This is a genomic window from Halococcus salifodinae DSM 8989 (assembly GCF_000336935.1).
Taxonomy (GTDB): domain Archaea; phylum Halobacteriota; class Halobacteria; order Halobacteriales; family Halococcaceae; genus Halococcus; species Halococcus salifodinae.
In genome coordinates, this window is the sequence record NZ_AOME01000070.1 from 1 (window position 1) to 57,671 (window position 57,671).

The following is a 57,671-nucleotide window of genomic DNA, read 5'->3' on the forward strand; positions in this document are numbered from 1 at the left end:
GAATTGATGGAAGAGATCGAGCATCTCTTCCTTCACTCGAACGGCTCAGACGGTTCAAAAGGGTGGTATCTCTGAACGTGCAAAGCTGAGGGTAGTAGTCGGTCAGAACACGAGCAGAGGCAACGAGTGCATCTGTTTCAGTATCCCAGATGCCGATTACTTCATCTGTATTCTCAATTAATCGGGCAACTTCCTTCTCGCTTCGATCTGCCCACGCTCGATAGTCCTCGTAGAGAGCACGTAACTCGGGAGCAGACTCGGCTGTAAGCGAACGGTCAACCTCCATGCTCATAAACAGGCATTCGTAGAGCAGGACAAATAGGTTGGAGATTCAGTGGTTGCTCCCGTCGCTGTGGCTGCCTCACGGCCCACAGGGGGCCGTCGGCGCAGGCAGGATAAGAATCAGTCCGCACCACAACCCCATCCGCCCCGCAGGGGCTAGTACAGAAACTCTTGTGGCGGCGGGTGGGGAGTCAAAGAGTATTATTAGATACTCGCGACAGCCGCCAACTCGATCACCCACTCTCGCCGCCTTCTTGCGGTTTAGTACACGAATCCACCTCCCGACGCTACCTGCTCGCCGAACCGACTCGTGAATATATCTTCATGAACTGATGGACGACGGTTCGTTTCCCTCCTGACGCTCGTGGCGATCGGCAGCCGAAACGGGAATGTCGCCCCACGAGCACCCGGCGGACGATACTGGCTTACGGGTTCGGCACGTATTCGGTTTCGATGATGGCCACCACGCACGCGCTCGCCGGGATGGTGGTCGCGGGCGTGACGCTCGTGGTCGCACCGGAACACACCCCGGTGGCCGTGGCGGCTGCCGGCATCGGCGGCGCGTTCCCCGATCTCGATCTCTACGCCGACCACCGCAAGACTCTCCACTTCCCGACGTACTACGCGGCGATCGCGGCCGTGCTCGCCGCTGTGGCAATCGCCGTCCCGAGCCAGTTCTCTGTCGGGCTGGCGTGGTTTTTCGTCGCCGCAGCGCTCCACTCCCGGATGGACGCGTTCGGCGGCGGGCTCGAACTCAAGCCGTGGCGCGGCACCTCCGAACGTGCGGTGTACGACCACTACCGGGGTCGGTGGCTCCGGCCGCGACGGTGGATCCGGTACGACGGCGCGCCCGAGGACCTCGCACTCGCAGTGGTGCTCGGCGGGATCTGTCTCGCGATCTACCCGGCATCGATCGATCCCGTGATCGCGGTCGTCGTCGGGATCTCGGCGGTCTACACCCTGCTCCGCAAACCGATGGTCTGGGTCGTCGAACGACTCGTCGATGCGCTTCCCCCCACACTGCTCGATCGCGTCCCCGAGCGCTTCGTCGAAGATTTCCGTTCGTAGTCGCCGTTCCGATCGCTGTGTCGACCATCGACTCCACGAACTGGACTCGGTCCGTCACACCGTACCCAGGGAGTGAATTTCTGCCACACAGCCCCTTCAGAACGCATATACGCGCGCTCGATCGTTGATGAACAACGGATAACCTATGAGTGATAGCGGCGATCCCGACGATCCGGACGAGTACGACTACGAGCAGGAATTCACGGACGACAACGAGGGACCGGCGATCGAGTTCTACGGCGGGCGGCTGATGAGTGCGCTGCCGCTCGCACTCTTCGTCCTCTGGGCGATTGTCCAGAGCGGCATCCTCCAGATCGGTGCCACCAACGGTCTGGTGGCGGGGATGCTGCTCGCACTGATCGTCGGGATGTTCTTCGTGAAAGGCGACTGGAAGACCTACGCGAACACCATCTTCGAGGGGATGACCCAGCGGGTCGCCGCGACAGCGATCGTGGCGTGGCTGTGGGCCGGGATGTTCGCCGAGACGATCCAGGTCGGCGGGTTCGTGAGCGGGCTGGTCTGGGCGGCCGACGCGCTGAGCATCGGCCCGGCGCTGTTCCCCGCAGTCACGTTCTTGCTCGCCGGACTGCTCGCGACCGGGATCGGGAGCGGCTACGGCACCGCGATCGCGTTCACTTCACTCTTTTTCCCGGCCGGCGTCCTGCTCGGCGCGAACCCGGTGTTGATGTTCGGCGCGCTGCTCTCTGGGGCGGTGTTCGGCGACAACCTCGCGCCGGTGAGCGATACCACGATCGTGAGCGCCGTCACCCAGGACGCCGACATCGGTGGCGTCGTCGCCTCACGATTCAAGTACGCGGTCGTCGCGGCGGTGCTCGCGCTCGCGGGCTACATCGTCGCCGGTAACATGATGACCGGCGTCGATGTCGCACAGGGGGCCCAGAGCGTCCTCGTCGACGAGAGCAATCCGCTGGGGCTCGTTCATCTGCTCTCGATCGGCGTCGTGATCGCGACGGCGATCAGTGGTCGCCACATCGTCGAGGCGGTCTCGTGGGGACTGGTGACCTCGGTCGTCCTCAACCTGGGCTTTGGGCTGGCGTCGGTGAGCGACATGATCGTGTTCCAGGCCCCGCGGGACGCGGGGCTCGCCCAGTCGCTGTCGGGCCTGCCGTTCGTCGAACTCGTCGACAGCGGGCAGTCTGCCGTCGCCGGTAGCATCTACGCCGGCGCGCTGAGCTTCTTCCCGCTGATCGTGCTCACGCTGTTGATCGTCGCGGGCGCGCGGATTCTGGTGCGCGGCGGTGGGTTCGCGGTGATCCAGGACTGGCTGCTGGAGACGTTCGCCACGACCGTGCGCCGGGCCGAGCTCACGATGGTGCTCGGGACCGCGACCGTCAACTCCATGATCACGATCAACACCGCCGCCGAGATCGCGATCGCACCGTACATCGCACGGATCGGCGAGCGGTTCAACATCAACGCCTACCGCCGGGCGAACATCCTCGACGCGAACACCTCCGCGCTCGGCTACATTTTCCCATGGGGCGGCGGCGTCCTCGCGGGCTACTCCGCGATGGTGGGCCTCCCCGACCAGTACGAGTGGTTCACCCAGTCGATGGTCGTCAACCCCATCGACGTCTGGCCGTTCGTCTTCCACGGCTGGCTCCTCTTTTTCGTCTTCATCGCCTCGGCGCTGACCGGGTTCGGGCTCGAATACGTTGCCGACCGCGAATCCGATGAGGTGGCGCGGGTATGAGCCGACTGAGTGCGCTGTTCGAAGGCGTAGGGTTCCGAACGAACAGGCCGACGTTCGAGCCGGGCGAGGAGCTCGCGGCGTTCGTCACCGGCTACGAGGACGGGCAGGCCCTCGTGCGGATCGGCGATACGGTGCTCTGGATCGACGACACCACGCCCGATCTGGTCGATACCCAGATCCGGCTCCGGGTCGAGGAGTTCGACGACAACGATCACGTCGGGCGGGCGACCGTCCTCGACACGATCGGCGATAGCTCGTTCTGATGCGTCGTTTTCGAACGGTCGTCTCGCGAGAAGATCAGCACACGGACAACGGTCGTGACCGCTCCTGACGACCGCTACTCGCCGGGCGTGTACGCCTCGTTGTACGCCACGCAGTCGTGGAGACCGTTCTGATCGAACCGCTTGATGTGCCCGCCGACGACGTACAGCGTCCCGTCGATCACGCCCGATGTGGCCCCACCCCGCTGGTGGGTCGGTCCGGGAAGATCGGTCGTGAACGAGTCGCTCACGGGGTCGTAGCGGTGGGCGACCGTCTCGTAGCGGTCGATCGTCGCTTCGCCCTGCCAGAACATTCCGTGGGTGAGATACGCCCGATTGCCGATGACGGGATCGCCGTGAGTGGCGTAGGTGCCGGCTCGTGGCATGGGCGTCGCGCGCTCGAACGAGCCGCCAGCGACGTCGTATCGGAAGTTCGAGTCCGTCGGGCCGGTGGTGCCCGACAGCCCGCCGATGACGTGGATGTACTGTCTCCCTCCATCGTTGAGCAGCGCGACCGTGGGCCAGCGTTTCGCTTCGGGCATCCGCGCGAGATCCGGATCGGCGACCGACTCGCTCGCGGGATCGAACGTCCAGAGCCGACGCTCGTCGAACGTTCCGGGCACGTCGCCGTCGAACCCGTGATCGGTCGCGGTCTCGGCGTCGTGTGCGCCGGTGCCGCCGCCCACGCAGTAGACCAGGCCGTCGGCGGGATTGTAGACCCCGCCCATCACCCAGTTCGGGTACGGACAGCGCGTTCCCTGGGTTGCGGTCAGATCCGTCCAGCCCTCGTCCGGTCGGTAGCGAGAGATCACGTCCGAGGGCGGCGGCCCGCCCTCGTAGGGGCCGTTGGTGGGTGCGCCGCCGAAGCTGTAGAGCGCGTCGTCGGTGGCGACCCCGCAGGGACCCCACAGCGCCCGTGGGAAGTCGGCTCGTCGATCCCACGTGCCCCCCGAACCCGCTGCCGGGTCGTACGCGAACGTCTGCCGGGTGGCGGCCAGCCCTGTGGCGGTCTCGATCCCACCGAAGAAGTAGAGTTCGCCGTCGAGTACCCCACCGCCGGCGTCGCTCCCGACGACCGGGAGAGCGGTGCGCTCGGTCCAGCCCACGGACGGCTCCGGTGCGGTCGGCGTCTCGGTCCGTGTTGCGGTCGGTGTTGCGGTTTCGGTCGGCGTTCGTGTCGCCGTCTCGGTCGGTGTCGCGGTCGCCGTTTCGGTCCGAGTGGCCGTCCGCGTCGGTGTGACCGTCGTGGTTTCGGACGATGTCGTGGTCCGGGTAGCGTTCGAGGATGGAGTCGCCGATCCGTTCGACGCGTTGGCGGCCGCGGTCGTCGGTGGCACGGTCGTCGGGTTCGCGGACGTGATGATCGACTGCTCCTGGGTCGTCGTTCGCTCGCCGTCCGACCGGGCTCCGGTTCCGTTGGCTGCGTCGGTGCGGCGCGTCGCTCCGGTCGTCGCGTCGCTGCTCGAACCGTTTCCGTCTGAGGCGTTCTCACTGGAACCGTTGCCGTCACCACCGGAGCCACCGAACAGACAGCCGGCCATCGCGGCGCTCGCGCCGAGGCCGATCGCTCGGAGGAGGGTTCGTCTGGCGGTCCCGTCGCGGTCGGCGGAGCGGTGGTCTTCGGTCATCCCTCGTGGTGTGGTGGTCTCGCGTGGTCTCCGGGCGGTGCCGGGTCGATGCGGGCTGTGTGGCCGATCTCAGGCCTCGTCCTCGGCTTCCTCGTCTTCTTCGATCAGTTCGGGGTCGCTGAGCGCACTTTCGAGACTGCCGAGCCCGTTGAGCCACTCGGCGACCGGGCCGTAGCCGACGTCGTCGATCACCGACCGATCGAGCTCCGCGCCGTCGATCAGCAGCGTTCCAGCCCGGGCGCAGTGGCCGAGCGCGTCGTCGAACTCCTCCTCGCTCTCGGCGGCGTCGGCGGCCCGGAGACACTCGGCGACATCGGCGTCGGCGACGCCCTCGGCGACGTACAGCTCCGCGGCGTAGAACACACAGACCAGCGAGGTCTGGACGCCGTCGACGAGCAGCAGGGTTTCCTCGTCGTCGATGTCGACGTCCGCGAGCACGATTTCGCGGACGTTCGCGAGCTCGTTCATCGTCATCTCGGCATCGAGCTCTTCGTTGTCGTACGCGGTGAGGACCTTTACGACCGCGATCGCAGCGTCCTCCTGGAGGTTCCAGAGCAGGCGTGCGGCGTCCTCGTCCTCGGGATCGAGGTCCTCGTCGCGGAGGCGGTCGAGCCAGTTCTGCCAGCGTTCGTCGGTGTAGAAGCCGTCCGTGGGTGCGCTCATACCCGCACCGAACGTTGCGCTATTGATAGACCTTTTCGTCTACCCGAGGGTCGCGCGCGTGTCGATGCCATAGACCTCGGCCGGCGTCTCGACGTGAGCGGTCTCGATCGCCTCCTCCCAGCCCTCCTCGCGGAGCCACCGCACCCGCCGGGGGACGGTTTTCGGGCCAAGTACGGCACCGGGCCGGTCGGGGTCGTCGACGAAATCGGTCTCTATCAGAAACGGCTCCTCGGCAGTCTCGGCGCGCTCTGCGGCCTCGGTCAACCGATCCTTGTCGCTCATCACGCTCGGGGTCGGGCCGGCGAGTCGGCCGCCAGCGTAGTGTTTGACGACACGATGGGAAGCGAGCCCGCGCGCTTCGGCCCACTCGGCGATCTCAGTCAGGTCGTCGCTCGCCTCGGTGTGGAGCTGGACCGCACAATCGAGATCGGCCCCGAGCGCGAGCGCGTGTTTGAGGACCTCGTTCGAGGCGTCCCACACCGCGTCGGGAACCTCGTAGTGGGGCCGACCGGATTTGAGCGCGAGCGCCTGGCCGTCGGCGACGTACTCTGCGGCGGCGTCGAGACCGGCCTGCATCAGGTCGCGCGCCTCGGCTGGCGCGAACCCGCGGTCGTCGACGAGCTTCGAGACGAGTCCGGGATGCACACCCAGGACGGGCCACGCCCGGCCATCGAGGATCTCGCTTGCCTCCGTGACGACCTTGATCGTGGTCTCGAACACCGCCTCGAAGTCCGCGCCTTGCTCGACATCGACGCCGAGCAGCCACGAGGGTTTGTTCACCACGAGGAGGTGGGTGCCGCCGACCCGAGCGAAATCCTTCACGGCCTCGATCCCTTTCCCATGTTCGGGATCGAGATGGAGGTGGTTGTCGAGCACCGGCGTATCGAGTTCCATGGCCGGTATCGGGGGATCGCTCGCAAAAACTGCACGCTCTCGTCGAGCTTGTGGTCGGGAAACCGACCGACGCGGCCGTGTCCCCGGCATGTGCAGGGGTCGTGGCTATGCTCGTACGTGCCGTCGAGACGCGGTAGCTCGCGTCGCGCGGGCTCGGAGGTGTTGTTCATGAAGATAGGAATCGAAGCCGAGTACTGGGTGATCGATGCGTCGGGAGCGCTGTGTGACGGGCGAGCGCTCACGATACACGACAACGTCGAACCCGAGTTCGTCGCCCCGCTGATCGAGGTGCACACGCCGCCGCTCGAAGATGTCGACGAGCTCCGGCGCTCGTTCGGGACGACGCTCCGGACGGTGCTCGATGCGGCCGCCGCCGACGGCAAGCGGCTCGTACCGCTCGGAACGCCGCTCGCCTCGGCGGCATCGCCGCCGGTCACCGATCGGGGGCAGCTCCTCGAACGGATCTACGGTGCGGGTCTCGCGCCCGCGACCCAGTGTGCCGGCACGCACGTCCACTTCGATCTCGACGACGCCACGAAACAGCTCACCCTCCTGACCGCGCTCGATCCCGCGCTCGCGCTGGTGAGTTCGTCGCCGTGGTACGCGGGGCGACCCCGAGGGCACTCCTCGCGTGCACACGCCTACCGGTCGCTGTGTGGCGAGGCGTTCGTCCCGTTGCGCGACCTCTGGTCGTACCCGTCCGATCTTTCCGAGTGGGAACGCCGGATCGAGGCGAGCTACGATCGGTTCCGGACGCTCGCGGCCGAGCGCGGCGTCAGCGAGGACGAGCTCGTGACTCACTTCCAGCCCGACGACGCGATCGTAGCCCCAGTCCGGCTGCGTCGGTGCCCACCGACCGTCGAGTGGCGTGCCCCCGACACGGCGCTGCCCACCGAAACGTTGCGCCTCGTGGGCGACGTCGCTCGCTTGGTCCGTCGCGCCGCGGACGAGCCGGTGGAGATCGGCGATCCGCGCGTCGAACCCGGTCGGATCGTCGTGCCGCCGTTCGACGAACTCGAACGGCTCTCGCAGGCGGCGATCGAGCACGGTCTCGGTTCGTCGGCGGTCCGTGAGTACCTCGAACGAATGGGGATCGACACGCGGGCCTACCGGCCGATCGCGACCGAAATCGCGTGCGACACGTCGGTGACACGGGCCGACGCGCGGCGCATCCGGATCGCGTACGCCGAGCGATTCGAACGCGACATCGAAGCGATCACGGCTCGCTCCGCCATTGAAGGGGCGAGCGAGCAACGAGCGCTCGTCGATGGCGGCCGGAACACGGACACCTCGAGTAGAAAGCTGCCGTAGCCGTCCGGGAACGATCCGCCATCCACTACGTCAGTCCGTCGGGTCGGATTCGAGCGTGACAGCTTCGTGGGCGGCGTTTCTGAGCGCGTCCGAGCGACCGTGACTCCCGGGCGCGATCGCGAGCGTCGCCAGCCCACGGCGGGCGGCGTGTTCGAGCACGGGCTTGAAGTCGGTGTCGCGCGACGCGATCGCGAGAGTGTCGAGATCGCCGATCGCGGCGGTCGCGTCGACCGCGAGCTTCACGTCGACGTCGCCGCTCGTGATCCGGACCTCGAACCCGCGGGCTTCCGCAGCCTGGATCAGTCCCGGCGTGGCGTGTTCGTCGAGATAGAGCCGCACGACAGCCGGCCGGCCGACCGCCGCCGCAGCCGCGCGGATGTCGTCGAGATCCACGTCGAACTCGCTCCGGAGGACGTTCGGTCCGTCGACGAACAGCCCGACCGCCGGCTCGCGACTCCCCGTACTCGACACCGCCTCTCGGAGCTTTCCGAGCATGTCTCGGTTCGACCGGCGGGCGGCAAAGCCGTGACGGTGTCCGATCGACCGAAACGACACCCTTGTTTTCTCTAGCCTACTTAATAATCCAACCGCTATAACGATTTGTTGCACAATTATATGGGAACATTTAAGGAATGCTGTACTGATTGTAGGTCTGGACCATGGTTGAGAAACCCACTCCAGGTCGACGATCGTTCTTGAAAGCAATCGGTGCAGGAACACTGTTCGGCGGACTGAGCGGTGTTGCGTCCGCGACACCGGGTCGTCAGCCCGGCCCGAAGAAAGACGAGATCCTCGTCGGGGTGTCGGCGTCGGCAGCCGACATGGAAGGGGCGGTCACACAGGCCGTCCCCGGCAACGCGGAGGTCGTCCACCGAAACGAAAAGCTGAGCTACGTCGCGGTGAAGTTCCCGAGCCAGGCCGCCGATCGCGCGAAGGAGAACTTCATCGACGCGATCACGAAGAAAGATCACATCAAGTACGCCGAGCCGAACACGACCCACGAGGCGCTTTACCAGCCGAGCGATCCGCGCTTCGGCGACCAGTACGCACCGAAACAGGTCGAATCCGATCGGGCGTGGGACACCACGCTTGGCGACTCCGGGGTGACGATCGCGGTCGTCGACACGGGTGCGCAGTACGACCATCCCGACCTTCAGGCGAACTACAAGTCGAACCCCGGTCGGGACTTCGCCGACAACGACTCCGACCCGTATCCCGACGCCCCGAGCAGCGAGTACCACGGCACCCACGTCTCGGGCTGTGCGGCCGCCGTCGTCGACAACGGCACCGGAGTGGCTGGCCAGAGCAACTCCTCGCTCATCAACGGCCGTGCGCTCGACGAGGGGGGTTCGGGATCGACCGCGGATATCGCCGACGCCATCGAGTGGGCGGCCGACCAGGGGGCCGACATCATCAACCTCTCGCTCGGCGGTGGCGGGTACACGAGCACGATGAAAAACGCCGTGAGCTACGCGACCGACAACGGTTCGCTCGTGATCGCCGCCGCGGGCAACAACGGGTCGAGCTCGGTCAGCTACCCGGCAGCCTACAGCGAGTGCATGGCGATCTCCGCCGTCGACGACAACGAGCAATTGGCGAGCTTCAGCCAGTACGGCGAGAACGTCGAACTCTGTGCACCGGGCGTCGACGTCCTCTCGACCACCACCGAGGCCCGCGGCTCCTACGAGCGCCTCTCGGGCACGTCGATGGCGACCCCGGTGACCTCCGGCGTCGCCGGGCTCACGCTCGCGAAGTGGAACCTCACGAACCAGGAACTTCGATCGCACCTCAAAAACACCGCCGAGGACATCGGACTCTCGGCGAACGAGCAGGGTAGCGGCCAGGTCGACGCGCTCGCAGCCGTCACCACCGATCCAGCCGACGGCGGGGGCGGCGGTGGCGGTGGTGGTGGAGGCGGCGAGACCACGTCGGGCTCCGTCGACGGCAGCCTATCGAGCTACAGGGACGGCGACGACTACACGTGGTCGTGGACGTACTCCTCGCCGAGCCAGGTCGTCGTCGAACTCGATGGACCGACCAACGCCGACTTCGACCTCTACGTCAACACGGGTACGACCCGGAACGCCTCGCCGAACAGCTACGACTACGCCTCCCGGTCGACCAACAGCCAGGAGACGGTCACCATCGACACTCCCGACGACTCGGCGGCCATGCAGATCAACGTCGACTCGTACAGCGGCTCCGGTAACTACTCCCTGACGATCACCGAGACGCAGTAATCGATCGCTGCTGCCGATTTTTCCGCGTCAGGACGGCTGTGTGCGCCGGCTCCCTTCGTTCTGGTCGCTCCAGTAGTAGAACGCGACGTTGGCCGCGAGTCCGAGGACGAACAGTCCGATCGTCGCCCAGAACGACTGATAGAACAGCACGTCCATGTAGACGACCGGGCCATCGACCAGCGGCCAGAGCGGTTCGATCCGGGTTGAGGTGTCGGGTGCCGAAAGCATGTCGGCGAAGACGTGTGCGAGACTCGGCAGACCGACGGCGATTACGCCGAGCGCGGTCGCGTGGTCCGCCGCCTCGCGGGAGAACCACGTCGTCCCACCGAACAGTCGCTTGAGGAGCCAGCCGAGGATCGGCCCGAGGATCGCCGCGAACACCAGCGCAGCGAGCACCGTGTGAAACACGCCGTGGTGATGGATACCCTGGAAGCTAGAGAGCACGAGATCGACGTCGGGCAACATGCCGAACCAGAATCCCACGCCGATGAACAACGCCGCAGTGCGCCGGTCGTCGATGAAGTACCACGCCGGGGCAAGCCAGAGCAATCCCATCCCGAGATGACCGAGAACGTCGACCATGCTCGTTCGGATGGTGATAGCAGCAAAAACCTATTGCATGCCCTCGCCGGGAAAATCCCCACGGAGCGGTCGTCTCGGGCCAAACGGTGGTTCGTTCACTCGCAGTGACTGGAAATCGTTTCGGGCCCGAGTCCTCTCCGAAACGTCGAAGAACCGAGAACGAGGGCTCCAACCTGTGAGAAGGGTCGTCATTGGCAGGCCGCACGCTCAAGTTACGAAGAGCCAAAGCGCAGCCCATGTCCGAGGACGATCCCCACGAGCGCGACGTCACGCTCGCGAAGGAAAAAGACGAGACGGACGACGAGGAGGCCGAGGACGCGGAGCAGGCCCGTGAGGCCGAAGCCGAGCGAAAGCGTGAGGAGGCCGCCGAGGGCGAGGTCGACACCGAATCCGAGAAACGCGAGAACGCCGCCCGCGAGGCCGAGAACCCCGACAACCATCGGGACGAGGAGCCGCACAGCAGCTAACCGACCTTTCGGCCGACCACTCACTCCCCAGCCGCCCGCCGTGCAGCCGCGAGCACCTCGTCGTGCGCTGCGCCGTTCGAAGCGACCAGTCCGCGGCTGTCGTGACGCCACGGCTCGCCATCGAGGTCGGTCACGGTACCGCCGGCGTTGTGGATCATGTGCGCGCCCGCGATCGTGTCCCACGGGTGCATCCGAACGGTGGTGATCGCGGCGTCGAGCGACCCGCTGGCGACCGCCGCGAGCGTCGCCTGAGCGCAGCCGAGCCGGCGGTAGTCGCCGAACCGTTCGGCGAGCACGTCCACTCCGGCGGTGTCCGCTGCGTCGTCGAGCAGGATCGGATCGACCACGAACGCGTCGGAGTCCTCGCGCGAACTCACGCGAACGGGGTCACCGTTCAGCGTGACGCGCTCCGCGCCCGCGAGATACGTGTCCGCAAGCGCCGGGAGGACCGTGGCTGCGGCGACCGGTTCGCCGTCGACGACGCTCGCGACACTCGTTCCCCAGATCCGGAGTCCGCGGACGAAGTTGTTCGTCCCGTCGATCGGGTCGACCACCCACGCCGGCCCCTCCTCGGGGATCGTCTTCGATGCACCTTCCTCTTCACCGATAACGGGGTCGTCGTACTCCTCGTGGATGGTCTCGACGACGCGACGCTGTGCGTCGCGGTCGATCTGGGTCACCACGTCGGTCTTGTCGGCCTTGGTCTCGACCGTGAGTTCCTCACGGAACGATTCGAGCGCGACTCGCGCGCCCGCGTCCGCCGCTCGTGCCACGAGATCGGCTCGTGCCTCGGTGTCGGTCATACGCCACCGTCTCGCCGCGCGGGCAAAAACCGTCGGGCGGATGCCCCGACGGTGCTCAGACAAGCGACGCCGACTGGGGGTCAACCATCTCAACCGCACGACTACACGAGTCTCAAAAATTCCCTTGAGGAGTGGTCTCTTCTATTCTTCGACGAATCAGGCGGTACGTAGGTGCGAACTGGCTACTGACCCCATCTTTATTGTTCTGGATCTTGTATTTCAGTGAGATGAGCCGGTGGCTCCTCTTCGGTTTCGGCCTGGTGTTCGGGATCCTACTATTCGTCCAGGCCTACCAGGGAAACCTTCTGTTAGCCCTCATTGCAGTCGTTTTCACGATCTTCGGCTTTGGCGGCTTTTGGTGGAACACGACTCAGGACGACCCAATCCAGACACGATTCTCACAGTCTCGTTAGGCAGGTACGCCCATCACTTGTAGTGACTATTCGCCGCTCGCTGTACTGTGGGATGTGGGAATTTTCACGAAATCTCCGTACAACCGGACGAACCATCACCGCACTAGAACCGCCGCCACGTTGCCACACCGAATCACCCTGCAGGATCGGACTCTCGCTCGAACTACCAAACCATTAGGCTGCGGGGGACGACACGCCGGCATGGCACTTCGAGAACCGCCGCTGGCCGCGGCCCACGACGCCCGCGGCGCACAGACGACCGAGTTCGGCGGCTGGGCGATGCCCGTCGAGTTCGATTCGATCCGTACGGAACACGAGAGCGTCCGCGAGTCCGCCGGCAAGTTCGACGTCTCGCACATGGGCGAGATCGAAGTCTCGGGGCCGGATGCCGCTGAACTGCTCGGGCGGCTCACGACCAACGACGTGAGCGCGCCCGATCCCGGCAACGCACAGTACGCGATGATCACCGACACCGAGGGCACGATCCTCGACGACACGGTGATCTACCGACTGCCCGAAACCCACGACGCCGACTTTCTGTTCGTCCCGAACGCGGGCCACGACGAGGAAATGGAAGATCGCTGGACGACCCACCGCGACGAGTGGGAGCTCGACGCGACGGTCGACAACCGCACCGAGGAATACGCGATGTTCGCGGTCCAGGGCCCCGACGCGGTCGAACTCGTCGCAAGCGCGGCCGACGACGCGAATGCAACCGCCGACGCGGACGAACCGCTCGCCGACCTCGGGCGGTTTTCGGCGACCGACGCCACCGTTGCCGACGTCGACTGCCTCGCGGCGCGCACGGGCTACACCGGCGAGGACGGCCTCGAACTGATCGTTCCGTGGGATGGGGCCGAAGCGGTTTGGGAAGCGTTCGACTGCCAGCCGTGTGGGCTCGGCGCGCGCGACACCCTCCGGATCGAAGCGGGATTCCTGCTTTCGGGCCAGGACTTCCACCACGAGGAGAACCCCCGCAACCCCTTCGAGGCCGACGTCGGCTTCGCCGTCGATCTCGACACCGAGTTCGTCGGCCGCGACGCGCTCGCCCAGGTTGCAGAACCGGGCCCCGACGAGCGCTTCGTCGGGTTCGAACTCGAAACCCGTGGCGTGCCCCGCCACGGCTACGACATCACCGACTCCGAGGGGACGACCATCGGCACGGTCACGAGCGGAACGATGAGTCCCACCCTCTCGACCCCGGTCGGGATGGGGTACGTTCCGACCGAGTACGCGGAGCCAGGGACCGCGGTTTCGGTCCGCGTCCGGGGAGAGCCGAAAGAGGCACGTACCCGGGCGCTCCCATTCCTCGAACGATGAGCTTCGAGATCCCCGACGAGTTGCGGTACATGGAGAGCCACGAGTGGGCCGACCGCGAGGACGGCACGGCACGCATCGGCATCTCCGACTTCGCCCAGGACGAACTCGGCGACATCGTGTTCGTGGAGTTCCCCGAGGAGGGCGAGGAAATCACCCACGACGAGGAGTTCGGCGTCGTCGAGTCCATCAAGGCAGTGTCCGATCTCTACTCGCCGGTTTCGGGTACCGTGACCGCGACCAACGACGCACTGCTCGACGCGCCCGAACTCGTCAACGACGACCCCTACGGCGAGGGATGGATGCTCGAAGTCGACCTCGACGACGCCGACGACCTCGACGACCTCCTCGACGCCGACGCGTACCGCAACCAGATCGAGTGATCGGCTCGGCAGTCTACCGTCCACGCGTGGTTTCGTCGCCACCGGCGCGAGATCAGCGCAGTCGATGCACGGTTCCGGCTCGAAACGGTGCAAACGATGGCCTGATATGGCCGCCACCGCAACATTTGTCAATGCCGTTCCAGTCCAGTGGAGGGCGGGTCCGTGAGTAGCGACGAGCACCGAGAGAACGGTCGCGGCAGCCCGTTCGCGCCGCATACGGCGGCCGAAACCACGGCGATGTTGGACGCGGTCGGCGTCGAGAGCGAGGACCACCTGTTCGACATTCCCGAGGAGATCGAGTTCGACGGGAGCTTCGACATCGAACCGCGGAGCGAGCGCGCGATCCGGGAGGAGATCGCGTCGATGCTCGGGCGTAACGAAGACCTCGTGGAGTTCCTCGGCCGGGGCCACTACGACCACTACGTCCCCTCGGCGGTCGACCACCTCGCCGACCGCTCGGAGTTTCTGACCTCCTACACCCAGTACCAGCCCGAGGTCGCCCAGGGGTTCCTCCAGGCGCTCTTCGAGTACCAGTCGATGCTGGTCGAACTCACCGGACTGGAGGTGGCGAACTGCTCGATGTACGACGCCGCGACCGCGCTCGGCGAGGCCGCGACGCTCGCGGTCCGAGTGCGCGCGACGAGCGGCGATCGCGTATTGGTCCCCGAACAGCTCCACGACGGCCGGCGCGCGGTGCTCGACAGCTACCTCGCCGGCACCGACGCCATCGTCGAAACCTACCCGATGGACGATGGGATCGTCGATCGTGACGCGCTCGCCGATGCGATCGACGAGGACTGCGTCATGGTCTACACCGAGAACCCTACCGTTCGCGGCACCATCGAGGAGGGTCTCGGGGCGATCGGCGAACTCACCGACGACCACGACGCACTCTTCTGTCTCGGTAGCGATCCCGTGGCGCTCTCCTTGCTCGAAGAGCCCGCGAGCGTGGGCGCCGACGTCGTGATCGGCGATGCCGCACTCGGGCTCGGCGCGGCCGATGGGATGGGACTCGGGCTGTTCGCCACTCGCGAGGCGTTCCTCCGCCAAGTCCCCGGACGGCTGGTGGGTACGGGCGAGGACAGCGAGGAGCGGCGGGCGTACACCCTCACGCTCCAGACCAGAGAACAGCACATCCGGCGCGAGCGCGCGACCTCCAATATCTGCACCAATCAGGCGTGGGTCGCGCTCCGGGCCGCGATGCACGTCGCGTGGCTCGGACCCGATGGACTAACTGATCTCGCGAAAGAGAGCGTCACGCGGGCGAACGAGGTCGCCGAGCGGCTCGACGCGATCGACGGCGTCACGGCCCCGGTCCACGACCGCCACCACTTCCGGGAGGTCGTCGCCCGCACCGATCGCGAGGCATCGGCCCTGAAAGAGGACCTCGAAGCCGAGGGGTACGCGATCCACGCGATCGACGATCACCTCGTGCAGGTCTGTGTGACTGAGACGAATGCCGACCGGATCGACGATCTCGTGGCGGCCGTGGAGGCGGTCGCATGAAATTTAATCAAGCCCGCTGGACGCGCGAGACACCCGAAGAAGGCGGCGAGGTCTACGAGCCGCTGCTCGTGGAGAAAAGCTCGCGTGCGGTCGAGACCGACGACGCACCGCTGCCCGACGATCTCACGCGGGACGGGATCGAACTCCCCGATCCTGCCGAACCGGAGCTCGCACGCCACTACACCCGGCTCTCCCAGATGAACTACGGCGTCGAGAACGGTCCGTTCCCGCTCGGGAGCTGTACGATGAAGTACAACCCGTCGTTCACCGAGGACGTGGCGGCGCTTCCCGAGGCCGCCACCCACCCCGACCGATCGACCGACAGCGTTCAGGGGAACCTCGAACTCCGCCACAAACTCGCCGACTCCCTCGCGCGTATCGGCGGGATGGACGCCGTCACCCTCCAGCCGCCTGCCGGAGCCGCCGGCGAGTTCACGGGGATCTTGATCGCGAAGGCCTACCACGAGCAGAACGGCAACGACCGAAACGAGATCGTCGTCCCCGAGAGCGCGCACGGAACGAACTTCGCGAGCGCGGCGCTCGCGGGCTACGAGGTGGTCTCGCTCCCGAGCGCCGACGATGGACGAGTGGACGTCGACGCACTTCGGGCCGCGGTGAGCGACGACACGGCGGCGCTGATGCTCACCAACCCCAATACGTTGGGACTGTTCGAGCGTGACATCGAGGAGATCGCCGACATCGTTCACGACGCCGGTGGGCTGCTCTACTACGACGGCGCGAACCTGAACGCGCTCCTCGGCCGTGCTCGCCCCGGCGACATGGGGTTCGACGTGATGCACTACAACGTCCACAAGACCTTCGCGACGCCCCACGGCGGCGGCGGGCCAGGCGCGGGCCCGGTCGGCGTGGTCGAAGAGCTCGCGCCGTATCTCCCGACGCCCCAGGTCAGCGAAATCGACTCGGACGAACCGGACGACGAGGAAGCGGCGAGCGACGACGCGAGCTACGAGCGGTTCGAACCCGAGCACTCGATTGGGAAGGTCCACGGATTCGCGGGCAACTGGCTCGTCCTCGTCAAGACCTATGCGTACATCGCGCGACTCGGCGATCCTGGACTCAGGGACACGAGTGCGAAGGCCGTGCTGAACGCGAACTATCTCGCCAGCCAGATCGACTACGACATCCCCTTCGAGCCGTTCCATCACGAGTTCGTCGCGAGCGCCGACCGTGACGCAGCGGACGTCGCGAAACGGATGCTCGACTACGGGGTGCATCCGCCGACCACGAAGTGGCCCGAGATCGTCGACGAGGCGCTGATGACCGAACCCACCGAGTCCGAGAGCCGCGCCGCGCTCGATCACCTCGCGCGGGCGTTCGACCGGGCCGCGGCCGACGACGACGTGACCCTCGAAACCGCTCCGGAACGAACGGCAGCGCGCCGGATCGACCAGGCGAGCGCCGCCCGGAACCCGCGGCTGTCGTGGCACGCGCTCGACGACGAGTAGTTCACAATCGAATCGAGTGCGGCCCGATTCGTTGCTAACCTTTAGTATCGGCCCGGTCGTGGATTCACACATGACCGTCGTCAGCGTCTCGATGCCCGAAGAGCTCTTGGATCGGATCGACGAGTTCAGCGACGAACACGGCTACACCGGCCGGAGCGAGGTAGTCCGCGACGCCGCGCGCGAACTCCTCGGCGAGTTCGAGGACGCGCGGCTCGAAGACCGCGATCTCATGGCGGTCGTCACAGTCCTCTTCGACTACGAGACCACGAGCGTCGAGGAGCGGATGATGGGGCTTCGTCACGAGCACGAGGACCTCGTCGCGGCGAACTTCCACAGCCACGTCGGGAGTCACTACTGCATGGAGCTGTTCATCCTCGACGGCTCGCTCGAAGCCATCTCGGCGTTCGTCGGCAAGATCCGCGCGACCCGGGACACCCTCAGCGTGGACTACTCGGTGATGCCGGTCGACGACTTCACCGCGGCGGCTGTCGGGGACTGACGCCCACAGTGGCGGCTGGCTCTGCCGATGGTGGATTCGTCTACCCCGTCTCGTCGCGTAGTTTCCGATCGGTCCGTCGGAGCTCCGCCGGCGTGTTCACGTTGACCAGCCAGCCGTCACACCGGACGGCGGCGATGGTCGCGTCCGCCTCGATCCGGATGCGGATGGCGTCGCTCATCTCGTACTCGCCGCGCGGCGAGCGCTCGACCCGCCGACAGGCATCGAACAGCGCCGGTGTCGCCGTTTGAACGCTCGCGGCCACGAGGCTCGGATCGGGCGGGTCGTCGGGTTTCTGTCGACGCGCAACGATCTCGTCGCGCTCGTTCAGGACACAGACCATTTTCTCGCGCGCCGCTGCGGCCGAGACTTCTTCGACGAGGACGGTGCCGTCGATGCTGGGGTCGCGCTGGCGGTCGACCAGTTCCTTGAGGTCACAGCGAACGACGCTATCGCCGTCCATCAGCACGAACGGTCCGTCGACGTGGGCCTCGGCGGTCAGAAGCGCGTGGGCCATCCCCTCGCGCTCGCGTTGGTGGGTGTACGTGATCGGAACGCCCGCGAACGAATCGCCGTAGCGTTCGATGATGCGCTCGCCCTCGTAGCCGACCACCACGACCAGCGTCTCGACGCCGAGATCGACCAACTGCTCGAAACAGTGTTCGATTATCGGCTTCCCACCGACTTCGAGCACCGCCTTCGGCGTCTCGGCGGTGAGCGGACGGAGTCGCGTCCCCTCGCCCGCCGCGAGCACGACGGCCTTCATACGCCGGCGTGTGTCCGCTGCGGGCAAAGTCGTTGGGGCGAGCGTGATAGACGAGCACAGGCCGATCCAACGGTCGTCGGGGACAGCGTAGTGGTGGCCAGCGATCGATCGATCTCGGAACGACTCACGTGGTTGGTGTACCGACACGAGCAGTAATTTTATGTACTCTTAGCCACACCATCTATGGAATGAACTCGTGCCCGATCTGTGACGAGGGCGTTACCGAGGAGCGGCCCCGCCACCAGGTGATCCTCGAAATCGAGGACGAAACGCGCTCGACCAGCCAGTTCATGGGCGACGAGACGGGAATCAAGCGGGTGTCCATCGATCGGCAGCTCTGTGCCGACTGCTGGCAAGACCTCCGCGAGACGCTGTCGACGTAGCGCCCGATCGTCCCGCCCTCGGTCCGCTGCCCGCCGTTTCTTCTCCTTCAGCGCTAGTTTCGAAGCGTAACATCGGTGGCTAGCGCGACGAGCCTCTATCGCTGTTGTAATCGACGCTACTTCGATCGTATCTGGTAAGAACGAAATTACGGTGTCGGCTAACAGTGCTTTCAACGTCCACTGACGGTTGGTTTGTCCCAAATTCTCCCTACATCGTCTTTCTCACCGCTTAATACAGCAATAATATTTTTATTAGTAATATCGAATACCTTCGAAAATATTCATATCGAGTCCGCTCATTGTGGGTAGTGTGATGTCCGACAACAACATCGACGTCCGATCCGAGCTCAAGAACCACCCGAAAATCCTCAGCGCGCTGTTCGGCCTGATGGTCCTGCTGTCCCAGGTGGGAACCGTGGCCGCCGGCAACAATGGCGTAATCTATGGGCCTTAGTCGATTTCGTCAACGTCCACTTCAGTAGCCCACGTCAGTCGCCCGTTCGTCTTCACAGGCACGTTTTCGAGAGCTAAGAACTCCTGAAGTTCATCATATGATAGGCAAAAAGGAGGTACACTACCAGGTGACAGATGATAACAACCATCTTCAGTATATGGTATGACGAGACTCCCCAACCCTCCCAGCGGTGTAGGATATACTTTCATGTAAACACGGAATGATTCGCCCTTTCGTTCTATATTCAGGAAGTTAGGCTGGCCACCGGCTTGCTGTGCAATCGCCAGCCCACCGTCGCCGATCACGAGATACTCGTCGCCCATGATGCTCTCGTCGCGGGCGATCCCGAGGGCGGACTGGAGCGGGAAGCCAGCGTTGAGCAGGCGTGCAAGCGTCCGGCCCATCCGGATCGCCTCGGAGTTGAGTACGTCGGTGAGGGTGGCGATCCCGCCGATGGAGCCTGCCTCGATCAGCGCCATTCCCTGCCGGTAGGACTGGCAGGCGTTGAGCAGGAACGCGTCCACACCGACGGTGTCGAGGGTGTTCACGTCGAGAGCGCCGTTCGCACACTCGAAGCCGCCGTCGTCGACGTGGCCGATGTAATGGAGGAAGTCCGTCCGAGCCGAGAGCACGTCTTCGAGTTCGGCGGTCGTGAGATCACGGTGAAGTGAGACGTCGAACGGCAGTTCGTCGCGGTCGCCGTAGACGTCCTCGATGAGGTCGCGCTCCTCGGCCATGTCGGCGTCGTTGCAGACCACCGTGATGTCGATGTCGCCGTCGACGGGCGTCCTGTCGAGGCGGTTCCGGTAGGCCTCGACCGAGGCCTTGCTCGCGCCGAGGGGCATCCCCGCCCCGACCCACGCCTCTTCGAGTGAATCGGTGGTCTCGGGACTCACGAACTCGAGGTCAGCGTCGGTGTTTGGGTCCGGGTTCGTGCTCCGCGTGGTGCTTGCAGTCGCGCTCGCTCCCCGAGTGAATCCCGCCTCTCGCCTGGCTGCCTCCACGCCGTCGTCGAACATCAGCGCGTTCGAACGCTCGACGGACTCCGTGCTCGCCGACCGGACAACTGCGAGATCGTCGACGACGAACGGGAGCGTTTCGACGCTCGTCGGCGTGGGTTCGACGTGGGAGGTGAGTTTCCACTCGGGGAGGTACTCCTCGATGGCCGCGAACGGCACGTCGAGATACGCATCGAGCCGTTCGGCCAGCGGTCGATCGTAGAGCGCGGCGAAATCGAGACCGACGTCGGCCTCGACCGCTTCGCGCTCGTGGAGCGCCACGGGGTAGAGTCCCTCGGTCCGTGCGAGACAGTCGAGGAAGAACGTCTGCTTCAGCGTCTGTTCGACGGTCCGCTCGAAACCGCTTGGGCCGTCGAGCGAGTATTCGAGCCCGTGATCGGTCCGAATGCGGGGCTCGTCGCCGGGGCGAACGCGCGCGCCGAGGTAGTACGCCAGCGGGGCGACCACGAAGATCGAGCGGTACTCCGGCGGCACCTCGATCGTCACCCCCGTTTCGGGCGGTTCGAGCCCCGCGAGATCGAGTTCGTCACCGAGTTCGATCGTGGGTGGATGGCCTCGAAGGGTGGGATAGGAGCGCTCGGGCGAGGTCGTCTTGAGCGCGGAGCCGAACGTCGAGATCGCGGCCATCAGGTCCTCGGGGTCGGTCGTGGCCGTGACCGTCGCGGCGGGGCGCTCGTGGTGTGAGCGCGCGCCCACCACGACCTCGGTTGCGTCGTCGAACTCGATCGTCATTCCCTCGATGTCGGCGCGCACCGAGACGGTGCTCTCGACCCGGCAGTAGAGCTTGATCGGCGCGCTCAGCTCGATCGTGTACTTGCCGTGTGGCAGTTCCTCACTCGCGAAGTGCTCGGCCTGGGCCACGATGGCCCCCGACTCGTCACGAGCGTGGACCGAGATCACGCTCGGCAGCGAAATGGCCGACGTCCGGATCGCGACCGCGTTCTCGACCGGGAACCGAAACCGATCGGTGTCGGCCGGTCGCGGCGCGACCGACTCCGGCGTCGTCAGCGCGTACCGATGGCGCTCTATCGAGTCCACCACCGCGATACCCGCGCCGCCGTCGACCGGTTCGAACGACGGGTTCATCCGCGATCCCCGCTCTGGGTCGGGCGTCCGTTGGCCATGTCTACGGTACTATCTATAGCCAACGCGCTCTAAAGTAAAAACCTATGGATGGTAGAACATCATATTTCCTGTCTCAGTATGTCTTCGATTCGCTGGCGGCGATGGGTGTGAAACGGACTGCTCACGACGGCCGAATGGGTCGATGGTGCAGCCGTGGTTGGTGTCGGCATGGAACACTAATTAGCCGCTGGGGCTCCGTGCCGACCCATGGACGATCCGAGTACTATCCGTAGATTCGAATCCAAGCGCCGCTAAGCACGCGGCTGCCGACATCACAACCCTGATGGACGATGGTGTCGTACACCAGTTCATGGCACGAGCTTCCATCGTCGGTGCGGGAATGACGAAGTTCGGCGTTCACGAACGGCCGTTGCCGGACCTGTTCGCCGATGCCGCGTTCGACGCGTTCGACGATTCGGGGATCGAGCCGCCCGAAATCGAGGCGCTCTACTTCGGTAACGCGATGGGTGGGATGACCGAAAACGATACTCACCTCGCGCCGACGCTCGCCTCGCACATCGGCTGTACGGGCGTTCCCGCCCAGCGCTTCGAGGACGCGTGTGCCACCTCGGCGACCGCGTTCAAGCACGCGGTCGAGGCGGTCGAGTCCGGCCGTCACGACGTGGTGCTCGCCGGTGGCGTCGAACGCTGCACGCCCGAGACCGGACTCGACACCGGTGCGATGACGAAGGTGTTCGTCAGCGCCGCCCACCGCCAGTACGAACAGCCCGCCGGCCTCACCTTCCCTGGCGTGTTCGCGCTGCTCACGAAACGCCACATGCACGAGTACGGTACTACCGAGGAGCATCTCGCCGAGGTCGCGGTCAAGAACCACTACAACGGGACGCTCAATCCGCGCGCGCATTTCGGCCGCGAGACCAGTGTCGAAAAGGTGCTCGACTCGCCGATCGTCGCCGACCCGTTTCATCTGATGGACTGCTGTCCGTTCTCGGACGGTGCGTCGGCGGTCGTGGTCGCCAGCGAGGAGGCCGCCGAGAGCTTCGAGAACCCGGTCGATGTGGCGGGCGTGGGCCATGCGACCGACGTGGTGCCGCTCGCGGACAAGGACGATCTCCCGGCGACCCAGGCCGCCCGCGATGCGGCGAGCCAGGCGTACGAGCAGGCGAACACGACCGCCGATGCGATCGATTTCGCGGAGATCCACGACTGCTTTACGGGGGCTGAAGTGATGGCGACCGAGGCACTCGGACTCTTCGAGGACGGTGCGGGTGGCCCGGCAGCGGCGGCGGGGCGGACCGCCCTGGATGGCGACGTACCCGTAAACCCCTCCGGTGGACTGAAGGCGAAGGGTCACCCTCTCGGAGCGACCGGCACCGCACAGCTGGTCGAACTCACCGAACAGCTCCGCGGCGAGGCCGGCGATCGCCAGCTCGACGATCCCGAGCGCGCGGTCGCGCACAATCTGGGTGGCGACGCCGCGACCACCGTCGTCACGGTGATGGAGGCACGGCGATGAGCGGTCCCGAACCGAGCGCCGATCGGCTCGATTACGTCGAGTGGGCAGACCGTCTCCGCGACGGCGAACTCCTCGGCCAGGAATGTGCGGAGTGTGGCCACACGACCGCGGCCCCGAAAGCCGCGTGTGCGAAGTGCGGTTCGCGGACGATCGCCACCGTCACGCTGCCGACGACCGGCACCGTCCACTCCGAAACCACGATCGCGGTTGCACCCGAAGGATTCGAGGGCGAGTACCAGGTCGCCGTGGTTCGGCTCGGCGACGCCAAGATCCTCGGCCGGATCGACGGCACGATCGACATCGGCGATCGCGTCTCGTTCACCGACGTCGTGACTGCGGACGACCACCCGGCTCCCGTTTTCACCCCGGTCTGACGGCCAAGCGACGGTTCCACAGCTCGCTGCGTTTTCTGCCGTGTGATGAACTGGAACGGCGAGCGAGTTCAGAGCGTGTAGTTGTGCGTGCCGGTCTCGGTTTCGAGAAACGCCGTCAGAAGCGAGATCGTCGCTTCGATGTCGGCGTGGTGAGCGCTCTCGGTCACGGTGTGGAGATACCGGGTCGGGATCGAGAGCGCGCCGACCGGCGTCGCGCCGTTCGTGTTCTGAAAGCCCGCGGTGTCCGTCCCGCCCGCGGGCAGGATCTCGCGCTGGTGATCGATTCCGCGGTCGGCGGCGAGATCCTGGAGTCGTCGGTGGACCTTGGGGGTCGTGATCACGCTCGAATCCTTCAGCTTGATCGCCGTGCCCGCGCCGAGTTCCGTGACGTGTTCGGCCTCGTCGAAGCCTGGGACATCGTTCGCGACGGTGACGTCGAGCGCGACCGCGAGATCGGGATCGAGATCGACGCCGAGGGCCTGCGCGCCACGGATCCCGACCTCCTCCTGGACCGTGGCCGCGAAATGCACGGTGACGTCGGGATCGTCGAGGCGACGGGCGGCTTCGAGCATCGCGAACACGCAGACCCGATCGTCGAGCGCCTTCCCCGTGATGTGCTCGCCGAGGCTCTCGGTCGTCTGCTCCATCGTCACGAGGTCGCCGGGCGTGACGCGTTCGTTCGCCGTCTCGCCGTCGAGACCCAGATCGACGTGGACGTTTTCTACTGTGGGCTCGGCTTCGTCGTCGTCCTGCGTGTGGGGGGTGGTCGAGCCAATGACACCACGAAGATCGCCGTTGTCGGTGTGGATCCGGACTCGCTGGGCGCGGAGCACGCGGGGGTCCCAGCCGCCGAGCGCGTCGAGCCGGAGGAACCCGTCGTCGGTGACGTGACGTACCATGAACCCGATCTCGTCCATGTGGGCCGCGATCACCACCGAGTAGTCGCCGTCGCCGACGGTGCCGACGACGTTCCCCATTGCGTCGGTGTGAACTTCGTCGGTCGCGTCGTCGAGTTCGCGCTCCACGATCTCTCGAATCGCGTCCTCGTACCCCGGGACGCCGGATTCCTCCGTTAGCTCCGTGAGAATGTCGAGATCGAAGGCGTAGTCTGGATTCACGCCCACAGCGTGTGGCTCGGTACGCATATACTGTCGGGCAGCGGCAGCCCCGACCGCTCCGACCCCCTCGATCCCAACCGCTATGATCCTCACGACCCTACTCGGGGCACGCGTGAACACCGATCGTGTGGTGCTGGCGACGATGATCTTCGCGGTGCTGTTCGGGCAGGTGGCGCTCTACCCCGGCGTCCCGGAGCTCGTGGCAGCGCTCGGTGCAACCACGACGCTCGACGCGAGCACGTGGTTTCTCGCCGCCGAGTACGCCGGCTTCGTGCTCTTCGCTGGCGTCTGGGGTGCGCTGAGTGACGCTGCAGGTCGGCGGGTCCCCTTCATCGTCGCGGGCGCGCTCGGCGGCGTCGTGAGCTACGCGGCGTTGATCGGTCTCGCCGCAGTCGCCGGGATCGGGTTCGGCACGATGCTCGTCCTCCGCTTCGTCGAGGGGAGCTTCACCATCGCGGCGTTCTCGCTCTCGATCACGATGCTGATGGATCTAGAGGGTGGTCACGGCCGGAACATGGGCGCGGCGGGCATCGCCATCGGCTCCGGGACGGCACTCGGCGCACCGCTCGGCGGCCAGCTCTCGTCGATCGGGCCGCTCGTGCCGATCGCCGTCGCCGCCGGCCTCCTCTGTGTCGTTGCGCTGCTGGCGACGCGGGTGACCGACAGAGTCCCCGAGAGCCAGCGCGGCGGTCTCGGGGCCGCGATCACCGGGCTCACCGAACGGCCCGCACTCGGCCTCCCCTACGCCTTCGGCTTCGCCGACCGCTTCACGGCGGGCTTTTTCGCGCTCGTCGGCACGCTCTACTTCCGACAGACGTTCGAACTCGACGCGGGCGCGGCGGGCATCGTGCTCGGCCTGTTTTTCGCGCCGTTCGCGCTCGGCCAGTATCCGATGGGCCGACTTTCCGATCGGATCGGCCGTCTCCTCCCGGTCGTCGCGGGATCGGTGCTCTATGGGGCTTCGATCCTCGCGGTCTATCTCGCCCCCACGATCGAGATCGCGAGCGCGACGATGATTTTGCTCGGGATCGCCGGCGCGCTCGTCGCTCCGGCCACGATGGCGCTCGTCACGGACCTCGCTCCCGACGACCGGGGGACGGCGATGGGCGGGTTCAACGTCTTCGGCAGTCTCGGCTTCCTCGTGGGCACCGTCGGCGGCGGCGTGATCGCCGACAGCGTCGGCTTCGGCGCGGCCTTTCTCGCCGCCGCCGCGCTCGAAGCCGGGATCGTCCTCGTTGCGCTCCCGCTGCTCGTCCGTCTCGACATCCCCCGAGCGACGCTGTTCGGCGATCGAGAGTCGACCTGACGACGACTTCCACCTGTCGGCGGCTGTCTCGACATCTCGTCGCGAATTTCACAACACCTGATGTCGGCTCGGTTGCCGATTGATGCATCCATCCGGCATTCATTTCGTCTATTTCGCAGTCATGATGATGGCTGGTGATTTGTTTCGAACCAATGGCGAGCTTCACTGCCAGATCAACGAGACATCAGACAACCGTTCGTTCCACGCGCGCCAGAGCGTCGATTGATTCGGGAGTATCTCGAAACCGAGATCATCGAAACCACTCAGTAGTGAATCCCAGATTGTCTTTTATTTGACTTATCGTGAAATAACCAACATAGTTTATGTCTGTGGAAGTTGTATGACAGGTCGAGATAAGAACATGAGTACAGAATCTAAAACCAATGAGAACAACCTACCAATCACCGAAAGCTGGCGAGTATTAGCAGGCATTGGAGTCCTTGTTTCAGTGTTCGGAATCATCGCGATCTTCTCACCGCTTGTGAGCGGGATTGCACTCTCGCCGATACTCGGTGTGTTGCTCGTCGCTGGTGGAATCGGACATAGCATTCACGTCTTTTCTGCCCGAGAATGGAAGGGCTTCATCTGGCAGGCCCTGCTCGCGGTAATCTATATCGTCAGTGGCGTCACATTGATCGTGAACCCGGTGATTGGACTCTTGACCCTCACGCTCCTCTTGGCAGCGTTCTTCTTCGTCGAGGGTGCCGTCGGGATCGTGATGGCGTTACGACTCCGTCCGTCGTCGGGGTGGGGCTGGCTGCTCGCCAGCGGCGTCATCGGCGTCATTGCTGGCGCACTGGTCTGGACCGGTTGGCCGATAACTGCGCTGTGGGTGGTCGGTCTCGTCTTCGGGATCAAACTACTCAGCACGGGTGCGGCAATGATCATGTTGGCCATCGGTAGCCGCAAAGCCGCACGCGACACCACCTCGTCCGGTAGCACTCCTCGCGGTGCCTGAACTGCGAGCAAGCTTTCAAGTCTTGGAGCGCGTCGGCTGGAAATACTTGATAATGGTTCAAAAGATCTGCTTTTGTATTTTGGAGTCGAATTCTCGCTTTGTCCATGGACGATCCACCTTGGCCCTCGCTCTGATCAAGGGGGGAGGACTGTGGTCGTAATTACCCTTCTCGTGCTCGCAACGCTGATCGGACTGTCCGTGGTCCTCTATTCGAGTCGCGTCCAGAATTCGGAACGCTACCAGGCCATGGTCCTCCCACTCGGCGATATCATGGACATCGGGTTCGTTGCGATGACGCCGATAATCGTGGGCATCACCGGAATCGATTCGCCGCTAACGATGGCCGGTCTCTGCACACTTGGCTACGCAACAGGGTGGGTCATGCGGTACAATATCCGGTATTTCGAGCCCGTTTCTACCGAGAAAGGAATTCTACGTAACTTGTCGAATACTTCTCAGGGAGCATTGATTGTGGCGTCTGTCGTGAACGTTGCCTATTATCTACAGCTAATGGGTGGTGTCGTCATTTTCATCGTCGTCGCCCCGTTTAATTTCGATGGTGGCGCTCTGTCCGGATCGGGAATTGCTGTCGCGGTACTCGTCGCTCTCGGTCTGATCGGCTTTCTCCGCGGTCTGGACAAATTCAACGAGTTGAGTGAGCGGACGACAGCCTTCAACCTCGCAGCTGTCTCTGCGATTATCATTGGATTCGCCGCGTACAACCTACAAGTAGCCGTAGCAGGGAACTGGGTGCTTCCCGACTACAACCCTCCGCTGACCACCCAAGGCGCACGACAGATCCTCGGGTTCTTCGCCCTCGTCCAAGGTTTCGAGGCCTCGCGGTACATCGGTCGAGAATACAGTGCGGAACGGCGTATTCGGACGATGCGAGACGCGCAGATCGTCGCTACGGTCGCATTCGTTCTCTTTCCTGCGGCAGCCCTTCTCCTCTTCGCTCAGGTTCGTCCGAATCTGGGGCCGACCGCGGTCGTTCAGATCGGTGCGGTGGCGAGCCCCGTCCTTCCGTTGCTCATACTGGCCTTAGCGATCGGCAGTCAGGCATCCGCCGCGATTACCACGATCTCCTCGCGCTCCGATGTCCTCTTGGACCTCTCGAACGAGGCGATTCCACGGCGTCTCACCTTCCCGATTCTTGCCGCGGGAGCAATCGCCGTCGTGCTGGTCACCGACGTGCTCACGGCTGTCGCAACCGCTTCACGGGTATTTGCGGTATTCTTCACGCTACAGTGTCTGATCGCGCTGATTCTCGCAAGCCGTCACGAACACTGGAAACAGGCCGTAGGCATCATCCTGGTCGGCTTGGCGATGGTTGTCATCGCGATATTTGGGCTCTCCACCTGAGTTGCGCCTCACATCTGTTGGATCCCGTTATGAACGTGAGATCAACGTTTATCACTGAAAAATCAGTATTGGATCAGTTGAATCTCGTCGCCGAGCGACATCGAATGATTTAGCATTTTAATCATGTGTCAGAGTCCTCTCAGCCAACATACGATCGTCGAGCGCTTGATTCGGACGCTAATGGTTGCTGTAGAAGACGAGGGCAGCGCGTCAGCGCGTAGCGTTGACAAGCCACTGTCTTCGTTCGACGACAGCGGGCTCCTCGATCACCTCGACTGTTCGAATCCTCATACCAGAATTATTTCAATTTTGGTGAAAGTCATTGTCATTCGAGGTGTGTTATCGATACACTCCCGGGATCGGGGGCAGCGAACCGTGAATGAATGAGCGCTCTATGGTCTGAACGAACACACGACTCGGTTCGAGGCTCGGTCGGCGGGGGCAATGGGGAGCTACAATGGCAGATCAAGAATTTCACGGCCAAATCGGCCGTACGTACAACGAATCCGAACCGTGGTGGCCCGAAGAGACCCGGGCACCTGAAGACGCCCCGAACGTCTTGATGATCGTCCTTGACGACGTTGGATTCGGCCAGCTGGGCTGTTATGGCGGACTGATCGACACGCCGAACATCGACAGATTGGCCGAGAACGGTCTCCAGTACAACAACTTCCACACCACGGCGATCTGCTCACCGACCAGGAGCTGCCTGATGACTGGGCGGAACCACCACTCGAACGGAATGGCCGGAATCACCGAAATCACGACCGGATTTCCGGGGTACGACGGTCACATTCCCCACGAGAACGGCTTCCTTCCGGAGATGCTCGGTGAACAGGGCTACAGCACCCACGCGCTCGGCAAGTGGCACCTCTCGCCCGTCGAGGCCAACAGCGCCGCCGGTCCGTACGACGAGTGGCCGCTCGGGCGCGGATTCGAGCGCTTCTACGGGTTCCTCGGCGCTGACTCCGACCAGTACACGCCGCCGCTCATCTACGACAATCACCAAGTCGAACCACCGGCGACGCCCGAGGAGGGGTATCACTTCACCGAGGACATCGCCGCCCGTGCCATCGAGTTCATGACCGACGCGAAACAGGTCAACCCGGACAAACCTCTCTTCAAGTACTTCTGTCCCGGCGCGTGCCACGCGCCCCACCAGGTCCCTCAGGAGTGGGCCGACAAGTACGAGGGCGAGTTCGACATGGGCTGGGACGAAGCCCGTGAGCAGATCCTCGAACGCCAGAAGGAGATGGGTGTGGTGCCGGAAAACACGGATCTCTCGCCACAGAACGAAGACGTTCGAGAGTGGGACTCCCTGTCGGAGGACGAACACCGCCTTTACTCCCGGATGATGGAGGTGTTCGCGGGCTTTCTCGAACACACCGACCACCAGATCGAGAAACTCCTCGACTTCCTCGACGAGCTCGGCGAACTCGACGACACGCTCGTGATGCTCGTCTCGGACAACGGAGCCAGCCCCGAAGGCGGCCCCACGGGATCGCTCAACGAGAATCGCTTCTTCAACAACATCGAGGAGAACGTCGAGGACAATCTCGACGCGATCGACGACCTCGGTGGTCCGGAGTACTACAACCACTACCCGTGGGGATGGACGTGGGCGGGGAACACGCCATTCCGACGCTGGAAGCGCGAGACGTATCGCGGCGGCGCGAGCGACCCGATGGTCGTCCACTGGCCGAACGGCATCGACGCCGAGGGGGAAATGCGCGATCAGTTCGTCCACGCCATCGACCTCGTGCCGACGATCCTGGAATCGATCGGGATCGAGGCCCCCGACGAGATCAAAGGCTACTCGCAGTCGCCCATCGAGGGCACGAGTTTCGCGTACTCGTTCGACGACCCCGACGCGCCGGAACAGCACACCACCCAGTACTTCGAGATGCTCGCGACGCGCGCGATCTACCACGACGGCTGGCGCGCCGTCCATCCCTGGCCGCTGGACGAACCGATCAGCGCGGAGGACCTCTCGGCCAGCAGTCTGGAGGACTCCGGGTGGGAACTGTATCACGTCGCCGAGGACTTCTCGGAAGCCCACGACGTCAGCGACGAACACCCCGAGAAACTGCTCGAACTCATCCAACTGTGGTGGTCTGAAGCCGGAAAGCACAACGTGTTGCCGCTCGACAGTCGCGGCGTGGCACGGCTCGCCGAACCGCGCCCCCAACCCGGCAAGCCCCGCGACAGGTACGTCTACCACCCCAGCGAACAGCACGTCCCCGAGAACGCGGCCGCCAAAGTGCTGAACCGCGACCACAGCATCACCGCCGATCTGTCGATTCCGGCCAGTGGGGCCGAGGGCGTCCTGATCGCTCACGGCGCTCGCTCGGGTGGCTACTCGCTGTTCATCGAGGACGGTCGGCTCCACTACGTCCACAACTACGTGGGCGTCGAGGAGTACGAGGTCGTCGCCGACGAGCGAGTTCCCGAGGGCGACGTCTCGGTTAGCATGGAGCTCGAGACGACCGGCGAGCCCGATGCCCAGAACGGGAAGGGCACACCGGCGACAGTCCGCCTCTACTACGGCGACGAACAGGTGGGCGAGGGTGATCTGCTGACGACGATCCCCATCAGCATCAGTATCGTTGCTGGACTGAGCTGTGGACGAGACGCCGTCAACGCCGTCAGCGACGAGTACCGGGACCGATCACCGTTCGCGTTCACCGGCGACATCGATCGCGTGACCGTCGACGTCAGCGGCGAACCGTTCGTCCATCACGAGGCCGAGATGGACCGCATCCTGGCGCGGGAGTGATGCGAACGAGCGTCCGGGAGTCCGCTCGCCCGATGGCCTCCGTGCGCCCCCGTCCGTCGGTCGGGGGGTCAGTCACGGGCTCGACACGAGAGGATTCACCGTGGCGGTAGTCCTCGAATCCCTCGCGCGGCTGTCGGTGCTGGTCTTCGTCGTGACGAGCATGCTTGCGATGGGGCTGAACCTGACGGTTGCACAGATCCTCGCCCCCTTGCGAGACCTGCGCCGAGTCGCGACGGCGCTTTTGGCGAACTTCGTTCTCGTGCCTGTCCTCGCCTACGCCATTCTCGTCGTGATTCCCCTTTCGCAAGCCCAGTCCATCGGACTGATACTGCTGGCGACCGCGGCCGGTGCCCCGTTTCTGCCCAAGCTCGTGGAGACCGCAAAGGGCAACCTCGCCTTCGGCGTCGGGCTGATGGTCCTGTTGATGGTAGTCACCGTCGCGTACGTCCCGGTGGTGCTCCCGTTGTTGCTGCCCGGTGTCGAGGTCGCTCCCCTCGACATCGCGAGTTCGCTCGTGGTCTTGATGCTCATCCCGCTCGCCATCGGTCTGGTTGTCAAGGCCCGCTACTCGGACGTGGCCGACTCCGTCCAGCCTGCAGTCAACCAGACGTCGAGTACGGCGCTGATCCTTCTGGTCGTCCTGATGCTAGTCCTGAACTTTCAGACGGTTCTGAGCGTGATCGGGACCGGCGTGATCCTCGCCCTGCTGTTGTTCATCGTCGCCTCGTTCGCCATCGGGTGGGCGCTGGGTGGGACGGAGGTCGACAATCGGTCGGTGATGAGTCTCGGGACGGCCCAACGCAACGTCTCGGCCGCGCTGGTCGTCGGCGCGCAGAACTTTGCTGACCCGAACGTGCTCGTCGTGCTGATCGTCGGCGCAATGTTGATGCTGGTCGTCCTGTTACCGCTCGGTGGCGAACTCGGCCGACGCACTGCTCCGAGCACCGAGAGCCCGGAGCGTGAGAGAATGACTGTCGAAGACTGAACCGACTGACCACACGACTGTTCGTTGTTCGGTCTTGTCGCTCCAATCCTTCTCGTGGTTCAGCGAGAGTCCCGTCGTTCACGGCACAGGGGATCTCACGATTCGAAAGCGAAAACCTGGTTCCAGTCGTCCTTCATGCTCGCAACGATCCAATCTTTCTCCTCGGCCGTTTCCATCAGCGACGGGGGAAATGCGCCGAGCATGGGGTCCGCCAGTCCTTTGGCCGAACCGTACGCATACTCGCGCTCGTCGTCGTCGTGGAACAGCAACATCATCAACCGCGGACCGCTGCCCGCACCGGTCCATTCGAGCATCTCGCGGTCTCCGGTGGAGTTACCGAACGCCGCGATCGGCCGCCTGCCGATGAACTTGTGGATGCCGATCGGCTTGCCTGCCTCGTCGTCGATGAAATCGATCTCGGGCAAGCGCATCAACACCGGTTCGCCGTCGCGGACCTCATAGCGGGTCTCGATCGTCGATCCCACCACTTCCTCGGGTGGAACCCCGTAGGCCGCCTCAGTCATCGGCCGCATGAACTCGACGCCACCGCCGGAGAAAATGTATGTCTTGAACTCGTTGGCCCGCAAAAACGCGAGCAGCTCGACCATCGGCTGATAGACCAATTCGGTGTAGCGCCGCTCGAAGCGTGGATGGCGCGCCTCGTCCTGCCAGTCGGTCACGATCTCCTCGAACTCGGCCGTGCTCATGCCAGCGTGCGAGGCCACGATCAGTTTGATCAGTCCTTTCTTCCCCCCGCCGCCAACGCCTCGAGATCGTCGTCAAGCACCGCTTTGAATGGCTGTGTGGTCTTCCACTCCGGGTGCTGGGGTGCCAGCGCTTTGATCCGGTCCATCGCGAAGGCGAGTTGGGTGTACGTCGGCTGCTCCACCCACAGCGTGCCGTCGTTGTCGAACGTGGCGATGCGTTCGGCGGGCGGCACGAAATCGGGGGAGTCCGTCGTCGTCACCTTCTCCACGAACGTGAGGATGGACTGTTTGGCTTCGCTGTCATTCCAAGACGGAAGTGGACGTGTAGACTGATCGTTCATCTCGTTCGGTTACTGGTTCCGAAAGTTAATAATCACGCTCGATTTGTTTTGTCCTGATTATGGTGGAATGAAATACTTCTGATTCGGATTCGATACGTGGATCAGCACCCTTTCACGCCTCATCGCTGATATTGTAAACTAGATAATTGTTCCACCGAACACACTAAGCCTCAACACAGTCATGGGTATTGGTACAGTATGGCGTCCGACCAAATCACTCTCAGCGAGGCACTCTCGATGGCCATTGGTGGAATGGTCGGCGGTGGGATCTTCGCTGTGCTCGGGGTCGTAGCTGTCGAAGCTGGTACCGCTACGTGGATCGCGTTCGTCGCGTCGGGCGTCGTCGCCATCTGTGCTGGCTACTCGGCGTTACGGCTCAACGCGCGATCAGAAGGCCAGTTGAACCCGATCGCCTATATCGAACAATTCACCGGTAGCACGACGCTCGCGGGCATGACCGGCTGGACGTTCATCACCGGATACGTCGGAACGATGTCGCTGTACGCCTACTCGTTCGGAGGATATTTCACCGAACTGATCGGTGCGGACGCGGTCGCAGGCCTTCCGCTCCAACCGGTCATCACGCTGCTCGTTATCGTCGTGTTCGTCGGTCTCAACCTCGGCGGGGCACACGCGTCGGGACGCACCGAAAACATACTCGTCGGTCTCAAAGTGCTCATTCTGCTTGTTTTCGGTTTCGGTGGGCTCTATTATGGGTTCCAGCGAGGACTGATCAGTTCCGGTCTCGAGGACCTGCAAGTGAGCACGCTGCTGGCTGCCAGCATCGGCTTCGTCGCGTTCGAAGGCTGGGAGCTCCTGTTGTTCGACCAGGAAAACATCGAAAACCCCCAGGAGACGATCACGAAGGCGATCTACGGCTCGATCGTGTTCGTGACCGCACTCTACGTGATCGTGGCCGTCGTGACGACGAACCTCGTGAGCACGGAGGTCATTCAACGAAACGCAGAAACCGCGCTCGCGGTTGCTGCGGAACCGTTCCTCGGCCAGTTCGGCTTCGTGTTGATCTCGATCGCGGCACTGTTCTCGACCGGGAGTGCGCTCAACGCGACGCTGTTCAGTGCGTCCCGACTGACGCGGATGCTCGTTGCGGACGATCTGCTCCCGAGCCAACTCCGTGGCGTCGACGACGACCCGACCCGTCCGCTGCTCGTTCTCGGCGTACTGACGGCGTTGCTGAGCGGTCTCGGTGGTCTCGACGGGATCAGTTCGTTCGCCTCACTGTCGTTCATCACGATCTTCGGCGGATTTAGCCTGCTGGCGTTCCTCGAACGGACATCGTTCGTGTCGGCACTAATCCCCGCGATCGGCTGTCTGGGTGCGATCGCCACCATCGTCGGGCTACTGTATAACCTCGTCACAACCGAACCGGAGGTGTTCGTGGCAGTGGTCGGGATCTCGATTGCAGCCGTCGCCATGGAACTGCTGTATTTCGACCGGGAGCCGATTCTTGCTGAAGCACGGAATGTCAAGCAGCGACTCTGACGAGGTGCTGTTCTTCGGCAGGGTAGTTGCCCGCTATCCGTCGAAACACTCCAAACGGCACTATAACTGGCGTCAGTATGTGGTCTTGCTCCGTGCCATGGTGAAGAAGGCGACCACGTATGGAGCATCATTGATGACCCATGCAGAATCCACCGATGCGCTGCCAGCCGCCCCACCTATCCCAGAAGGCCGTTCAGGATGCTGGCGACGAAAAAGAGGATGACTACCTCGCTGACGATCCACGAGTTCGTGTTCATCCAGTCTCGAATCTTTGGGAGGATGGCTTCCGCGCGTTCTCCGAGCACTACCATACCGAGTGACGGAGACGCCAGCAACACCAGCGTGACGAGAACGAACGGAATGGCGTCCGTCAGCGGAAAGTCGTGGGCGGCGAGATAGGAGCCGACGGTGACGGAGGTGATGATGTCGGTTGGAAAGAATCCGAGCAGCAAGAAGCCGAGCCGGAACGAGAACTGCGGTGTGGCCGCCTGGAGTCGCCCCATCCACTTCGGGGGTTCCGATTGCCCACGCCCTAGGAACGTGCGGACCATGGCGATCAGGAGGAGCACCAAGATGATGACGTTGAGTGTTCCCCCCGACAGCCCCTGACCGGTAGCGCCGACCCCCAAGAAGAACGTAGCAGCGACCACGAGTGATATCGAGAGCGCTGCACCTAAGACGAACACGCCGGAATTGCGCTGCCATCCCTCACTCGTGGCGAGGAAGATGGCGCTCAGTATCTGTGGGCCGGCAATCATCACGACCGCCAATGGGAGAACCGTGAGGAAGCTCACGACGGTACTCCCTCCTCGCGTCGCCACCGATCGATGGTCGACGCGATCGTCTCGTCCTCGCGGACGCCACCGAGTTCCTCGTTCAAGCCGACGGCATTTAGCATTTCCACGACCTGTTCGTTCGCACCCGCGATGCGGAGGTCGATCCCTTGGGAAGCGAGATCGCTCCGGAGATCGCCGAAGAACTCTGCGGCCGCGTAGTCCACGATCGGTGAGGAGAAGAGATCGAAGACGACGAGATCGACTGGCGAGTCGTGTGCTTCGATGCGCGCTTCGAGGTCGTTCTGTACGACGTTCGTGTTCGCGTAGAACAACTCGGCGTCGACGCGGTAGACGAGCACGCCGGAATCCTCGACCGCTTCGGGATGTCTCTTCGGGTTGATGAAGTGGTTGCTGTCCGGAAACCGACCGAGAGCCTCCGTCTTTGGGTTGCTAACGAGCGAGATCATGTGAAGCAGCGACAGGCCGACGCCGATGAACACGCCCCAGACCATCCCCAGCGCGAGCACCCCCAACAGCGTCGCGGACGCGATGGCGAACTCGCTCCGGGTGACCTGTCGGAGTCGCTTCATCTCCGCAACGTCGATGAGACCGAGGACGGCGACGGTGACGACCGCTGCCAGAGTGGCGTCCGGGAGTGTCGTGAACACTCCCGTGAGAAACAGGAGAACGACGACGAGGACGGCGGCGACCACCGCGCTGACGACCTGGGATTTTCCGCCCATGGAGTCGTTGAGCGCCGACCGAGACATACTCCCGCCGACGGCGAACCCACCGAACAGGCCGGCGGCGACGTTCGCGGCACCGTCGGCCAGGAGTTCCTGATCGGGGTCAGCTCTGTACCCGTTCCGACGGGCAAACGTCTGGACGGCACCGATGCCCTGCACGTACGAGAGGATGAAGAGCGCGAACGCCACCGGAGTGAGTGCCCCCACGACCCCGACCTCGGGGACGGGCGGGACCGTGAGCGTCGGAAGCCCGCTCTGTAGGTCCCCGACGACGGCGACACCCTGTGCCTGAAGATCGAGCACCGACGACGTGACGATAGCCAGGATGACGACGACCAGGGCGGTGGGTACTCGCTGGAATCGTTCTCCCAGGAGCAAAAGGCCAATCGAGAGGAGGCCGACGATGACCGTCGTGGACTGTGCCTCGTTCAGGTGGCTGAGAATGAACCAGAATCGCTCGAAGAAAGTACCGTCAGCGCCCTCGATGCCGAAGAGTTTCCCGAGTTGTGTGGAGATGATGTACAGCGCCGCACCCGTCGAAAACCCGGTGAGCACTGACCCGGAGATGAAGTTGACGAGGTGACCGAGCCGGAAGACCCATGCGGCGATGCTGATGATGCCGACGAGGAGAGTCGTCACAGCGACGGCGGCGGGGTACGTGATCCCGTTCGACGCTGCGATGGGGCCGACGCCGGCCAGGAGGAGGATGGCGAGCGCCGAGGTCGGACCGACGATCACTTGCCGGGACGAAGCGAGGAAAACGTACGTTATGGCCCCCAGCAATGCGGCGTACAGTCCTGTCTGAGGAGGCAATCCCGCCAGTGAGGCGTACGCCAAACTCTCCGGAATGACCGCAGCCGCGACCGTGATTCCCGCCACGATGTCGAGTCGGATCCAGGACTGATCGTATTCCGGAAGCCACTCCATCATCGGGAGTGCCGACTCCACGGAGTGCTTCATTCGCTCCGGAAGACTATCGGTTGTCATGAGTCGAATCGAGCAACGAATCCGGTCGCCAGCCAACGCTAACTCGCGTGCCACGGTTTACGCCCTCATCGAAGAGTTTGTACCGTTCCCGCTCTCGGTCACGGCCGCTTGGCCCTTCGTGGAAGCCGCGGTCTCGTCTCATTCGATTCAGTATCTGAACCATACGAAGTGGTACGTCTTCCTAGCTGATCTATCCGTATCACTAGATTCAGGAAATTCCAAATAGCGATAATTTCACTGCCGAACGGTTGAGCGGGCTGGATCGAGCAGTCACTCCTCGACTGGGGCGACACATCGGAATCCGACGTGGCTGGTCGAGGTATCGATTGGTTCCGGATACCGGGCGGCGGGTCGGTATCGGAAGCAGTAGTTCGGCGCACAGAGGTGCGAGCCACCTTTCAGCACTTTCCGAGGGATTTCGGACGGGTCTCTCGGATCGACACTCTGCTCCTCGGTGACGGTACGGAGATTAGCCGGCGTGCAGCACGATGCCTCGGGCTCACTGGTGGGAGGATCGGCACTGTACCAGTCTTGGGTCCAGTCCCAGACGTTCCCTGCCATGTCATACAGTCCGAATTCGTTCGCCGGAAACGATCCGACGGGCGAGGTGCGCTCGTAGCCGTCGAGTGCTTTGTTCTCGTGTGGGAACTCGCCCTGCCAGGTGTTCGCCATCAGCTGTCCATCGGGAACGTGTTCGTCACCTCAGACGAATCGCGTCCCCTCCAGCCTTCCACGAGCGGCACGTTCCCACTGGGCCTCCGTCGGGAGGGTCTTGCCAACCCACTCGGCGAACGCCTCTGCGTCCTCGTAGGCGACGTGAACCACCGGATGGTCCATTCTGTCCTCGATGTCGCTGTCCGGTCCGAGCGGATGTCGCCAATCCGCACCCGGAACGTGCTCCCACCACTGGCTCGGGTCGCGACGGTTCACCGGTCCACCAGGCTGTCGGAACACCGCTGACCCCGCAACGAGGGCGTCCGGGTCTGCCCCGGGATAGTTCTCGGGGTTGGGATCGCGCTCGGCGACCGTCGTGTAGCCAGTGTCGTTGACGAACGCGGCGAACTCCCGGTTCGTGGTCGGCGTGCGATTCATCCAGAAGCCGTCGACCGAAGACTCCCGGATCGGCCGTTCCTCCGGGTAGAACTCCTCGGAACCCATCAGAACGGTTCCGCCGGGTATCCACTCCATCTCCGGTTCCGGCGGCTCTCCCGGTGGCGTTTCGTCTGTTGCCGTTTTCGTTCGTGTGTCCGAATCGTGTGTCATCCTCGTCCTGTTCGTTTCGAACCAGCTTCAAGTTTTTCGCTGTCACGAATGTGTAACCCGTACGACCGCTGTCAGAGATACTGTGACAGCAACATCATCCCGATATGGGCCGGGATTCCGAGTGATCGCGGATCAGTAGTCTCAATTATATTTCAACTGGACACTACGAAGTTCCAAATCGGCCGCGTTGGCACGCCGTATTCGGCGTTCTTCGACATATTCCGCGGTTGGGATGTTACAGCACTGATTCCTGTTCGAAACCTCGGGTCGAATCCGCTGGCGAATCACCGACCAGCCAGTCGATCAGCGATGCGTCGGACGGACGATTTTCGAGCTCGTTTCGTATTGCTTCATACGATTTATTAGGTGGATGCTGGCCCAACAATGTTCATTCGATCGTTCGCTCACCGAGCTGCGCGCTCGTCGTGTGTCGGCGCAACTGCCTCGGGCGGTTGTGGAGGAAACTACCGACCCAGCACTTCGACGGCCGAACCCTGGATCGATCCGATTACTTGCTTGTTCAATACGGATGGTATCCGAAGGATGACAGGAAGAGGAGTGCCTGCTACGCTGTCGCGCTGGAGTCGACGTCGTCGCCGATGGTGACGAAGCTGTACTCACAGTCCGGACAGCGCCACTTCACTTTCTCGCCGAGCCGGACCATCGTGCTCGCGGCGCGATAGAACGTTCGCTCCTCGTCACAGGTCGGGCAGTCGTGGTCGCGTTCGAGACTCATGAGGCCGGTTTGGGAACCATCCCCCCTCAATGTACTGGTTCGCTGGCCACTCACCACGATACACTCCATTCTGATATACCGAACGGGTGGCGGCGTACGGTGAACCACAGTACTCAATTGGGTGTACGATGTGGGTGGTGACAATGGTCTCGGACGATCTCGCCGGCGCACTCGACCGGGTGAACCAGCGATTCGACCTCAACGAGTACGAGACCGACGCCTATCTCGTGGTGCTCGAACACGGTCGACTGACCGCCTCGGAGATCGCCGACCGAACCGATATCCCCCAACCACGGGTGTACGACACCGTTCGGAGCCTCGGCGAGCGCGGTCTCGTCGAACTCCGGGAGTCTCGCCCCATCGAGGTGCTCGCGGTCGATCCCCAGACGGCGTTCGGGGGAGTCCACGACTCCCTCGACACGCTCATCGACGACCTCCGGACCCACTACACCGCGCCCGCCCGTGACGCCGAGGCCGCCTCGCTCATCAAATCCCGCTCGACCATCCTCCGACACATCGAGAGCGTGATCGAGGAGGCCGAGTACGAACTCATCCTCTCACTGACGCCCGATCTCGTCGGCCGATTCGAGGATCGACTCGCCGACCGACAGCGCGCGAACGTCGCCACCGAACTCCTCGTCACCCCCACTGCCGACGCCCCAGCTGCCGAAGAGTACGATTACGCGTCGATCGCCACCACCGTCCGGGCACGCGAGGGCGTCACGACCCCGGTGATCGCGGTCGGCGACGGCGAACACGCGGTCTACGCCACCCAGGACGCGATCGCGTGGAACCGCGAGCGGTACGGCGTGGTGTTCGACCGCTCGGAGCTCGGCTTCCTGGTCTCGGGGTTTTTCAACACGCTCCTCTGGACCACCGCCGAGCCCGTGCTCGACGACGGCGACGACCGGACGTTCCCCCGCCGATACGCCTCGATCCGGCGGTGTGTGGCGGATCTCGACGATGGCGAGGGACCGTTCACCGTGTCGGTTGAGGGCCGGGACACCGCTACCGGCGAGCCACGGACGGTGTCCGGAACAGTGCGCGAGGTCGCCCGCGACGAGACCGGCCTGACCGCCACCCTCACCATCGACACCGACGACGGCACGGTGACGGTCGGCGGTCGGGTCGCTGCCTTCGAGGACGTCGAGGCCCACGAACTTCGTGTCGAACAGAATTGATGGACGCAAGCTCTCCACGTCGAACATTCGAATTCCTGATAGGACGTGGATCTCACGTTAGCTTCTGAAAATCGGTGCCTCTCCGCGATATATCGCGATAGTCTGTAGAGACGTTCGAAACTATCGTTCGACTGGGATGCATATTCCCCTGACCCGACCTCGACATAACCCGGGACCATCCACGACCATCGAACACGAACAATGTTGTTCGTGTAAGTTATTTGTGCCCATCAATAATGTTCACAAAAACACATAGAATTTATATACCCCAGATCGGTGGTGTATCGGGAAATGCTCACAGGACTACCGCTGATACTGTTGCTGCTCGCAGCAGTTGCGTTCATCGTTTTCGCAACGGCGAAACTCAATCTCCACGCCTTCCTCACGCTCCTCGTCGCTGCGTACGCGACCGGCCTCATCGCTGGCCTCGATCCGACGAACGCGGCCACGCTCGTCACTGACGGCTTCGGTAACGTTCTCGGGTATATCGGCATCGTCATCCTCGCCGGCACCATCATCGGAAAGGCACTCGAACGCTCCGGTGCGGCGATCGTCATCGCGGACACCATCCTCGGTCTCATCGGCGAGGACAACACCGCCGAGGTCATGGCGGTTACCGGCAGCCTCGTCAGCATCCCCGTTTTCTGTGACTCGGGGTACGTCATCCTCTCCGGTCTGGGGCGATCGCTCGCGGAGCGCTCGAAGCTCTCGCTCGCGACCATCAGTGTCGCCCTCGCCAGTGGTCTGTACGTCACTCACGTGTTCGTTCCACCGACGCCCGGCCCCATCGCCGCCGCCGGCATTCTCGGTGCCGACGTCGGCCTCGTCATGCTCGCTGGGATCGCCGTGAGCGTCCCCATCACGTTCGTCGGGGCGAAGTGGGCGACGACCGTCGCTTCTCGCTACCACATCGATCCGGATCCGGACATGACGATGGACGACGTCAAGGAGGAGTACGGCACCCTTCCGTCGCCGGCGCGATCGTTCACCCCCATTCTCCTGCCCATCGTCCTCATCACGATCGGTAGTATCGCTTCGTACCCCAGCGCTGACGATCCCGCCTTCGTCGCCGGAGCGCTCCAGGACTGGTTGCTGTTCTTCGGCGACCCGGCCGTCGCGCTCATCATCGGTGCCTTCGCGAGCTTCGCAGTCGTCCCCGAGATCACCGACGAAGTCACCGACGAGTGGGTGAGTGACGGTCTGACCGACGCTGCCGTCATCGTCGCGGTCACCGGCGCTGGCGGAGCCTTCGGCAACGTGCTCTCGGCGCTCCCGCTCGAGGGTTTCATCAGCAACACGTTCGGCGGACTCGGTATCGGTCTCTTCGCCGCGTTCGTCACCGCCGCCGCCCTCAAAACCGCGCTCGGATCGTCGACGGTCGCCATCCTCACCACCGCAGGCCTCGTCGCCCCGCTCCTCGGTTCGCTCGGCCTCGCGTCCCAGTGGGGACGCGTCTTCGCCGTCCTCGCCATCGGTGCCGGTAGCATGACGGTCAGCCACGCCAACGACTCGTACTTCTGGATCATCACCGAGTTCTCCGACATGGAAACCGCGACCGCTTACCAGGCCTGGACGGCCGGAACGCTCGTCCTCGGTCTCTCGAGTATCGTCTGGATCGTCGTCCTCCAGAACATCGTCGGCATGCTCGGCTGATCGCCACTCGGGTACGGTAGGGCCAGGCGAACGGCCGTCACGAACTCGACTCAGTTCGTCGCTTCGGTATCGTCGACGACGAGTACCCGCAGATCGTTCACGTTCGTTCCTGTCGGACCGGTTTCGACGAGCGCATCGGCAGCCTCGAGAAACGGGGCGGCCTCGTTCGAAGCCAGCGCTGCCCGTGCTTCTTTCGTCGTTCCATCGACTGTCTTCGCGTCGATGATGGCACCGGCCGCGTCGGACGCACCGTCGATCCCGTCCGTGTCGACGCTCCCGACGACGATACCATCGGCGTCGAGTTCGATCGCCGCACTGAGCGCGAACTCCTGGTTCGGCCCGCCGGCACCGCTTCCGGTGGACAGCGTCACCGTGGTCTCACCGCCCGAGAGGACGACCGCCGGTGGGTCGAGTGGGGTTCCCGTCGCGCGGATCTCCTCTGCGATCCCGACGTGGGTTTTGGCCGCCTCGTGTGCCTCGCCGCGCACGCGCGAACTGAGGACGAGCGGCGTGTAGCCGTGGTCGGCGGCCGTATCGGCGGCAGCCCGGAGTGCCGTGAGCCCGTTCGCGAGGACGTGTGTCTCCACCCGCGCGAAAGCGTCGGCGTCGGGCGTTGGGGTCTCGGCGAGATCGCCCTCGGTGCCGCGTTCGAGGTGACGTTCCGCACGAGGTGGTAGTGTCACGTCGTAGCGATCGATGACGTCGAGCGCGTCGGCGTACGTGGAGCTATCCGGGACCAACGGACCGCTCGCGATGACGTCGAGATCGTCGCCAACGACGTCGCTGAGCAGGAGTCCCACGACGGTCGCCGGTGCCGCAGCCGCCGCGAGTCGGCCGCCCTTGATCGCCGAGAGATGCTTCCGTACGGCGTTGATCTCGTGAATCGTCGCACCGGTCCCGAGCAAGTCGTCCGTGACCGTTTGGAGGTCGGCGAGCGTGACGTCGCCGGCCGGTGCCGGAAGCAGCGCACTCCCACCGCCCGTGATGACGCCGAGAACGAGCGTGTCAGCCGTCGCGCCGGTGGCGTGAGCGAGAACTCGCTCCGCACCGGCGACTCCTCGTTCGTTCGGCGTCGGGTGGCTGCCGGTGACGACATCGATCGTCGACAGCGGTTCCGGGACGTCGGTCACGACGACACCACCCGTTAGTCGGTCACCGAGTATCGATTCGAGCGCGGCGGCGACCTTTCCGGCGGCGTTTCCACCGCCGAGAACGAGGACGTCGTCGTACGAGGCGAGATCGTAGACCGCCCCGTCGATCTCGAGGCCGTCTTCGGTGAGTGAAACAGCGTCTTCGACGACCGTCGCCGGGTGCGCCGCTTCGACTCCGGCGTCGATACACGACCGTGCGACCGCTCGTGGCGTGGCAGCTTCGATCGGGGCGTCATCACGAGTCATACCGCTGTAGTCCGACGGAATTCCTAAAGACGCTCCGACTCGATTCGCCCGTCACCGACCCCGCCTCCGGAAGCACCTCGTGGCAGCGCTGCTTCGTCGAGTTCTGGTAGTCGTGTGCGTTTTCACGCCACTCGGCGACTCTCGGCCCAACGTTGGGCCGAGAGAGTGCAGCCGTGGTCTGTGAGAACGGCGACTGTCGGCACGTCCTTCGTCGATCGATCTCCCTGGTGGTGGGACGCGTCGATGCGTGGGGTTCATCCGATGGCATCACGTACCTCGCTTCGAGTGTAGAAACGTCCGGAGAACCATGCATACAACGAAAATCGTCTGTACGCTCGGTCCCGCCTCGGAGTCGCGCGAAACCGTCGCGGCGCTCGCCGACGCCGGCATGGCGCTCGCGCGGTTCAACGCCAGCCACGGCTCGACCGACGACCGAGCGACCCTCATCGAGCGGGTCCGCGACGTCGACGCGACGAGCGACGCGTCGGTCGCCACGCTGCTCGATCTCCCCGGTCCCGAGATCCGGACCGCGCCGCTCGACGAATCGATCGAGCTCGCGACGGGATCGGAGATTCGGTTCGTCCCGGGCGAGACCGCGACCCCCGAAGAAGTCGGTCTCTCGACGCCGATCGCGGGCGTCGAGCCCGGCGATCGGGTGTTGCTCGACGACGGACGGATCGAGACCACCGTCGCGGAAAGCGAGGGGACCGCAGTGCGTGCGCGCGTCGATTCGGGCGGGCCACTCGGCGGGCGCGCGGGCGTCAACGTCCCCGGCGTGGATCTCGGGCTCGACGTCCCCACCGAGGACGACCGGCGCGAACTCGATCTCGCCGCCGACGCCAACGTCGATTTCGTCGCCGCGAGTTTCGTCCGGAGCGCCGACGACGTGTACGCCGTGAACGAGGCGCTCGAAGCACGCGACGCCGAGATCCCGGTAATCGCGAAGATCGAGCGCGCCGACGCGGTGGCGAACCTCGACGGGATCGTCGAGGCGGCCGACGGCGTGATGGTCGCCCGCGGCGATCTCGGTGTGGAGTGCCCCCTCGAAGAAGTGCCGCTGATCCAAAAGCGGATCATCCGCCGGTGTCACGACGCTGGAGTGCCGGTCATCACCGCGACCGAGATGCTCGATTCGATGACGCACGCGCGCCGCCCGACCCGCGCCGAGGCCTCCGACGTCGCGAACGCGGTGCTCGACGGCACCGATGCGGTGATGCTCTCGGGTGAGACCGCGGTCGGCGACCATCCCGTGCGGGTCGTGGAAGCGATGGAGGGGCTGGTCGGCGAGATCGAAGGCAGCGCCGAGTATGCCGAGGGTATCGAGCGGATGGTGCCCAAACCCGGCGACTCCCGGACCGGCGCGCTCGCACGATCCGCACGGTATCTCGCCCGCGACATCGACGCCGCGGCGGTGGTGGCGGCCACCGAGTCGGGCTATACGGCACGAAAGGCCGCGAAGTACCGCCCCGACGTGCCGGTGGTCGCGGTGACGCCCGACGATCAGGTACGTCGACGGCTCGGCCTCGTGGCAGGGGTGATCCCGCGGCACGCGCCGCTGACGGGACCGAACGAAAGCGTGGACGCCGTGATCCGCAATGCGGTCCAGACCGCACTCGACGCGGGCGTCGCCGATGCGGGCGACACGGTGGTGGTGCTCGCCGGGATGATGACCGATCTCGAAGGCGCGAACACCACCAACACGCTCAAGGTCCACGTCGCGGCCGAGATCCTCGCGACGGGCCGTTCGGTGGTCGATGGCCGGGTCTCCGGACCGCTCTCTCGTACTGTGGACGGCGATCTCACCGGGCTTTCCGAAGGGACGATCCTGTCCCTCTCCGCCGACTTCGACGACGAGTTCGACGGCGACCCCACCCGGCTCGGGGGGATCGTCAGCGCCCACGAGGGCGTCACGGGGTATCCCGCGATCGTCGCGCGCGAGGCCGGTCTCCCGATGGTCTCGAACGTCTCACTGTCCGACGTCGACGAGGGCGATCACGTCACGCTCGATGCTGGCCGCGGCGTCGTCTACGAGGGGAGCGTCGGCGGATAACTGCTCGTTCGTCGCGCAACACCGTTCGCCCGATCACTACGCTGCACGCGACCGTTCATCATGACACACGATACGACACATCTCACATTCGCTCGTACCGACCGACGACCGCCCGCTGGGGACGATCCCTCTCGCGGTGAACGATGATTGACGGCTCACTCGACGAGCTGTTCGACGGGTTCACCGCACGCGACTGGCGGTCGGACGCGTCTGGGACTGTGCGATTCGCGATGATCGGCCTCGGGTGGTGGACGAAGGAGATGGCGATGCCCGCCGTCACCGACTCCGAACTCTGTGAGACAACGGTCGTCGTCAGCAGCTCGAAGGAGCGCGCAACCGACCTCGCCGAGACCCACGAAACCGTCGAGCACGGCCTGACCTACGACGAGTTCCACGACGGCGCGGCGAGCGAAGCCTACGACGCGGTGTACATCGCCACGCCGAACGCGCTCCATCTCCAGTACGCAGAGACCGCGGCCGCCCTCGACAAAGCGATCCTGTGTGAGAAACCGATGGAAGCCACCGTCGAGCGCGCCGAGGAGTTGGTCGCGGCCTGCGAAGACGCCACGCTGATGATCGCCTACCGGATGCACACCGAGCCGGCGGTCCGGCGGGCGCGCGAACTCGTCAGATCGGGGTTCATCGGCGACGTCGTCGGGGTCCACGGTGCGATGACCCAGCGGCTCCTCGACATGTTCGACGACCCGAACCACTGGCGGCTCGATCCAGACCTCGCGGGCTACGGCGCGAGCGTGATGGACCTCGGAATCTACCCGCTCAACACCGCACGATTCGTGCTCGACGCCGATCCCGTCTCGGTGTCCGCCCGGATGCACTCGGCTCACGACGCGTTCGCGGACGTCCCCGACGAGCGCGCGAGCTTCCGGCTCGATTTCGAGGACGGCGTGACGGCGTCGTGTACCGCGAGCCAGAATGCCGCGCGATCGAGCCACCTCCAGATCACCGGGACGGAGGGCGAACTCGAACTCGACCCCGTCTTCTTCCCCGACGAACCCCGCCGGCTGCGGATCCGCCGAGGCGACCTCGACGCCACCTTCGATTTCGACCAGCGCGACCAGATGACCGAGGAGTTTACCTACTTCGCCGATCGGGTGCTCGCCGGCGAGGAACCCCATCCCGACGGCGAGCACGGCCTGGCCGACATGAAGATCCTGCGCGCGATCTACGAAGCGGGTGAAACCGGCGACGTCGTCGACGTGGCTGGCGAGCACTGATAGGGTTGGTGTAACTGGTCGGCCCCATCTCGAAACCGTCGGTACTTCACGAACTGATGTAGGTTACAACTCGTCGTGTGGTAGCCCCAACGGCGGCTACGCTGACACCAATTCCGAAGGCAAGAGCAAGGAGTGTGGGTACGAAACCAAACCCGGCTGGGTCATAACTCGGAACGAGATCAAAATAGAGCCAGATACCCAGTGAGAACTCCAGCCCGATTACGGCCATAACTGGCACCAATGCACTCACGAGAAGACCGTCGTTGAGGTAGGCAGTGACTAGCGCCACAGCGCCTGCTAACAGCGGAATAGAAGGCACAATCAACAGAAACGTGAACGGAAGACCTTCATATACCGGAAAACCCGTGTACACCACAAGACTTGCAAAGAAAGTAACCGCAGCGAGGACGAGAACCTGTCGGGTACGGTGCTGGTTGCGACCGAAGAGGATGGGGGCGTTGGCATAACTCATAGTAGCTCATTTACGCTCTTTCTATAAATAACTTGACCACCAATTCTAACGGGTTCTGCGGCGCGACCAACTGGTTACTGGTAGCCGCCGACTTTGTGTCGACGGCATACCGATATGACGTACAACGATTCCTATGAGCGTCCCGCCCGTTACCACTCCGCGACGCTGCCGTCGTCGTGCCGCCAGACGGGGTTGTGCCAGTCGTCGACCCTACCGGCTTGCTCGCGGACGTGCTCCTCGTCGACTGCGATGCCGAGCCCCGGCTCCTCGGGGAGATCGACGTACCCGTCGCTATACTCGAACACCGACGGGTCAGCGAGGTAGTCAAGCACGTCGCTGCCCTCGTTGTAGTGGATGCCGAGGCTCTGTTCCTGGATGAGCGCGTTGTGCGAACAGCCGTCGACCTGGAGACAGGACGCGAGCGCGATCGGACCGAGCGGGCAGTGGGGCGCGAGTGCGACGTCGTGGGCCGCGGCCATCGACGCGATCTTCCGACACTCGGTGATCCCGCCGGCGTGGGAGAGGTCGGGCTGGATCACGTCGACGCCGCCGGCTTCGAGCACGGGGCGGAAGTCCTCGCGGGTGTAGTGCCGTTCGCCGGTCGCGATCGGGATCGTGGTGTGATCGGCGATCTCGGGCAGATGATCGTCGTGTTCGGGCAGCACCGGCTCCTCGACGAACATCGGTTCGTGCGGTTCGAGCGCGCTCACGAGCCGTTTGGCCATCGGTTTCGCGACTCGACCGTGGAAGTCGACGCCGATCCCGACCTCGGGACCGACGGCTTCACGCACCGCGGCGAGTCGGTCGCCCGCGGCCGCGACCGCAGCCGGCGTCTCGATCCGGCGGAACTCGGCGGTGGCGTTCATCTTGAGCGCGTCGAGGCCCGACTCGACCCGTTCGCGTGCGGCGTCGGCCACATCGGAGGGACGATCGCCGCCGATCCAGCCGTACACCTGCATTCGATCGCGGACCGGGCCGCCGAGGAGTTCGTACACCGGCGCGCCGAGTTGCTTGCCCTTGAGATCCCAGAGCGCCTGATCGACGCCCGCGATCGCACTCATGAGTATGGGTCCGCCGCGGTAGAATCCGCCGCGGTACATCGCCTGCCAGTGATCCTCGATCGGGGCGGGATCCGCGCCGAGTAGGTGCTGCTCGAACAGTTCCTCGACGGCCGTTTCGACCGTGCGCACCCGTCCCTCGACGACGGGTTCGCCCCAGCCGACCCGGCCGTCGCTGGTCTCGACTCGCAAAAATAGCCAGCGCGGCGGGACGGCAAACAGTTCGTAGTCGGTGATTTCGCTCACGTTCGCCGGTCGTGGCGACCGGGGAAAAAGCCGACTGTCGCGGCTCAGAGCTGCGGTTCGACCGTTTCGACGTCGTCGAGTTTCCGGTTGCGGAGCGCCTCGCCGGTCTCGGCGTCGAAGAGATGGATCGCGTCCTCGGGGAGCCGTGCGATCGCGGGCTGACCCGCCTCGACACGCCGGAGCCCGCCGATGGTCGCTACGAACGTGCGGGACTCGTCCATGTCGAGTTCGGACGCCTCTTCGGCGTTGTCCTCGAACGCGAGGTAGATGTTGTTGCCGCTGCCGACCGGTTCGACCACGTCGACCACCGTTCGGAAGTCGTGATCGCTCTCAGCCGTATCGACGAGTTCGATGTCCTCGGGCCGCACGCCGAGCGTCACGCGGTCGGAATCGCCGATCGAATCCTGGGTCTCCTCGGAAAGGGGGTACTCGAACCCGTCGCCGACCAACTGACCGTTCTCGACGGTGGTCTCGAAGAAGTTCATCGAGGGTTCGCCGATAAAGCCCGCGACGAACTGGTTCGCGGGTTCGTGGTAGGCCTCCAGGGGAGTGGCGACCTGCTGGAGTCGGCCGTCGTCGAGGATCGCGATCCGATCGCCCATCGTCATCGCCTCGGTCTGGTCGTGGGTGACGTACACGGTGGTGACGCCGAGATCCTCCTGGATGCGCTGGAGCTCGGTCCGCATCTGCGAGCGCAGCTTCGCATCGAGGTTCGAGAGGGGTTCGTCCATCAGGAAGACGGCGGGATCGCGGACGATCGCCCGGCCGAGCGCGACCCGCTGTTGCTGGCCACCCGAGAGCTCGCCTGGCTTACGATCGAGCAGGCGACCGATCCCCATCATCTCGGCGGAGGACTCGACGCGGTCTCCGATCTCGTCGTCGGGCATGTCCGTGCTCTCTTCGAGCCCGAAGCTCATGTTCTCGCGCACGGTCATGTGGGGGTAGAGCGCGTAGCTCTGGAACACCATCGCGATGTCCCGATCGGCGGGCTGGCGGTCGTTGATCGCCTGGCCGTCGAGGGTGATCGTCCCCTCGGTGACGGTTTCGAGCCCCGCGATCATCCGGAGCGTGGTCGATTTCCCACAGCCCGACGGGCCGACAAGGACGATGAACTCGCCGTCGTCGATGTCGGCCGAGACGTCGTCGACCGCGACGATATCGCCGCCGTCCGCGAAGCGTTTCGTCACGTGATCGAGCGTGAGTTCAGCCATCAGTCTCTCCTCCGTCGCGTATCGTGTGTCATGGGTGTCGTGGGTCGTGATCGCGTCATGTTCCGCCTCCCGCGACGCCGCGGGCGAACTGATCGCCGAAGATGATGAACACCAGCAGCGTCGGCAGCGCGGTCAGGAACGCGCCGGCCATCCGGAGGCCGAAGTCGATGCCTTCGAGACTTGCGCCGAGCCCGACGAGTGAGAGCGTCACCGGGGCGGCGGGCGAGCCCGCGCCACCGATCAGGATCAGCGCGAACAGTAGCTCGTTCCAGATCTGGGTGAACTGATAGATCAGCGTCACCGCGAACATCGGGGCCGACAGCGGCAGCACCACCCGCCGGTAGATCCCGAACGCGCTCGCGCCGTCGAGCCGGGCCGCCTCGATCATCTCCTCGGAGAGCCCGACGTAGTATCCTCTGAATAGCACGGTACAGATCGGGATTCCATACGCCGTGTGGGTGATAATCAGCTCGACGAGATCGGTCTGGTAGGGATGGAAGAACGGCAGCGCCCACAGCGGTGACAGCAGCTCTTCGAGCGGGATCATCGACCAGAACTGCGAGAGCGGCACCAACACCGCCTGGTAGGGGATGAACACGCCGGCGACGAACAGCGCGAGGATCGGGATCTGGCCGCGCCAGCTGATCTGGGTCAGCCCGTAGGCCGCGAGGCTGCCGAACAGCGCGCCGAGCACCGTCGCCGGGATCGTCATGATGAGGCTGTTGACGAGGCCGGGCGCGAGCGCGTCGAACGCCCCCGCCCAGTTGTCGAGCGTGAATCCGCCTGGTCCCGGCGGTGCGTACGGCGCGGTGCGGATGACCGACTCGCCGGTTTTGAACGACGTGACCAGCCCTGCCTCGATCGGGATGAGGAAGTACACCCCGATCACCGTGAGCGCCGCGTAGAGCGCGATCCGCCACCAGCTGATGGAATCGCGCATGTTGTCGAGGGTCGAGCCGCCCGTTGCGGTTCCCCCGTCGGTCATCGTCGTGCCGCCGTCGGTCATTGCTGTTCTGTTTCCGTCGGTTCGATCGGTCATAGCTCACCCCGCCGGTACTGGCTGTAGAGATACGGGATCACGACCAGCAACGCGAGCACGTAGAGCACGATCGCGATCGCCGAGCCGTACGCCCAGTTCTGGTTCGAGTACGCCTCTCGGACCATGAACGTCGCGAGGATGTCGGCCCCCGCAGCCGGCCGGTACTGGCCGAACAGCGCGTAGAGGAAGTCGAACGCCTTGAGCGCCGCGATCATCAACACGACGAGCGCGCTGATCATCGAGCCGCGGAGCTGGGGCACGATCACCCGCCAGTACATCTTGACGGTGCTCGCGCCGTCGATGCGTGCGGCCTCGAAGTGCTCGTCGGGGATGGTCTGGAGCCCCGCGAGGAAGACCACCATGGTGTAGCCGCTGAACTGCCAGACCAGCGCGAAGATCACCGCGCCGAGCACCAGTTGGGGATTGCCGATCCAGTCGGGTTGGAGCCCGACGACGCCGAGAATCGAGTTGACGATCCCGTTTTCGATGTCGTACATCCACGACCAGAGCTGGGCCGTCACCACAAAGGAGAGGCTGAACGGCAGGAGGTACAGCGTCCGGAACGTGTTCTGAAAGCGGATCGTCCGATCGAGCAGGATCGCGAGCACGAGCCCGAGCACGATACACAGGATCGTGAACGCGACGAGCAGCACGAACGTGTTGCGCGCGGCGTCGATGAACGTCTGGCTCGCGAACAGCTCGGTGTACTGCTCGAAATCCAGCGAGGTGTACTCGGGATCGCCGAACCCCTCCATGTCGGTGAGCGAGATGAGGAAGTTCCACCCGATCGCGCCGTAGACGAACAGCCCCATCAGGAGGAACGGCGGGAGCCAGAACGGCAGCGAACTGACGAACCCGCTCTTTCGGAGCGATCGGAGCCATCCCGATCGGCTCGTGGCGGTCGAACTGGAGCCGCCGCTCACGGTCGCACCGCCATCGGTGCGGACCGCGTGTGCGTCGTCGCTCGATCGGTCGTCGGAGCCGGGGGTGAGCCGCTCGCCGAACCCACGAAGCCTCGATCGCACCGACCGATCGTCGTCAGTTCGATCCGGAGACGGCATCGAGCATCCCCTGAGTTGCGGCGTCGAGGTCTCCCGAGCCGAGGAAGGAATCGGTGATCACGCCGTCGATCTCGCTGTGGACGTCCGGCAGCACCGCGAGACCGTGAGCGATCGTCGGCGGCTTGTTCGAGACGTTGTTGTAGTCCTCGATGGTCTGGGTGAGGTAGGGATCGAACTCGTCGGTCGGCACGTCGGTCCGCGGCGGGATCGACCCCTTGAACTGGTTGAAGCGGACCTGCGCGTCGGGCGTGCCGACGTACGAGAGCCACGCCTGTGCGGCCCCGGAATCGCCCGCGCTGGCTGCCATCGGGAACGAGTCGAGATGCAGCCCGTACATGTCGTCGGTGCCGGGGAAGGAGACGTTGTTCCAGTCGGACTCGTACTCGAAGCCCTCCTGGTTGCGGTACGCGCCGGCCACCCAGTTGCCCTGGTGCATGAACGCGGCCTCGCCGTTCATGATCAGCTGGTTCGCCTGGGTGAACCCGACGCTGGAGGCGTTCTGGTTGATGTGATCGAAGTAGTTGTTGACCATCTCGAACGCCGAGCGCACGGCCTGTTCGTCACCCTCGCCGTTGATGTAGTCCATGAACGGCTGGTAGCCCGCCTGACCCTGCATCACGACCTCCCAGAGCTGGAGCGTGGTGAAGGGGGCTTGGAGACCTTGGGCCATCCCGACCGCGTCGGTTTCCTCCTCGACGGTCTTCATCGCCGCGAGGAGGTCCGCCGGCTCGGAGAAGCTCGTGGGGTCGACGCCGGCTTCTTCGACCACCGAGACGTTGTAGAACAGGTCGTTCATCCGGTGGGAGCCGATCGGGACCGCGACGTAGGGACCGCTCCCGATCGAGCCGGCTTCTTCGCCGACCTGGGAGTAGGTTTTGGCTTCCTGGGAGTAGTTGTTCCGGAGATCGTCGGTCCAGACGTTCTCGCCGACGTCAGCGAGGAGTCCGGCCTCGGTGAACGGAACGAGGTTGAGCCCCGGCCAGTCCGCCCACGACGTGGGGAGGTTTTCGTTCTGGGCGCGGTTGGAGATGGTGGTGTCGAGGTTGGTGTTGCCACCGCCACCGATCGCCTGGAAGTTCGCGCTGACGTCGGGGTTGGCCTCTTCGAACCCCTCGACGAGGTTTTCGAGGGCCGTCGCGCCGTCACCGCCGGTCCAGCCGTGCAACACGGTGAGGCTTCCGCTACTGCCGCCACTACTGCTTCCATTGGAGCTACTGCCGTTGCCACCGCTGCCGTTCCCGCTGCTTCCGCTCCCGCTGCTGGCGTTGCCACCGCCACTACCGTTACCACCGCTGCCGTTGTCATCGCCGCCACCGCCGCCCGTACAGCCGGCGAGACCGGCCATGCCGACGGTGCTTGCTAGCGCTGCGCGCTTCAGGTACGACCGCCGTGACTGTCCCGGGTCCGAATCCTTCATCATCGTAAATCCGTACCATCGTCCGTAACAGAAGTGTAAAACGCTTTCGCAAGCTTTACTCACGCACGAGTTCACTCGCAAAAATCGCTCGACACGAGCCGTATCGCTGTCGATGCTCAGTGGAGCGATGGCGACTTCACTCAGTAATCTACCAGAATTCACAGAACTGACCGAGTCCGTTCGTCCTCCCGGAACTGGTCGAGGATTCGATAGTTCGACCTCGCTTCGCTCAGTCGAACGTCGTGGAACGATGTTCCACGAGCTCGATGCGGCTACGCCGCATCGAACAGGGCAAATCGGAGATTTGCTGGCTCGACGAAGCTACGCTTCGTCGAACAGCTCCTCACCGTCGATCATGTGTGCTTCGACCGCATCGAGATCGAGCGTCAGCCCGAGGCCTGGCTTCTCGGGCACGTCGATCGAACCGTCCTCGATCACGGTCTCCTCGACGAGGTCCTCCCACCAGCCGAGCTGGTAGGAGTGGTACTCGACCGCGAGCGAGTTGGGGATCGCCGCGCCGACGTGCGCGCTCGCCATCGTCGCCACCGGCGAAGAGACGTTGTGCATCGCCACCGGGACGTAGTAGGTGTCGGCCATATCGGCGATCTTTCTGGTTTCGCGCATCCCGCCTACTTTGGGGAGGTCTGGCGCGATCACGTCGACGGCCTGCTCTTCGAGGAGGCGGCGGTGGCCGTGCTTGCGGTAGACGTTCTCGCCGGCGGTGATCGGGACGGTCGTGGACTGGCTGACCTCGCGCTGGACGTCGTGGTTCTCCGGCGGCACTGGATCTTCGAGCCACCAGACGTCGTAGTCCTCGACCGCGCGCGCGATGCGCTTCGCGCTCCCGCCGGAGAAGGACCAGTGGCAGTCGAAGGCGGCGTCGGCCCGGCCGTCGAGGCGTTCGGTTACCGCACGGACGATCTCGGCTTTGTGGTCGATCTCGGCGTTCCGGAGGTGGCGGTTCGCCTTGTCCTTCTCGTGGCCCGAGGGCACGTCGAGGTCGAACTTCAGCGCGTCGTAGCCCAACTCCTCGACGACGCGTTCGGCCTCGTCGGCGTTCGCCTCGGGGTCTGCCTCCTCGCCGGCGTGACAGTCGCAGTACACCCGGACCTCGTCGCGGTACTTCCCGCCGAGGAGCTGATAGGCCGGAACCTCGAGGATCTTGCCCGCGAGGTCGTGGAGCGCGATCTCGATCCCCGAGATCGCGGTGACGACCGTGCCCTCGATCGAGCCCTCGCCCGACATCTTCTGGACGAGGTGCTCGTACAGCCGATCGAGGTCGAGCGGGTTCTCGCCCACCACGAACGGCGTCATCCGCTCGATGACTTCCGGAACGCCCGCCCCCCAGTAGGCCTCGCCAGTGCCGACGATGCCCGCGTCGGTGTACACCCGCACGAGGGTCCACGGGAAGTTGCCGTCGACCATCGTGGTCTGCACGTCCGTGATCTCGACGTCTCGTCCGCCGCCGCGCTTCGCACGGACACCCATCGTTCCAGCCGAGAGATCGCGCATCGTGTACTCGGCGTTCGGATCGTGGAGCTGTGTGTAATCGACCGGCATACCTCAGCCTTTACTCGCATCCTAATAAATCGTGAGGGGACGGCACGCGAACAGTTATCGTTCGCTGTCGGGAACCACAACGACTTTCCCGAACCCTTCGCGCTCTTCGAGCATCTCGTGGGCACGGGCGGCCTCGCTCATCGGGAGCGTCTCGCGGATCTTCGGCTCGAACGTGCCGTCCCACACCAACGAGAGGACGTCGTCGACCTCGCCCAGCGAGGCCATCGTGGAGCCGAGGATATCGACCTGCTTCCAGAACACCCGATTGATGTTGGTCTCGGCTTTCGGCCCGGTGGTCGCGCCGCAGGTCACGAGTCGGCCACCCTTGGCGAGACATTTGATCGAGTCCTCCCACGTCGCCGGTCCCACATAATCGACCACCACGTCGACCCCGCGGCCGTCGGTGGCCTCGCGCATCGCGGCTGCGAAATCGGTCTCTTCGTAGTTGACGGTGTGATCCGCGCCGCACTCGCGCGCGTACTTGAGTTTCTCGTCGGTGCTCGCGGTGGCGTACACCTCTGCACCGATGTACTTCGCGATCTGGACCGCGGCGTGGCCCACGCCGCCGGACGCACCCAGCACGAGAATCGACTCGCCGGGACCGAGGTCTGCCCGCGTGACCAGCATTCGCCACGCTGTCTGGAAGACCAGCGGCGCGGCAGCCGCGGTCTCCCAGTCGACGCCCTCGGGGACTGGCACGAGGTTCTCGGCGGGGACGGCCGCCTGCTCGGAGTGGACCCCTTGAACGTGCTCACCGATGATGTGGTAGCTCTCACAGAGTGAGTGCTCGCCGTGGCGGCAGAACTCGCACTCGCCGCACGACCGACCGGCGGTGACCGCGACCCGGTCGCCCGGGTCGACGCGCGTGACGTCCTCGCCGACCGCCTCGACCACGCCGGCGGCGTCGGAGCCGGGAACGTGCGGCATGTCGAGATCGACGCCAGGGAGTCCGCCGCGGGTGAACACATCGAGGTGGTTCAGCGCGCCGGCTTTCACGTCGACGAGCGCCTCGTTCCGACCGGGTTCGGGATCGGGATATTCGCCGTACTCGATGACGTCGCGGTCGCCGTGCTCGGTGAACTGGACGGCCTGCATGGGGCGTGCTGGGCGCGACGCCCGGATAGCGGTTTCGATGGCGGAGATCGACGACCACGACCGCCACGCGCCAGCGACCGCCACGCGGCCGCTGCCGATCGCCGATTCCGTGAGCAACGTACCCATGCGGAGAGTCCGGGCGGTAGCCTCAATCAGTTCGACCGGCAGGGTTCATCTGCGATCGAGGTGACCCATGTCAGACTGCCCGATCTGCAAGACGACCGAGAACGTCCGGCCGAGCTGGACCACCGGCTACCAGCGCCGGTGCAACGAGTGTGGCGTCCTGTTCAACGAGCATAGCACGAGAGCCACGCTGTAACGCCGCCCGTCGCTCCCGTCGTCACCCCGCCTGTTTTCAGAGAGCGTTCGCTGACCGACGAGGCGACCGACACGACCGCGCTGCGGCCGCGCGATCCGCCCGTTCATCCGCCGTCCTGACAGCTGCAGCGACGAAATCAGTACGGCTCGGGGTTCAGGTGGTCGGGAACGAACCAGCGCCGGACTGTGACCCCGATCGTGCCGCCGATCAAACCGGCGAAGGCGTACACCGGCGCGAGCAGACAGACAGCGAACAGCGCGAAAAACGGCGAGTAGAACAGGAAGGCGGTCCCGCTCGCGGCGAACCAGACCACGAACGAGGTGATCCCGAGTAGGAGCGCGAGCACGGCGATCCCGTAGCAGCCGGCCCGGAGCCCCGCCGACGCGCCGTCGTAGACGTTGGTGCCGAGGACGAACCCGGCGGCGAACCCGCCGGCAGCGCCGCCGAGATGACCGGCGGCACCGAGATCGATTCCCTGGCTGCCGGCGTAGAGCATCGCGAGCGCGTACACCGTCGTCGTGACCGCCCCGACCGCAGCGACCCACCACGGCCGACCCACGAGGTTCGTCGCGATCTCGTGTCGCGTGTGCCGCCAGTTCATGTGATACTGTCGACATCGGGGCGTAATAAAACCTCGCGACCATCACGCGGCTGAACTAACATCGGCGACGGACGAACGGAGCTACCGGATGGGTCGGTATCGTCCTCTCACAGCGTCAGGACGACCGCCGCCCCGAGCGACCCGGTGAGGAGAACGCCGCTCCAGAGCGCGACCCGGGTGGCGAACTGGCGACTCGGGCCGGCGGCGGTCAACGCGGCCTTGACGCCGATGCTCGACGCCGTGGCGAGCAACACGGCGATCACCGCGGTCTCGTAGCCGAGACTCCCTGTCCGATAGAGTGAGACGGTCGATGCGGTCGCGCCGGCCGACGAGACCAGCCCCGAGAGGACGGCAGTGACGTAAAAGCCGACCTCGCCGAACTGGGCCTGGGCGAACCCGCCGGCGAGGACCACCACGGCGAACATCGCGCCGAACGCGAGCACGTTCCGGAGCGAGAAGGGGCTGTCCAGATCCATGCTCACCTGTTCGTCCCAGTCGGCAGTGATGGCCGCGATCGCGACGCTCCCAACGACCACGATCGCGAGCGGGACGACCGCGCCGACGAGCACGTCTGGGAGGGTGAACGCGAGCACGATCGCGAGGTTCCGGAGCGCCATCGCCGCGTCTGCGAGCAACACGGCGGCGACGGCGTAGGAGGTCATGTTCGGACGCTGCCGAACCGAATCCAGCATCGTCCCGACCACGGCGGTCGAGGAGGCCAACCCCCCGAAAAAGCCCGTGACGGCGATCCCCCGCCCGCCGTACGTTCTGACGATGGCGTAGTTCACGATCCCGATGGCGGCGACGGCGACCACCATCAGCCACACCACTCGGGGTTCGATCGCGACCGCGAGTTCGCCGGAGCCGATCGTGACGTCGCCGGTCGGCAAGAGCGGGTAGATCACGAACGCGAGGATGGCGAACTCGGTGGTCGAGCGGAGTTCTTCGCGCGAGAGCCCGCCCGCGAACGTGTGGAGTTCGCGCTTCAGCACGAGGAGGAGCGAGGACAGGACGGCGACGGTCACGCCCTCGATGACGTAGCCGGCGGCGGTCAGCGCACCGACGCCGTAGGCGACCAGCATCGATACCGAGGTGGTGAGCGAGAGTCCGAGGTCCTCGTCCCGGAGGCCCTGAACCGCGAGCACCGTGCCCTGAACGATGACGAGCAGGCCGCCGACCGCCAGCAACCCATCGCGATCGAGGACGGTGAACACCGCACCGAGAAGCGTGATAAGCGAGAAGGTCCGGATCCCCGCGGGCTTGTCCGACCACTCGCGTTCGAGTCCGAGGAACAGCCCGAGTGCGCCCGCGAGCGCGATCCTCGCGACGGGGCTGTCGAGCGAGACGGCCACTTGAGCGACGGGGGTCACGTCTCGGCGTTCCTCCGCCGGCGTATAAACCTCCGTCGTCCTGTCGCTCGG

General features: G+C 64.5%; 51 protein-coding genes and 2 pseudogenes. 26 read left to right on the plus strand and 27 right to left on the minus strand.

Annotated features, from left to right (window positions below):
* Positions 1-292 (minus strand): annotated as a pseudogene (locus C450_RS22695) (hypothetical protein); the annotation flags it as partial.
* A gap of 443 nt (positions 293-735) precedes the next feature.
* Between C450_RS22695 and C450_RS12705 the strand changes: the two are divergent.
* From C450_RS12705 to C450_RS12715, 3 genes are all read left to right on the plus strand, one after another.
* A complete protein-coding gene (locus tag C450_RS12705) occupies positions 736-1,350 on the plus strand; it encodes a metal-dependent hydrolase (RefSeq protein ID WP_193790518.1) in 615 nt (204 codons plus the stop codon).
* Between the two features lie 145 nt (positions 1,351-1,495).
* Entirely contained in the window at positions 1,496-3,064 is a 1,569-nt protein-coding gene (locus tag C450_RS12710) for a Na+/H+ antiporter NhaC family protein (protein ID WP_005044010.1), read from the plus strand.
* Positions 3,061-3,327: a DUF7513 family protein gene (locus C450_RS12715; RefSeq protein ID WP_005044013.1), complete on the plus strand. Its 267-nt coding sequence runs from the start codon at positions 3,061-3,063 to the stop codon at positions 3,325-3,327. Before C450_RS12710 ends, C450_RS12715 begins: the two co-directional genes overlap by 4 nt.
* Before the next feature lie 74 nt (positions 3,328-3,401).
* On the opposite strand, the gene C450_RS12720 is transcribed toward C450_RS12715, so the two are convergent.
* From C450_RS12720 to C450_RS12730, 3 genes are all read right to left on the minus strand, one after another.
* Positions 3,402-4,952, minus strand: a complete 1,551-nt coding sequence (locus C450_RS12720; protein ID WP_005044015.1) for a Kelch repeat-containing protein — start codon at positions 4,950-4,952, stop codon at positions 3,402-3,404.
* A gap of 69 nt (positions 4,953-5,021) precedes the next feature.
* Positions 5,022-5,615, minus strand: coding sequence for a DUF2150 family protein (locus C450_RS12725; RefSeq protein WP_005044018.1), 594 nt, complete (start codon positions 5,613-5,615; stop codon positions 5,022-5,024).
* 39 nt (positions 5,616-5,654) lie between these two features.
* A complete protein-coding gene (locus tag C450_RS12730) occupies positions 5,655-6,509 on the minus strand; it encodes a TatD family hydrolase (protein ID WP_005044022.1) in 855 nt (284 codons plus the stop codon).
* A gap of 168 nt (positions 6,510-6,677) precedes the next feature.
* Between C450_RS12730 and C450_RS12735 the strand changes: the two genes are divergently transcribed.
* Positions 6,678-7,820 (plus strand): glutamate-cysteine ligase family protein, encoded by a 1,143-nt coding sequence (locus C450_RS12735; RefSeq protein ID WP_005044025.1) that lies wholly within the window; start codon positions 6,678-6,680, stop codon positions 7,818-7,820.
* Positions 7,821-7,850: 30 nt separating this feature from the next.
* On the opposite strand, the gene C450_RS12740 is transcribed toward C450_RS12735, so the two are convergent.
* A complete protein-coding gene (locus C450_RS12740; protein ID WP_005044028.1) occupies positions 7,851-8,315 on the minus strand; it encodes an NYN domain-containing protein in 465 nt (154 codons plus the stop codon).
* A 164-nt stretch (positions 8,316-8,479) separates the two neighbouring features.
* Between C450_RS12740 and C450_RS12745 the strand changes: the two genes are divergently transcribed.
* Positions 8,480-10,060, plus strand: a complete 1,581-nt coding sequence (locus C450_RS12745) for a S8 family peptidase (RefSeq protein ID WP_049910203.1) — start codon at positions 8,480-8,482, stop codon at positions 10,058-10,060.
* Between the two features lie 27 nt (positions 10,061-10,087).
* Here the strand turns inward: C450_RS12745 and C450_RS12750 are convergent, their stop codons facing one another.
* Complete coding sequence (locus tag C450_RS12750; RefSeq protein WP_005044034.1) at positions 10,088-10,642, minus strand: metal-dependent hydrolase; 555 nt, start codon at positions 10,640-10,642, stop codon at positions 10,088-10,090.
* 236 nt (positions 10,643-10,878) lie between these two features.
* On the opposite strand from C450_RS12750, the gene C450_RS12755 reads away from it, so the two are divergent.
* Positions 10,879-11,109, plus strand: a complete 231-nt coding sequence (locus tag C450_RS12755) for a hypothetical protein (RefSeq protein ID WP_005044036.1) — start codon at positions 10,879-10,881, stop codon at positions 11,107-11,109.
* A 20-nt stretch (positions 11,110-11,129) separates the two neighbouring features.
* Here C450_RS12755 and C450_RS12760 read toward each other — a convergent pair whose 3' ends face one another.
* Complete coding sequence (locus C450_RS12760; RefSeq protein WP_005044039.1) at positions 11,130-11,912, minus strand: inositol monophosphatase family protein; 783 nt, start codon at positions 11,910-11,912, stop codon at positions 11,130-11,132.
* Positions 11,913-12,526: 614 nt separating this feature from the next.
* Here C450_RS12760 and gcvT point away from each other — a divergent pair.
* The 5 genes from gcvT (at position 12,527) to nikR (ending at position 17,496) form a co-directional block, all read left to right on the plus strand.
* Positions 12,527-13,645 carry a glycine cleavage system aminomethyltransferase GcvT gene (gcvT, locus tag C450_RS12770; protein ID WP_005044042.1) on the plus strand — a complete coding sequence of 373 codons (1,119 nt, stop codon included), beginning with the start codon at positions 12,527-12,529 and terminating at the stop codon, positions 13,643-13,645.
* Positions 13,642-14,025, plus strand: a complete 384-nt coding sequence (gcvH, locus tag C450_RS12775) for a glycine cleavage system protein GcvH (protein WP_005044044.1) — start codon at positions 13,642-13,644, stop codon at positions 14,023-14,025. The genes gcvT and gcvH overlap by 4 nt, the downstream gene beginning before the upstream one ends.
* A 147-nt stretch (positions 14,026-14,172) precedes the next feature.
* Positions 14,173-15,531, plus strand: a complete 1,359-nt coding sequence (gene gcvPA / locus C450_RS12780; RefSeq protein WP_005044046.1) for an aminomethyl-transferring glycine dehydrogenase subunit GcvPA — start codon at positions 14,173-14,175, stop codon at positions 15,529-15,531.
* Positions 15,528-16,997: an aminomethyl-transferring glycine dehydrogenase subunit GcvPB gene (gene gcvPB, locus C450_RS12785; protein WP_005044049.1), complete on the plus strand. Its 1,470-nt coding sequence runs from the start codon at positions 15,528-15,530 to the stop codon at positions 16,995-16,997. Before gcvPA ends, gcvPB begins: the two co-directional genes overlap by 4 nt.
* A gap of 70 nt (positions 16,998-17,067) precedes the next feature.
* Positions 17,068-17,496, plus strand: coding sequence for a nickel-responsive transcriptional regulator NikR (gene nikR / locus C450_RS12790; protein ID WP_005044052.1), 429 nt, complete (start codon positions 17,068-17,070; stop codon positions 17,494-17,496).
* 40 nt (positions 17,497-17,536) lie between these two features.
* Here nikR and C450_RS12795 read toward each other — a convergent pair whose 3' ends face one another.
* The gene (locus C450_RS12795; RefSeq protein ID WP_005044054.1) at positions 17,537-18,259 is read right to left on the minus strand and encodes a sugar phosphate nucleotidyltransferase; all 723 of its coding nucleotides are present in this window, start codon (positions 18,257-18,259) and stop codon (positions 17,537-17,539) included.
* A 188-nt stretch (positions 18,260-18,447) separates the two neighbouring features.
* On the opposite strand from C450_RS12795, the gene C450_RS12800 reads away from it, so the two are divergent.
* Both C450_RS12800 and C450_RS22435 read left to right on the plus strand, forming a co-directional pair.
* Positions 18,448-18,642, plus strand: coding sequence for a hypothetical protein (locus tag C450_RS12800; protein ID WP_005044058.1), 195 nt, complete (start codon positions 18,448-18,450; stop codon positions 18,640-18,642).
* Positions 18,643-18,955: 313 nt separating this feature from the next.
* Entirely contained in the window at positions 18,956-19,096 is a 141-nt protein-coding gene (locus C450_RS22435; protein ID WP_169317822.1) for a DUF7503 family protein, read from the plus strand.
* On the opposite strand, the gene C450_RS12805 is transcribed toward C450_RS22435, so the two are convergent.
* A complete protein-coding gene (locus C450_RS12805) occupies positions 19,093-21,201 on the minus strand; it encodes a hypothetical protein (RefSeq protein WP_005044061.1) in 2,109 nt (702 codons plus the stop codon). The two genes, C450_RS22435 and C450_RS12805, sit on opposite strands and share 4 nt — an antisense overlap.
* A 349-nt stretch (positions 21,202-21,550) precedes the next feature.
* On the opposite strand from C450_RS12805, the gene C450_RS12810 reads away from it, so the two are divergent.
* On the plus strand, positions 21,551-22,717 hold the full coding sequence (locus C450_RS12810; protein ID WP_080510316.1) for a thiolase domain-containing protein: 1,167 nt from the start codon (positions 21,551-21,553) through the stop codon (positions 22,715-22,717).
* On the plus strand, positions 22,714-23,091 hold the full coding sequence (locus C450_RS12815) for a Zn-ribbon domain-containing OB-fold protein (RefSeq protein ID WP_005044065.1): 378 nt from the start codon (positions 22,714-22,716) through the stop codon (positions 23,089-23,091). The genes C450_RS12810 and C450_RS12815 overlap by 4 nt, the downstream gene beginning before the upstream one ends.
* Positions 23,092-23,159: 68 nt before the next feature.
* Here the strand turns inward: C450_RS12815 and C450_RS12820 are convergent, their stop codons facing one another.
* Positions 23,160-24,236 carry a M42 family metallopeptidase gene (locus tag C450_RS12820; protein ID WP_005044068.1) on the minus strand — a complete coding sequence of 359 codons (1,077 nt, stop codon included), beginning with the start codon at positions 24,234-24,236 and terminating at the stop codon, positions 23,160-23,162.
* Positions 24,237-24,291: 55 nt separating this feature from the next.
* Here C450_RS12820 and C450_RS12825 point away from each other — a divergent pair, with 55 nt between their 5' ends.
* The 5 genes from C450_RS12825 to C450_RS12845 all read left to right on the plus strand — a co-directional run bounded on the left by C450_RS12825 (position 24,292) and on the right by C450_RS12845 (position 31,596).
* Positions 24,292-25,515, plus strand: a complete 1,224-nt coding sequence (locus tag C450_RS12825) for an MFS transporter (protein WP_005044071.1) — start codon at positions 24,292-24,294, stop codon at positions 25,513-25,515.
* A 340-nt stretch (positions 25,516-25,855) separates the two neighbouring features.
* Positions 25,856-26,473 carry an HdeD family acid-resistance protein gene (locus tag C450_RS12830; protein ID WP_241430403.1) on the plus strand — a complete coding sequence of 206 codons (618 nt, stop codon included), beginning with the start codon at positions 25,856-25,858 and terminating at the stop codon, positions 26,471-26,473.
* A 150-nt stretch (positions 26,474-26,623) separates the two neighbouring features.
* Positions 26,624-27,835 (plus strand): hypothetical protein, encoded by a 1,212-nt coding sequence (locus tag C450_RS12835; protein WP_005044076.1) that lies wholly within the window; start codon positions 26,624-26,626, stop codon positions 27,833-27,835.
* A gap of 457 nt (positions 27,836-28,292) precedes the next feature.
* Positions 28,293-30,611, plus strand: a complete 2,319-nt coding sequence (locus C450_RS12840; RefSeq protein WP_005044077.1) for an arylsulfatase — start codon at positions 28,293-28,295, stop codon at positions 30,609-30,611.
* A 100-nt stretch (positions 30,612-30,711) separates the two neighbouring features.
* On the plus strand, positions 30,712-31,596 hold the full coding sequence (locus tag C450_RS12845; protein WP_005044080.1) for a bile acid:sodium symporter family protein: 885 nt from the start codon (positions 30,712-30,714) through the stop codon (positions 31,594-31,596).
* Between the two features lie 95 nt (positions 31,597-31,691).
* On the opposite strand, the gene C450_RS12850 is transcribed toward C450_RS12845, so the two are convergent.
* Positions 31,692-32,303: an HAD family hydrolase gene (locus C450_RS12850; protein ID WP_005044082.1), complete on the minus strand. Its 612-nt coding sequence runs from the start codon at positions 32,301-32,303 to the stop codon at positions 31,692-31,694.
* A gap of 29 nt (positions 32,304-32,332) precedes the next feature.
* Entirely contained in the window at positions 32,333-32,644 is a 312-nt protein-coding gene (locus C450_RS22700) for a hypothetical protein (RefSeq protein ID WP_005044084.1), read from the minus strand.
* Positions 32,645-32,842: 198 nt separating this feature from the next.
* On the opposite strand from C450_RS22700, the gene C450_RS12855 reads away from it, so the two are divergent.
* Positions 32,843-34,147 carry an APC family permease gene (locus C450_RS12855; protein ID WP_005044086.1) on the plus strand — a complete coding sequence of 435 codons (1,305 nt, stop codon included), beginning with the start codon at positions 32,843-32,845 and terminating at the stop codon, positions 34,145-34,147.
* A 176-nt stretch (positions 34,148-34,323) separates the two neighbouring features.
* Here the strand turns inward: C450_RS12855 and C450_RS12860 are convergent, their stop codons facing one another.
* From C450_RS12860 to C450_RS22440, 4 genes and pseudogenes are all read right to left on the minus strand, one after another.
* Positions 34,324-34,941: a GAP family protein gene (locus C450_RS12860; protein ID WP_049910207.1), complete on the minus strand. Its 618-nt coding sequence runs from the start codon at positions 34,939-34,941 to the stop codon at positions 34,324-34,326.
* Entirely contained in the window at positions 34,938-36,629 is a 1,692-nt protein-coding gene (locus C450_RS12865) for a SulP family inorganic anion transporter (RefSeq protein ID WP_005044091.1), read from the minus strand. Before C450_RS12865 ends, C450_RS12860 begins: the two co-directional genes overlap by 4 nt.
* 297 nt (positions 36,630-36,926) lie before the next feature.
* Positions 36,927-37,919: pseudogene (locus C450_RS22995) on the minus strand (formylglycine-generating enzyme family protein).
* 565 nt (positions 37,920-38,484) lie between these two features.
* Positions 38,485-38,655 (minus strand): DUF7838 family putative zinc beta-ribbon protein, encoded by a 171-nt coding sequence (locus C450_RS22440; RefSeq protein ID WP_005044095.1) that lies wholly within the window; start codon positions 38,653-38,655, stop codon positions 38,485-38,487.
* A gap of 143 nt (positions 38,656-38,798) precedes the next feature.
* Between C450_RS22440 and trmB the strand changes: the two genes are divergently transcribed.
* Together trmB and C450_RS12880 are read left to right on the plus strand one after the other, a co-directional pair.
* Positions 38,799-39,836, plus strand: a complete 1,038-nt coding sequence (gene trmB / locus C450_RS12875) for an HTH-type sugar sensing transcriptional regulator TrmB (protein ID WP_005044097.1) — start codon at positions 38,799-38,801, stop codon at positions 39,834-39,836.
* Between the two features lie 291 nt (positions 39,837-40,127).
* On the plus strand, positions 40,128-41,489 hold the full coding sequence (locus C450_RS12880; protein WP_005044100.1) for a GntP family permease: 1,362 nt from the start codon (positions 40,128-40,130) through the stop codon (positions 41,487-41,489).
* A 50-nt stretch (positions 41,490-41,539) separates the two neighbouring features.
* Here C450_RS12880 and C450_RS12885 read toward each other — a convergent pair whose 3' ends face one another.
* Entirely contained in the window at positions 41,540-42,886 is a 1,347-nt protein-coding gene (locus C450_RS12885; RefSeq protein ID WP_005044102.1) for a glycerate kinase type-2 family protein, read from the minus strand.
* A gap of 307 nt (positions 42,887-43,193) precedes the next feature.
* On the opposite strand from C450_RS12885, the gene pyk reads away from it, so the two are divergent.
* Positions 43,194-44,936: a pyruvate kinase gene (gene pyk, locus C450_RS12890; RefSeq protein ID WP_005044103.1), complete on the plus strand. Its 1,743-nt coding sequence runs from the start codon at positions 43,194-43,196 to the stop codon at positions 44,934-44,936.
* Positions 44,937-45,079: 143 nt separating this feature from the next.
* Positions 45,080-46,171, plus strand: a complete 1,092-nt coding sequence (gene gfo6, locus C450_RS12895; protein ID WP_005044104.1) for a D-xylose 1-dehydrogenase Gfo6 — start codon at positions 45,080-45,082, stop codon at positions 46,169-46,171.
* Between the two features lie 46 nt (positions 46,172-46,217).
* Here gfo6 and C450_RS12900 read toward each other — a convergent pair whose 3' ends face one another.
* From C450_RS12900 to C450_RS12935, 8 genes are all read right to left on the minus strand, one after another.
* The gene (locus C450_RS12900) at positions 46,218-46,643 is read right to left on the minus strand and encodes a hypothetical protein (RefSeq protein ID WP_005044106.1); all 426 of its coding nucleotides are present in this window, start codon (positions 46,641-46,643) and stop codon (positions 46,218-46,220) included.
* A gap of 149 nt (positions 46,644-46,792) precedes the next feature.
* Positions 46,793-47,947 carry a galactonate dehydratase gene (gene dgoD / locus C450_RS12905; RefSeq protein ID WP_005044109.1) on the minus strand — a complete coding sequence of 385 codons (1,155 nt, stop codon included), beginning with the start codon at positions 47,945-47,947 and terminating at the stop codon, positions 46,793-46,795.
* 44 nt (positions 47,948-47,991) lie between these two features.
* Positions 47,992-49,158 carry an ABC transporter ATP-binding protein gene (locus C450_RS12910; protein WP_005044111.1) on the minus strand — a complete coding sequence of 389 codons (1,167 nt, stop codon included), beginning with the start codon at positions 49,156-49,158 and terminating at the stop codon, positions 47,992-47,994.
* A 55-nt stretch (positions 49,159-49,213) separates the two neighbouring features.
* Positions 49,214-50,164 carry a carbohydrate ABC transporter permease gene (locus tag C450_RS12915; RefSeq protein WP_005044113.1) on the minus strand — a complete coding sequence of 317 codons (951 nt, stop codon included), beginning with the start codon at positions 50,162-50,164 and terminating at the stop codon, positions 49,214-49,216.
* A 29-nt stretch (positions 50,165-50,193) separates the two neighbouring features.
* Positions 50,194-51,258, minus strand: coding sequence for a carbohydrate ABC transporter permease (locus C450_RS12920; protein ID WP_005044115.1), 1,065 nt, complete (start codon positions 51,256-51,258; stop codon positions 50,194-50,196).
* Positions 51,236-52,678: an ABC transporter substrate-binding protein gene (locus tag C450_RS12925; protein WP_005044117.1), complete on the minus strand. Its 1,443-nt coding sequence runs from the start codon at positions 52,676-52,678 to the stop codon at positions 51,236-51,238. Before C450_RS12925 ends, C450_RS12920 begins: the two co-directional genes overlap by 23 nt.
* A 318-nt stretch (positions 52,679-52,996) precedes the next feature.
* Positions 52,997-54,235 (minus strand): mandelate racemase/muconate lactonizing enzyme family protein, encoded by a 1,239-nt coding sequence (locus C450_RS12930; protein ID WP_005044118.1) that lies wholly within the window; start codon positions 54,233-54,235, stop codon positions 52,997-52,999.
* Between the two features lie 54 nt (positions 54,236-54,289).
* Complete coding sequence (locus C450_RS12935; protein WP_005044121.1) at positions 54,290-55,330, minus strand: zinc-binding dehydrogenase; 1,041 nt, start codon at positions 55,328-55,330, stop codon at positions 54,290-54,292.
* Between the two features lie 193 nt (positions 55,331-55,523).
* On the opposite strand from C450_RS12935, the gene C450_RS23240 reads away from it, so the two are divergent.
* Positions 55,524-55,649, plus strand: coding sequence for a hypothetical protein (locus C450_RS23240; RefSeq protein WP_273836668.1), 126 nt, complete (start codon positions 55,524-55,526; stop codon positions 55,647-55,649).
* Positions 55,650-55,785: 136 nt separating this feature from the next.
* Here the strand turns inward: C450_RS23240 and C450_RS12940 are convergent, their stop codons facing one another.
* Both C450_RS12940 and C450_RS12945 read right to left on the minus strand, forming a co-directional pair.
* Entirely contained in the window at positions 55,786-56,250 is a 465-nt protein-coding gene (locus tag C450_RS12940; RefSeq protein WP_005044122.1) for a hypothetical protein, read from the minus strand.
* Between the two features lie 107 nt (positions 56,251-56,357).
* On the minus strand, positions 56,358-57,620 hold the full coding sequence (locus C450_RS12945) for an MgtC/SapB family protein (protein ID WP_049910238.1): 1,263 nt from the start codon (positions 57,618-57,620) through the stop codon (positions 56,358-56,360).
* Positions 57,621-57,671 lie beyond the last annotated feature (51 nt).

Bases quoted from the DNA above. Each gene is read 5' to 3' on its own strand.
- C450_RS12705 (WP_193790518.1), top strand. From the start codon at position 736: ATGATGGCCACCACGCACGCGCTCGCCGGGATGGTGGTCGCGGGCGTG.
- C450_RS12710 (WP_005044010.1), top strand. From the start codon at position 1,496: ATGAGTGATAGCGGCGATCCCGACGATCCGGACGAGTACGACTACGAG.
- C450_RS12715 (WP_005044013.1), top strand. From the start codon at position 3,061: ATGAGCCGACTGAGTGCGCTGTTCGAAGGCGTAGGGTTCCGAACGAAC.
- C450_RS12720 (WP_005044015.1), bottom strand. From the start codon at position 4,952: ATGACCGAAGACCACCGCTCCGCCGACCGCGACGGGACCGCCAGACGA.
- C450_RS12725 (WP_005044018.1), bottom strand. From the start codon at position 5,615: ATGAGCGCACCCACGGACGGCTTCTACACCGACGAACGCTGGCAGAAC.
- C450_RS12730 (WP_005044022.1), bottom strand. From the start codon at position 6,509: ATGGAACTCGATACGCCGGTGCTCGACAACCACCTCCATCTCGATCCC.
- C450_RS12735 (WP_005044025.1), top strand. From the start codon at position 6,678: ATGAAGATAGGAATCGAAGCCGAGTACTGGGTGATCGATGCGTCGGGA.
- C450_RS12740 (WP_005044028.1), bottom strand. From the start codon at position 8,315: ATGCTCGGAAAGCTCCGAGAGGCGGTGTCGAGTACGGGGAGTCGCGAG.
- C450_RS12745 (WP_049910203.1), top strand. From the start codon at position 8,480: ATGGTTGAGAAACCCACTCCAGGTCGACGATCGTTCTTGAAAGCAATC.
- C450_RS12750 (WP_005044034.1), bottom strand. From the start codon at position 10,642: ATGGTCGACGTTCTCGGTCATCTCGGGATGGGATTGCTCTGGCTTGCC.
- C450_RS12755 (WP_005044036.1), top strand. From the start codon at position 10,879: ATGTCCGAGGACGATCCCCACGAGCGCGACGTCACGCTCGCGAAGGAA.
- C450_RS12760 (WP_005044039.1), bottom strand. From the start codon at position 11,912: ATGACCGACACCGAGGCACGAGCCGATCTCGTGGCACGAGCGGCGGAC.
- gcvT (WP_005044042.1), top strand. From the start codon at position 12,527: ATGGCACTTCGAGAACCGCCGCTGGCCGCGGCCCACGACGCCCGCGGC.
- gcvH (WP_005044044.1), top strand. From the start codon at position 13,642: ATGAGCTTCGAGATCCCCGACGAGTTGCGGTACATGGAGAGCCACGAG.
- gcvPB (WP_005044049.1), top strand. From the start codon at position 15,528: ATGAAATTTAATCAAGCCCGCTGGACGCGCGAGACACCCGAAGAAGGC.
- nikR (WP_005044052.1), top strand. From the start codon at position 17,068: ATGACCGTCGTCAGCGTCTCGATGCCCGAAGAGCTCTTGGATCGGATC.
- C450_RS12795 (WP_005044054.1), bottom strand. From the start codon at position 18,259: ATGAAGGCCGTCGTGCTCGCGGCGGGCGAGGGGACGCGACTCCGTCCG.
- C450_RS12800 (WP_005044058.1), top strand. From the start codon at position 18,448: ATGAACTCGTGCCCGATCTGTGACGAGGGCGTTACCGAGGAGCGGCCC.
- C450_RS22435 (WP_169317822.1), top strand. From the start codon at position 18,956: ATGTCCGACAACAACATCGACGTCCGATCCGAGCTCAAGAACCACCCG.
- C450_RS12805 (WP_005044061.1), bottom strand. From the start codon at position 21,201: ATGAACCCGTCGTTCGAACCGGTCGACGGCGGCGCGGGTATCGCGGTG.
- C450_RS12810 (WP_080510316.1), top strand. From the start codon at position 21,551: ATGGCACGAGCTTCCATCGTCGGTGCGGGAATGACGAAGTTCGGCGTT.
- C450_RS12815 (WP_005044065.1), top strand. From the start codon at position 22,714: ATGAGCGGTCCCGAACCGAGCGCCGATCGGCTCGATTACGTCGAGTGG.
- C450_RS12820 (WP_005044068.1), bottom strand. From the start codon at position 24,236: ATGCGTACCGAGCCACACGCTGTGGGCGTGAATCCAGACTACGCCTTC.
- C450_RS12825 (WP_005044071.1), top strand. From the start codon at position 24,292: ATGATCCTCACGACCCTACTCGGGGCACGCGTGAACACCGATCGTGTG.
- C450_RS12830 (WP_241430403.1), top strand. From the start codon at position 25,856: ATGACAGGTCGAGATAAGAACATGAGTACAGAATCTAAAACCAATGAG.
- C450_RS12840 (WP_005044077.1), top strand. From the start codon at position 28,293: ATGGCAGATCAAGAATTTCACGGCCAAATCGGCCGTACGTACAACGAA.
- C450_RS12850 (WP_005044082.1), bottom strand. From the start codon at position 32,303: ATGAGCACGGCCGAGTTCGAGGAGATCGTGACCGACTGGCAGGACGAG.
- C450_RS22700 (WP_005044084.1), bottom strand. From the start codon at position 32,644: ATGAACGATCAGTCTACACGTCCACTTCCGTCTTGGAATGACAGCGAA.
- C450_RS12855 (WP_005044086.1), top strand. From the start codon at position 32,843: ATGGCGTCCGACCAAATCACTCTCAGCGAGGCACTCTCGATGGCCATT.
- C450_RS12865 (WP_005044091.1), bottom strand. From the start codon at position 36,629: ATGAAGCACTCCGTGGAGTCGGCACTCCCGATGATGGAGTGGCTTCCG.
- C450_RS22440 (WP_005044095.1), bottom strand. From the start codon at position 38,655: ATGAGTCTCGAACGCGACCACGACTGCCCGACCTGTGACGAGGAGCGA.
- trmB (WP_005044097.1), top strand. From the start codon at position 38,799: ATGGTCTCGGACGATCTCGCCGGCGCACTCGACCGGGTGAACCAGCGA.
- C450_RS12880 (WP_005044100.1), top strand. From the start codon at position 40,128: ATGCTCACAGGACTACCGCTGATACTGTTGCTGCTCGCAGCAGTTGCG.
- C450_RS12885 (WP_005044102.1), bottom strand. From the start codon at position 42,886: ATGACTCGTGATGACGCCCCGATCGAAGCTGCCACGCCACGAGCGGTC.
- pyk (WP_005044103.1), top strand. From the start codon at position 43,194: ATGCATACAACGAAAATCGTCTGTACGCTCGGTCCCGCCTCGGAGTCG.
- gfo6 (WP_005044104.1), top strand. From the start codon at position 45,080: ATGATTGACGGCTCACTCGACGAGCTGTTCGACGGGTTCACCGCACGC.
- C450_RS12900 (WP_005044106.1), bottom strand. From the start codon at position 46,643: ATGAGTTATGCCAACGCCCCCATCCTCTTCGGTCGCAACCAGCACCGT.
- C450_RS12910 (WP_005044111.1), bottom strand. From the start codon at position 49,158: ATGGCTGAACTCACGCTCGATCACGTGACGAAACGCTTCGCGGACGGC.
- C450_RS12915 (WP_005044113.1), bottom strand. From the start codon at position 50,164: ATGACCGACGGCGGCACGACGATGACCGACGGGGGAACCGCAACGGGC.
- C450_RS12920 (WP_005044115.1), bottom strand. From the start codon at position 51,258: ATGCCGTCTCCGGATCGAACTGACGACGATCGGTCGGTGCGATCGAGG.
- C450_RS12925 (WP_005044117.1), bottom strand. From the start codon at position 52,678: ATGATGAAGGATTCGGACCCGGGACAGTCACGGCGGTCGTACCTGAAG.
- C450_RS12930 (WP_005044118.1), bottom strand. From the start codon at position 54,235: ATGCCGGTCGATTACACACAGCTCCACGATCCGAACGCCGAGTACACG.
- C450_RS12935 (WP_005044121.1), bottom strand. From the start codon at position 55,330: ATGCAGGCCGTCCAGTTCACCGAGCACGGCGACCGCGACGTCATCGAG.
- C450_RS23240 (WP_273836668.1), top strand. From the start codon at position 55,524: ATGTCAGACTGCCCGATCTGCAAGACGACCGAGAACGTCCGGCCGAGC.
- C450_RS12940 (WP_005044122.1), bottom strand. From the start codon at position 56,250: ATGAACTGGCGGCACACGCGACACGAGATCGCGACGAACCTCGTGGGT.